Origin of the sequence: Mobilisporobacter senegalensis, assembly GCF_003752155.1 — a bacterium.
GTDB classification, from domain to species: Bacteria; Bacillota; Clostridia; order Lachnospirales; family Lachnospiraceae; genus Mobilisporobacter; species Mobilisporobacter senegalensis.
The window spans coordinates 288,358-331,765 of sequence record NZ_RJVG01000004.1; the positions used below are offsets into that span (position 1 = coordinate 288,358).

The window sequence follows — 43,408 nt, forward strand, 5'->3', positions numbered from 1 at the left end:
TCTTATCTGTAAATTCGTCTATTCTTAATTCTCCTTCCACAAATGTGAAACTATAATTTCCACATTCTACCCTGTCTTTGGAGAATTTTACCGGATAGGTTCCTTTTGAAAATTTCTTGGCTGTGCACAGGATTTCAGGAAGGGTTATTTGCTCACACCCCCATTGATAGACTATGAGATAATCCCCACCCGGTACTCTGTTAATAGAATCACCATCGATTAAAGAGCTCTGTATCATTTGTACCATGATCTCTTCAAAATCAGGATTCTGCTGACCACGGTATTTAGACGTATTGATCTGTATGGTCACTTCTTTTTTTACTATCTCAATATTTTTTGAAACACTGGCTTCCAGATATTCCTCATCTTCTGCCTTCACTGCTTCAACCTCTACATTTCCGGCATTTTTAATGATAAGTTGATTTCCGTTCTCTATCACAGCATTTTCTTCACCACTTAGAATGTGGTACGATACTTCACCCGTTCCGGAACCGCCCTCAACAGATAGATCAACTGACTCAGTTCCATAATCCACCTGATCCGGTACAGTATCACTAAAATAAAGGGCTTCCTGCTCTTTTAAAACAATCGCCGGCGGTGTTACTACTACTGCGGGTCCTGTAGTTACCTCAATTGCTGAGCCTGTAGTTGCATCAATCGCTGAACCTGATGTCACACTGATTGCTGAGCCTGAGGCTGCATCCGGTCCGTCAGATGCAGATGCTGCATATAGCATATCGTTTGATAATAAACTTACCATAAACATTACACAAATCAATATCAATGCAATCTTTCTCCGATAATATTCCTTCAAATCCATCTCTCTTCCCCTTTTCCCTACTACTTGTAATCTGAAATCTAAACAATAACATCTGAACTAACTATAGTAATATCTTCTTCAATCTTCATTCCTGATAATGGTACATCCGCTTCAGCCAGATCCACTGTAGGACTGCTGCCACTCCCTGCATATTCCGGCTGTTCCAGTGGAACTGTTTCATCACCTGATGGAAGATCCTCGATATTATATATCTGCATCTGGTTCTTCTTGATACGCTGTCCTCCACTTTCACTTTCTCTTTGAATCTGGTTTGTGACTTTTCTGGCGGTGGATCCTGTCAGATCTCCAATCACCTTAGGAATACGTAATTTAAAAAACAATATAATAGAAAGAATGAATGCTGCTGCTCCAAGTCCTATCCCTATATAAAAAAGTAAATTATACACCTGTGCCTGCTCTGTCATTTCGTTTCCTCCTCCCTGCTCTGATATGCAGTTAATATGCTTTGATAAGCAGTATCATATAAAGTAAGCTGGTTATTAATTTCTTTCCTTACTAAAGAATTATTTGTTTTCATATTTTCCAAATCTTCTTTTACTTCCAGAAGCATATCTGTCAGTTCCACTTGTTTTATCCCGTCATTTTTCAGATCATTGGAGAGAATTGTGATCTGAGAAATAATTTCTGAATAAAGACGTACCGTTACCGCTTCCTGATTTGGATTCTCATCATTTTCTTTTTTTAGCTCTTTTAAATTTTCCCAATGCTTTTTATACTCACCATCGTCATTTCCTTCATATTGAAGTTTTGCTATATTTGCATAAAAATCACCGATATTCTGATAAATTTTAGCCCTTCTTTTATCCTCATCTGCTGCCATATCATTATTCACTACTCTTTTAAACCATACGGAGCCCAGTGTTTTCTTATTTACTTCTGTGGAGGTATCATAATAAAGCCAGTATGCTTCCCCAATTTTATAGCAGACCCGGGCATATTCTTCCGGAACTTTCTCTAATTGGTCCAGTGCAACAAAGGATTTCAACTCCGTTCCCTGATACTTCATATTCCCATCCTTGCTGTTCTCCAACAGTTCTTTAATTGGTCTTTCCAGTCCTCCAATCAGAAGACATTCAACCATATCTGCCTCTTCCTCCGTATAGGCCAGATCATTTGTAAATTCTTCTATTAATTTCAGATAAGCAGTTTCGCTCCCTGGAGAAATTGAAATAGCAGTAAGATAAGCTAAAACTGTTTTATTATAATCCTCTGTACTTTCCGCCAATTGCATCTGCCCATCATAATCTTCTGCCATAATTGCAGCTGCTTTTACATGCCCAAATACCGCCAAAATAAAGAACAGGAACATACAGCACATGGATAAGAGAAACGTTCCTAATTTTTTCTTTTGTTTCTTAATATATTTCTCATCAATCTCTTCATAATGCTCTAAATCATACATTAATTCTGCACAAGTCTGGTATCTGTCCTTTGGATTCCTTTGGGTGCATCGGAGTATGATATTCTCAAGTCCTGAGGAGAGAGCGGGATCCCACGTTTTGATAGGATAAATCTCATAAGGTGGTTCACTTGGATTATGACCTGTGACCAGGTGGTACAGGGTAGCTCCAAGGCAATAGATATCTGTTCTGGCATCTGTCTGACCCTGCCCTCCGAACTGCTCCGGTGCCGCATATCCCTGGGTTCCAAGACAGGTAGTATCTTCAATATTACTTTCTTTAAATTCTCTGGCTGTTCCAAAATCGATCAATGTAACGTTACCGTCTGGTTTTAACATTATATTGGAAGGTTTCATATCACGGTATATGATTGGCGGCTTTCTTGTATGGAGATAGCCTAATACGTCACATAATTGTTTTGCCCACTCAATTACCTCCTCCTGTGGCATTGCTTTTTGATCCACCAGATAATCACTAAGGGGTTTCCCCTCAATATAATCCATTACAATAAGCAAGGTACCCTCCGACTCAATTACGTCAACGATACTTGGCAGATTGGGATGTTTTAACTTCTTTAACATATCCGTTTCTACAATTAATCCTTGCTTTACAACTTCAAAATTCTGCACCCCGTCCTTACGGACTTCTTTGATCGCCCACTGTTTATTGGCCTTCTCATTCATTGCAAGGTAAACAACGCTCATACCGCCTTTACCGATTATATTTAAAATCTTATATTTCCCATCTATCACTGAACCAATTTCAAGCATATTATTTACCCTCCTGCTTGTATTAATATGTTCGAATTAATAATACCGATATATTGTCCTGTTCCATTCTGCTCTTATTTAATTCAACTAAATATTGTGCATAATATGACATATGTTCTACATTGCATAAATTCATCGGGGTAAAATATCCTGCGATCTCCTGATCTGTTATTTCATGCCGAAATCCATCTGAACATAACATATATACTGCATCTTTCTTAATTTCACCAACGATAAATTCAGGAAACACTACATCGGATGCTCCAACGCACTGGAGGAGAACATTCCTTCTTGCATCTTTTTTGGCCTGGGCTGCCGTAATGTTTCCCAGGGATATCTCCCGTTCAATTACCGTTTGATCTATGGTCAGCTGCTTTAAATCATATTGAACTTCATAAGCTCTTGTATCCCCAATATGTATAATATAGTAATTTCCATCTGCAAGAAGCATTGCTGTTACCGTTGTCCCAAGTCTGATGTTTCTTTCCCTTCCAAAGTTCATTAACCGGTTATTCTGAACAGATACAATATTCTCCCATTGTCTTTGAATTTCATCCCTGCCATATCCTGTCTCCAATAATCTGGAGAAATCCTTATAAAACCATTCTTCAAAAGCTTTAATAACATTGGAGCTTGCCACTTCTCCATATTCAAGCCCTCCCATACCATCACAAATAACTGCAAGCACGACTTGTCCCTGTTTTGTATCCGCTACTTTTACAGTCAGACTATCCTGATTCACTGGCTTTTTTATTCCTTTATCTGATGCTGCCGTTACCAAATATCTCATACTTCCTCCTACATAAGTACTCTTTGTTTACCGTACTTTAAATTCAAATTCTTCATTGGCCAGGCGGATCATACAGCCATGAGTAATTTCTACCTCTGTATTGCTGGGAATCATTGTTTCATTTACATAGGTACGGTTCTTTGAATTCATATCCATAATATAAAAGGCTTCTCCCTTTTTTATAATATTGGCATGACTCCGGCTTACTGCGGGATTATTCCCTATACAATAATCCACAAAGCTTCTCTCTTTTCCAAGTTTAAATACTTGTTTATTGATCTGGATCACTTCATTATTTATATGGCGGATTAAATGAGGCCTTATATTTTGGAGAGAATTATGCTCTGATAAGACGGTGGTTTCTCCTGACGTCACTTCATTCAGCACTGTAGTTTCTCCCGCTGTGCCTGGTACCATCTGGTTCATAACAGGGTTGATTGGAAGCGGGCGTAAAGGTATTGGAGCCGGCTGCACTTTTTCTGGTTGTGCAAACATAGGCTTTGGCGTTACCGGAGCAGACGGTGTTGCCGGCACCGGCTGTACCAATTGTTCAAACGGTACGGATTCCTGAGGTTTTTCCTCCATGCCCGGAATTGCCATCCCTGGAATTGCCATTTTACTGTTTCCTAACCCTCCACGTTTTACTTTCTTCTCTTTTGGTTTGCTCTCTTTTATCTTTTTTTCTTTTTTCTTCTCTTTTATTTTATTCTCAGTGCCTTCTTTTCCCTTATTTCCCCCGAATAAGTTAAATTTAAATTTTCCTTTTGGCAGATTCAGATTCATCTTTTCTTCGCTGCTGTCAGGTATATTATAAACAGGGGTAATGGAAGGCTGTGCTATGGTCGCTGCAAAATCTGGAATTACTTTTGGAGGTACGATATCTTCTCTTTTTACCTCTGGCATTTTCTTAGGTTTTTCCAATAATTCTGTCAGCAGATTTTTAAAATCAACCAGGGAAAAATTATTACTGCCGTTTAAAAAGCTAATGATCTTTGCCACATAATCGGCATTTTCACTTTGATCAAACTGTGTTCCAAATACAATATCCTTAAAGAATTTCACCAATTCCACAGGGCTTTCCTTTCCTAACACAGGAAAGCATATGATTTCTGCCTCTTCTGTTCCCACATTCACAAAGATATACTTTGGATCTAATAGAAAAGTAGAAGTTTCCAGCATATATTCTTCACTGGCTAAAATTGCCGTTGCAATATTAGAGAATACATTCAAAAATCTCTGCTTGTTCACTACTCCCATAAAATATTGTTCCAGGCTTATTTTAGAAGAAACATTAAATTTTAAATATTTATCATGGTCCATCTGCACCAATATAGTAGAAACAATCCCATAAATGGAATTATTGGATATCATCCCATAGCTGAAAGTATCTATCTCATCTTCCGGTTTTAAATGATATACAAGAAATGTATTGGTGCCCTGATTCTCAAACTTAAATTCGTTCATCTTATCTACTCCTTATTCAATCTATATAACTTTAATAGCTTCCAGCCTATATCATCCTTTATAAAAGCAGAACCGGAAGTTGTGAATTCCTCTGCCTCATTAAACACCGGTTCTATGACCACTTTATTCCCGGTGTTAATATATCCCCATTTTCCGTTTATGGATACTGCAGCCAGTTCATTGGAAAAAGTCCTTGCATTTTCATATTGGGGTTCTATTACAATTTCTCCCGTTTTATCAATATATCCCCATTTCCCATTTTTTTTAACACTGGTCATATCTGAACCAAATACATGTGCATCTTCCCATGTATTTTCTCCTACCGGTTTTCCAGTTGTATCAATTAAGGAATAAGCACCATTCTTTTTTACAAATGCCACTCCATTTTGAAATGCATATCCTCTGCCATCTAATTTAATATCTTCATAAGTGTCTGTTCCAATCTGTTTTCCGTCCTTGTCAATGATGGACCACCGATTGTTCTCTTTCACTGCTGCAACACCGTTTAAAAAGGTTCCTGCATAATCATAGTCACCAAACAGTTTCTTGAATTCTATGTCTGCATATTGGTATCTTCCATCAATCAAAACTGCCATCCTGTCTTCTGATAAAGGACCGCAATCCTGTATATTCTTCTTCTCCACATCCACATATTTCTTATCTCCCTGTGAGTTGATCAGAAAATATTCTCCTTTTTCACTTTGGACCGGTGCAAATCCAGAAGCTGTAAAAGGTTTCCCGGCTCTATAACCATATGGGACCGCTGTGATACCTGCTGTATTGATATATCCCCATTTCCCTGATTCACTGGCAACAGCACAATAACCAGAGGAAAATACTGTTTTATCAGTATAATTTGCCCATTCGATTTCATAAGCATAAGCTAATTCATTATCTAAAGAATCCAAAGTTTTGGAACTGACTCTTCTTTTCTTTGCCTGATTCAGTATGGTATAACAGTCATAATACTGTTCTTCCCCTTTATAGTAGAATGCCAAAAATTCATATCCTTCCGGTTCATATGGGTATTTGGTAATCATACCCTCACTCCAGTCTTCCAGGGCATATTCCTGATTGGAATCCCTGTAGAACTCTGCAATCTCACTTCGAAGTTCTATACTCTCATGCAAATTTAAAGCCTTCATATAATTCTCTTCTGCATCTGTTACGATCTCCATTTCTGCTTTCATCCTTGCAGTTTTTATGTAATTATCATATTCTGTCTGGGCAGCCTTACTATTATTAAAAAGTGAATACCAGGACATCCCAAAAAGCACGACTATTCCTAAGATAGTTAATTCTTTTATTCCCTTCAAATAAACTCCTCCTAACTATGTTTCCTTATAGACATTTGTGAAACTATTAAGTTTCCTTCAATTTGTGCAATAATTAATACGAATTCCTTCTACACCCCTGTTAAAAACACGGAAATATATGTACCTATCAATATGGATGGGGCAAAAGGTATCGAATCTTTTTTCCCTTTTCTCTTTGTAACGAGGAGAAAGATACCCGTTATAAATGCAGCAAAGAGCGAGAAAAAGATTGAACTGAACATTCCATAGATTCCTTGAAATAGACTTATTAAAATTAATAGTTTAATATCTCCCATCCCAATCCCATTTTTGATTATAAACGTTCCAACAATCAGAAAGACTATTACGATCACCAAGGCAAAGAGATCCTGTTTCAATATGGTGAAAAATGATTCTGACCGGAGTATTAATTCCAGAACATAATACACCAACCGTATTATAAGCCCTGTTCCAATGATTTTATTGGGTATGATCATATTAGTATAATCCTTCCAGGCGATTGGAAATAAAAGCGTGACAAGTGTGAGTAATTTAATATTTGCTAAATAATGATTTTCAGGAAATATATGATTTAATCCAAATACCATAACTATCCCCAAAACACACATTATGCCCCCGAAGATTTTCTTCTTCCTGTCTCCATTTCTTATGGCCTCTTTCTTATTGTCGGCCCCTTCTAACTCAAGATATAACCATCCTGCTATTGATAATACAATAACCAGACAAATTTCTATTCCTATTAGCATAAACGAATATCCTCTCTCTCATATCATTTGTCAATTCCAAAACAGATTACTTCGCTGGTTTGGGTTCTAATTTATCTCCGTTGAGCCATCCTTTCGTGGCCGCTGTCTGGGTGATTACAAAATCATAATCTATCGGTAGTAATGGAAGCACTTCTATTTTATAGGTTACAACAAGAACGATATCATCCTCGCCATCTGCAAAGATGGTAGATCTTGAAAAATCCAATGCATCTATATATGCATTTCCTCCTGTTTCATCCGTGACCACTCCCATGGAAGCCAGATATGCATTGGCATTATCCCCTTCAAATCTCTTTAAATGTTTCTTCATCAAAGCCTTTGAAACTGGTTCTGCAATTAATTTCGAGGTCGCTGCATCAATTGCCTCGGAAGCAAACACTCTTGCCAGTCCAAGCATAACTCCTTTCGGGTCTTCAATGAGGCTGTCAATGGCATTTTTTACTTCCTTCACATTTGCTGCTCCTGAATCTTTCGCTGTTTTGGCTGATTCTAGCACTGTATCCCATTTTTGTGCAGTTGCCTCGATATCCGTGGGATCGGCCTGCTTGGCAGCATCCACATCATCTCCAAGGTTTTGAATGGCATCAAAGGTCTCATTCACATCATCAATAAACCCATTGATACCGTCTTTGGTTCCTGAAGCGGATTCATGTAATGTCTTGAAACTTTCATTCAACCCAGTCAGACCATAGATATAGCTGTATTGGGATATTTCCCTGGCTGTATTATTAATTGCATTCCCAATCTTTGCCTGAGCCCTGCATATGGTAATCAGACTATATACCATAATAAACATGAACAAAAAGGCAGTTAGAGATATGGTGGCCTCAATTGTTACAGAGCCCTTTTGGTTTTTACGGTCCATCTTATGTATTCCTCCCCTTCTTTTTTCAAATTGCATTATCTTAATAAATTCATCAATTGACATAAAATTACTCCTAATATAACTTGATTGCTGCCTGGCAATCCAGCTTATTCAAGACAGTTAAATCCAACCATTTGCTTTTAAAAATTTATCTGGTATTCTAAGTTCAATCTGCTCTTTCAAATCTTTGAAATAATTTTCAAAATTTGCTGTATCATACCATTTCTGGCTGCTTTCAAGTAATATTCCTTCTGTTCCATAGGATATGCTGCATCCAAATCTTCCTCTATCATAATTCATAATTAGTATAAAGTATTTATAGGCCTCAAACCGAATACTAAATGTAGTTCCTCTTTCCCCATCATATGAATTGTATATTACAAAATCGGTTACTTTTTCACCAAATTTATCTCTTAACATATCTATAAAATTATTTGCCATTTCTTTTGCTGCATTATTCTCCATAAAAATCGTCTCCTGTACCCTTAAAATTCTAATAATATTTAACCTTTAACAATGGAAAAAATCACATTATAATCGTTTCTTGTAATTCCATCTGCTAAAAGTCCTTTTTCTTGCATTTGGAGAACATGGGTATCTACAAGATAATATAAATATGTCAAGCGGAACATGGCATATAAGGCTGTCCCTTTATCCAATTCCATCGTCTTATGTATTTCATTCCCTTCTTTATCAAACCAAAATATCTGATATTGATCATGACCAGTATTTTTGAAAACGAATGCATTCTTTTTATTTTCATTTACCGAATAATATTCTTGCATAATACCAAGTTCTGAAAACATATTTAATAAATTATTAATGTTAAAATTATCAGAATAGATACTAATCGTACTATTCTCCTTAGCCTTAGCCAAATATTTTTTTGTATAATGGCGTTCTAGTTGGTAAAAGCAAAAGTAACGAATGGCTTCTTCTTTACTGTGAAATTCTTTTGATACTTCATCCAAATGTCTTCTTTCTCTTCTTGCTACAATTAATTTCCATTCGCCCTCTATTTCCTGTATTTTTTCATAGTCTTCATAACTATCATGTATTTCTTCAATGCAATTCTCATTTATAACATGTATCGTATTTATATTTTCAAATTGCATTACTTTAATAAATTCATCTATTGACATAATATGACTCCTAATTATTTGATTATTTTTACTTCTATATATGAGTACTTTTCTAAATTCTTCAAATTGGCTTCAACCAGATTACCATCTGAATCTTTAATTTCAACATCTGTGTAATATTGTTTTCCACCTCCGGGCTGACCAAACCATTGTGCTATCTCACCAGAGCTACAAGGAATATCCTTTAAAACAGTAATTATTACTAAAGGTTTTTTATCTGCTCCTGGTGGTAATGCCCGTTGCTCATATGGAACATCCTCCGCCGAAAAATATTGTGCATCATCATTATCTCCATACCGAGTATATACGTTACCTTTCTTTAACACATCTGGATCACTTTTCCCATCTTTAAAACCATTGGTATTTGGATCTCCATTCGTCCCTGGATAAATAATTGCACCAGTTTCCTGATTATAATAGCTTTTGTCGTCAAATATAGCTTTATGTTCTAAGTAGACTTCATCATCAGGTTTGTACTTCCATTTATCAAGTTTTGCTCTGTCTTCCTGACTTATTTTATCTTTTGGATCATTCTTTGTATCTATATTTTCGGGTTTTTCATCCACCACTGGATTATTATCTTGAGTGTCAGGTATATCCCCTCCTGCTAAACCACCAGGAATTATACCGGATACGTCTGATATTCCTCCATCAGCTAAATCTATTCCAGATTGTTCTTTTTCTGATTCATCTTTCGCTGTGTCTGTATTTTTTTCTTCATTTTTATTATTATCTGAATCTCCAACGTCTGTTCCACCAGTTCTTGAATCATCCGATCCTTCACCTGCGAAAGTCTTTATGAAATTATTGACCTTAGTAAATGTATTGGCAATATTATTCCCGAGATCCGTATCATAAAGCATATCTGCTACCATGTCTACATTACGTACAAACTCCGGTGTATCACTCACCGCCACTTCTGCATGGGATTGCAATCTTAAAATAGTAGGTTCTGCTGCTCCAAAGAAACGAATCGGAAAACGGACTTCATATTGAACCCCCACCTTAAAAGTAGAATATAAGAAATAATTATTAAATTCTGCTATTTTATCTGTACTTCCTGTAACTTTTGGATTCATCTTAATAAAGAAACTAAGTGTTGATTCATTAATTTCCTTAATCAGATCATTCTCAATCTTTCTCTCTATTTCATTAATGCTTCCTCCAGGAAGTTCACCTATAATATACCGATATGGCTCTGCATTATTAACTTTCAAAGGGATCATACCCTCATCAACTGTCTCATACTGTTGGGGATTGGCAATACATTGGGCTCCTTTTATAGCCGCACGTGACACACAGTCATCCACCTGTGCAATCTGAAAATATGCATTTCCAATATATATAATGAAAAACAAAACAAAGAACATAACTGGAAATACAATGGTAGCCTCTATTATGACTAAGCCTTTTTCTTTCTTTATCTTGTCTAAAAATTTCTTGAATAAATTTTTCATTTTACTTTCCCCTCCATTAACGCATATTATTTATATGATGACTACCAGTGGTAACCCCTCTTGCTTCTAAAATATATCAATCTTTATAAGAGTAACTTTCCCTCATGGTGAAAAATTCATAAGACATCCATTGCGAAACTAATACATATATTGTTTGTGATTCACTGATACAAATTCCTCCGCGGAGGCGCTTCCTGACCCTTAACTTCCGCTCCAGAATTGTATCAGTTCAATCACAATTATCCAGATTATGAAGTTTCGCAATTATTTATTTGATATATGAAGTGTTAAGGCTTTATATTCCATTCTTCATAAGAGATTTTATGTACGAAATTTTTAATGATCTCTTGTATCTGTTCCTCTTCATATTTAGAGCAGATACAAGAAATCGTTAAATTATTATTTATCCCTATACTGTCCTATAATTAATACAGAACAGTATAAGGCAAAATTAAGTTAATTATATTATTTAAAATCAATCATAGATTTCTTTTACAAATGTATCAGATATTTCACCATCTACTAAATTATCATTAATGATAGTTTCTATGGTACTTCCCTTTTTGGCAGATTGAATATCCGGAAGACTAATTTTACTCACATCATTGATGGTCTCATACATACCGGTCTTGGAGGCGGACTGTCCTCTGGTCACTCCTTCAAACGTTTCAAGCTTACTGTCATAATCTTTTTTATAGAAACTCAGCCATCCACTTGCTGTCCTTGTCATGCCATTTATGGTAATCTGGGTTGCAAGATCTTTCTGATAGTCATCCATTCTCTCTTCCAGAGCATCAATGGCTGCTTCATAACCGGAAGTATCTCCCGGAGGATCTTTCGCCAAAGCATCACTGATTTTATCCTGGAGCCTGGAGATACTATCCCGGCAGTCAGAGATTGCTCTTTCAATACTTTGAATGGCATTATCAAGGGTATGGTATGCCTGATATACATCTTAAACATCTATAATTATGTAGTTATTCATAACTTACTTATTTTCCTATTAATTCTTATACTGCTCTGTCTCAGAACAGTATAAGATAAAATTAAAGCTATTATCAATTACCTAAAATCAGTAATAATAATCATCACGTAATGTCTTCATTAATTCATCCACGTTATGGTCTACTTCTTCTGTATACTGCTTAATATACTCTTCTCCGTCACCGCCATCATCTAAGGTAACACCGATAATAGTAAGTGGAGTGTCATCTTTTACAAAGGCATATCCACGTACATGGTAACCAAATCTATCTTCTGAATCTTCTGATACACGTCCATCAATTTCTCCTATAAACCGTAAGCAATCCACTCCATTGATAGTTACTTCTTCTTGCTCGGTGATATTAAGTCCGTAGTAACCATATCCACCTTCTAAACTACTATCCATTGCCCCTCCAAAACTCCGTTCTGTTGCTGCAAGAACTTCTTCAAAGGTCATTCCTGTGGCACCTTTATCTCCTCGAGTTGCTGCAATACAGAGTTTTCCAGAACGAATATATAAATCTGTGCGTCCTTCCTCCACTATCTGATATTTGGGTATATCATAGACAGCCTTCGTACTACCTAAACTCATTTCTAACGAATCAATAGGTTCTCCATCGTAGATAAACTGGGGTTCATAGATTCTCTCAGATGCCTCTTCTTTTGTCTCTTCTGATTCTGCATCTTCTGCCACAGTATCTTTCTCTTCCTCTGCATTATTTTCTTGTGTTTCCTGAGTAGTTTCTTTTGTTGCTTCTTTACTATCCTTGTTTTTATCTTTCCCACATGCAGTACAAAGTACTGTGAATAATAAAATCATTACCAATAATCGTTTCATTTATATTTTCCCTCTTTCTTTTTTATTAATTATATCCCTGCATTCCATCATATTTAATGGTATACCAATTGCTTCCTGGTAAATTGCTTTCTGTTTTCTCTGCCATAAAAGGCAATGTCATAAGGATTGGTTTTACTTCTAACGTTGCATCAATCTTTACATAAGTATAACTTTCCTTCATAGTAAAACTCTCATTCTGCATCTTCATATTTGCTTCGATAACATCGGATATACGAAGTAGCACCCCTTCCTGATTTCCTAGAAGAGTAACTCATAAGACATCCATTGCGAAATTAATATATTATATCGTTTGTGATTCACTGATACAAATTCCTTCGCTCCAACGCTCCATCCGCTTAACTTCCGCTCCGGAATTGTATCAGCTGAATCACAATTATCCAGATTATGAAGTTTCGCAATTATATGGCATCATTCATAAGGGACTTTTATGTAATTTCTTAATAGATTCTTTTAATGATCTCTTGTATCTGTTCTTATTCATATTTAGAGCAGATACAAGAAATTATTAAGTTATCTATATCCTTATACTTTTCTATCCCTTGAACAGTATAAGGATATAGATTATTTCTAATAACTTGTATTTAATTAGTCAAAATACTTTTTATCACGCAATGTTTTCATTAATTCATCCACGTTGTGGTCTACTTCCTCTGTATACTGGTTAATATAGTCTTCTCCATCGCTGCCATTATCTAAAGTAACACCGATAATTGTTACTGGGATATCATCCTTCACAAAAGCATATCCGCGTACATGATATCGAAACCACAATGTTTTATCATCCGGCGCTGATGGAGAACGTCCATCAATTTCTCCTACAAATCGCAAACAATCTACTCCATTTATGGTTACTTCTTCTTGTTCTATGATATCTATTCCGTGATAATCCTTTCCACCTTCTAAATTACTATCCATTGCCCATCCAAAGCTCTGTTCTGTTGCCGCAAACACGTCTTCCAATGCCATTCCTGTAGCACCTTCATCTCCAAAGGTTACTGCTATACATAGCTTTCCCGAACGTATATGCAATTTAGTTAACCCTTCTTCTACTGATTGATAATTAGGAACATCAAATGCAATATCATATGTCGGAATACTATCTTGATATGAATCTATAGTTTCTCCATCATAGATAAATTGTGGTTCATAGATTCTCTCAGATGAGTCTCCTTTTGTCTCTTCTGCCTGTTCACTATTCTCTGTTGTAGTATTATTTACTTCCTCTGTACCATTTTCTTGATCTTCTTGCGTTGTTTCTTTTGTTGTTTCTTTACTTTCTTCACTCTTTTCTTTACCACATGCAGTACATAGTAGTGTAAATAATAAAATCATTACTAATAATCGTTTCATTTTAATTTCCTTCTTTCATTTTTATTAGTTATATCCCTGCATTCCATTATATTTGATGGTGTACCAATTGCTCCCTGGTAGGTTACTTTCTGTTTCCTCTGCCATAAAAGGCAGTGTCATAAGGATTGGTTTTACTTCTAAGGTTGCATCAATCTTTACGTAAGTATAACTTTCCTTCATAGTGAATTCTTCATTTTGCGTCTTCATATTGGCTTCAATCACATCAGATATACGTAACAGTACTCCTTCTTGATTCCCTAGAAGTGTAACTCCTAAAACATCCATTGCGAAACTAATACATTATATCGTTTGTAATTCACTGATACAAATTCCTTCGCTCCAACGCTCCATCCGCTTAACTTCCGCTCCGGAATTGTATCAGCTGAATCACAATTATCCAGATTATGAAGTTTCGCAATTATATTTCATCATTCACAAGGGGCTTTTATGTAATTTCTTAATAGATTCTTTTAATGATCTCTTGTATCTGTTCTCTATTTAAACTTAAAACAGATGCAAGAAATCGTTAAATTATTATCTATCCTTATACTGCCCTATAATTAATACAGGACAGTATAAGGTATGTGGAAAATATTTGAATCTACAAATTAATCAAAATATTTTTTATCACGCAATGTCTTCATTAATTCATCCACATTGTGATCTACTTCCTCTGTGTACTGCTTAATATAATCTTCTCCATCACCACCATCATCTAAAGTAACACCGATAATTGTTACTGGGATATCATCCTTTACAAAAGCATATCCGCGTACATGATATCGAAACCACAATGTTTTATCATCTGGTGCTGATGGAGAACGTCCATCAATTTCTCCTACAAACCGTACGCAATCTACTCCATTTATGGTTACTTCTTCTTGTTCGATGATATCTATTCCATGATAATCCTTTCCACCTTCTAAACTACTATCCATTGCCCCTCCAAAGCTCCGTTCTGTTGCTGCAAGAATTTCTTCAAAGGACATTCCTGTGGCACCTTCATCACCAGATGTTACTGCTATACATAACTTTCCAGAACGTATATGCAATTGAGCTAGCCCTATGTCATAAGATTGATAGTTTGGAACATCATAAACAATATCATATGTTGGCACACTATCTTCATAGGAATCTATTGGTTCTCCATCATAGATAAACTGTGGTGCATAAATTCTCTCAGATGCCTCTTCTTTTGTCTCTTCTGATTCTGCATCTTCTGCCACAGCATCTTTCTCTTCCTCTGTACTATTCTCTTGTGTTTCTTGCGTTGTTTCCTTTACTGCTTCTTTACTATCCTTGTTTTTATCTTTCCCACATGCAGTACAGAGTAGTGTGAGTAATAAGATCATTACTAATAATCGTTTCATTTTTATTTTCTCTCTTTCTTATTTAATTATATCCCTGCATACCATTATATTTTATGGTATACCAATTGCTTCCTGGTAAATTGCTTTCTGTCTCCTCCGCCATAAATGGCAATGTCATAAGGATTGGTTTTACTTCTAAGGTTGCATCAATCTTTACGTAAGTATAACTTTCCTTCATAGTGAATTCTTCATTTTGCATCTTCATATTAGCTTCGATGACATCGGATATACGTAACAGTACTCCTTCCTGATTTCCTAGAAGCGCGATTACTAAAACATCCATTGCGAAACTAATACATTATATCGTTTGTGATTCACTGATACAAATTCCTTCGCTCCAACGCTCCATCAGCTTAACTTCCGCTCCGGAATTGTATCAGCTGAATCACAATTATCCAGATTATGAAGTTTCGCAATTATATTTCATCATTCACAAGGGGCTTTTATGTAATTTCTTAATAGATTCTTTTAATGATCTCTTGTATCTGTTCTCTATTTATATTTAAAACAGATGCAAGAAATCGTTAAATTATTATTTATCCCTATACTGTCCTATAAGTAATACAAGACAGTATAGGGGATATGATAAATATTTAAATCTACAGATTAATCAAAATACTTTTTATCACGCAATGTTTTCATTAATTCATCCACGTTGTGATCTACCTCTTCTGTATACTGCTTAATATACTCTTCTCCATCACCGCCATCATCTAAGGTGACACCAATAATAGTAAGTGGAGTGTCATCTTTTACAAAGGCATATCCACGTACATGATAACCAAATCTATCTTCTGAATCTTCTGATACACGTCCATCAATTTCTCCTACAAATCGCAAGCAATCTACTCCATTAATATTAACCTCTTCTTGTTCTGTGATATCAAGTCCATAATAACTATATCCGCCTTCCAAATTACTATCCATTGCCCATCCAAAACTCTGTTCTGTTGCTGCAAGAACTTCTTCAAAGGACATTCCTGTAGCACCTTTCTCTCCTCGAGTAGCTGCAATGCAAAGTTTTCCTGATCGGATATAGAGTTTAGTCAATCCCTCTTCTACGATCTGATACTTAGGAACATCATAAATCGCCTTCGTACTTCCTAAACTATTTTCTAAAGAATCTATTGGTTCTCCATCATAGATAAACTGGGGTTCATAGATTCTCTCAGATGTTTCTTCTTTTGTCTCTTCTTGTTCCGCATCTTCTGCCACAGTATCTTTCTCTTCCTCTGCACTATTCTCCTGTGTTTCCTGAGTTGTTTCTTTTGTTGCTTCTTTACTATCCTCACTCTTCTCTTTTCCACATGCAGTACATAGTAGTGTAAATAATAAAATTATTATCAATAATTTTTTCATTTTTTTCCCTCTTTCTTTCTCAATTAATTATATCCCTGCATACCATTATATTTAATGGTATACCAATTGCTTCCTGGTAAATTACTTTCTGTTTCCTCTGCCATAAAAGGCAATGTCATAAGGATTGGTTTTACTTCTAACGTAGCACCTATCTTTACATAAGTATAACTTTCCTTCATAGTAAAACTCTCATTCTGCATCTTCATATTTGCTTCGATAACATCGGATATACGAAGTAGCACCCCTTCCTGATTTCCCAGAAGAGCAACTCATAAGACATCCATTGCGAAACTAATACATATATTGTTTGTGATTCACTGCTACAAATTCCTTCGCTCCAACGCTCCATCCGCTTAACTTCCGCTCCGGAATTGTATCAGCTGAATCACAATTATCCAGATTATGAAGTTTCGCAATTATCTATTTCATGTATAAAGTGTTAGAGAATTATATTTTATCTTCATAAGATTTTTTATGTAAGAAATTTTTAATGATCTCTTGTATCTGTTCCTCTTCATATTTAGAACAGATACAAGAAATCGTTAAGTTTTATATATCCTTATACTTTTCTATCCTTAGAACAGTATAAGGATATATATTATTTTTAATAATTTGTATTTAATTAATCAAAATACTTTTTATCACGTAGTGTTTTCATTAATTCATCCACGTTGTGGTCTACTTCTTCTGTATACTGGTTAATATAGTCTTCTCCATCACCACCGTCATCTAAAGTAACACCAATAATAGTAAGGGGTGTATCATCTTTTACAAAGGCATATCCACGCACATGGTATTTAAACCATAATGTTTGATCATCTGGTTTTGTTAAAGAACGGCCATCAATTTCTCCTACAAATCGCAGACAATCTACACCATTGATAGTTATTTCTTCTTGTTCAGTAATATCAATTCCATGATATTGTTTTCCACCTTCTAAATTACTATCCATTGCTCCTCCAAAACTCCGTTCTGTTGCTACAAGAACTTCTTCAAAGGACATTCCTGTGGCACCTTTATCTCCTCGAGTCGCTGCAATACAGAGTTTACCAGAGCGGATATACAGTTTTGTGCGTCCTTCCTCTACTATCTGATACTTGGGAACATCATAAACTGCCTTCGTACTTCCTAAACTATTTTCTAAGGAATCTATAGGCTCACCATCATAGATAAATTGTGGTTCATAAATTCTCTCAGAACTTTCCTCCTTTGCCTCCTCTTGTTCTGCATCTTCTTCTGTCACATCTTTCTCTTCCTTCACACTATTCTCCTGTGTTTCCTGAGCTGTTTCTTTTGTTGCTTCTTTACTATCCTTGTTTTTCTCTTTCCCACATGCGGTACAAAGCAGTGTACATAATAACATCATAATTAATATTCTCTTCATTTTAATTTCCTTCTTTCTTAATTAATTATATCCTTGCATTCCATCATATTTAATGGTATACCAATTGCTTCCTGGCAGATTACTTTCTGTTTCCTCTGCCATAAATGGCAATGTCATAAGGATTGGTTTTACTTCTAAGGTAGCTCCAAGCTTTACATAAGTATAACTTTCCTTCATAGTGAAACTCTCATTCTGCATCTTCATATTTGCTTCGATAACATCAGATATACGAAGCAATACTCCTTCCTGATTCCCTAAAAGAGCGATTACTAAAACATCCATTGCGAAACTAATACATATATCATTTGTGATTCACTGATACAAATTATGAAGTTTCGCAATTATCTATTTCATGTATAAAGTGTTAAGACTTCATATTCTATCCTTCATAAAGTTTTTATGTAATTCCTTTAATAAATCTTTTAATAATCTCTTGTATCTGTTCTGTATTCATATATAAAGCAGATACAAGAAATCGTTAAGTTATTATTTATCCCTATACTGTCCTATAATTAATACAGAACAGTATAAGGCAAAATTAAAGCTACTTATCAATTATTTAAAATTAATAATAATCATCACGTAATGTCTTCATTAATTCATCCACGTTGTGGTCTACCTCTTCTGTATACTGCTTAATATACTCTTCTCCATCACTGCCATCATCTAAGGTGACACCGATAATGGTAAGTGGAGTATCATCTTTTACAAAGGCATATCCACGTACATGATAACCAAATCTATCTTCTGAATCTTCTGATACACGTCCATCAATTTCTCCTACAAATCGCAAACAATCTACTCCATTAATAGTTACCTCCTCTTGTTCGTTGATATCAAGTCCATAATAACCATATCCACCTTCTAAATTACTATCCATTGCTCTTGAAAAAGTTTTCTCTGTAACTGCGAAGACGTCTTCCAGTTTCATCCCAGTTGCCCCTTTCTTACCACGAGTTGCAGCAATACACAGTTTACCAGAGCGAATATAAAGTTTAGTCAAACCTTTTTCTACAATCTGATATTTAGGAATATCATATACTGCCTTCGTACTTCCCAAACTATTTTCTAAGGAATCTATCGGTTCTCCATCATAAATAAACTGTGGTTCATAAATTTTTTCAGATGTTTCTTCCTTTACCTCTTCTTGTTCTATCTTCTCTCCTGTTGTCTCATTCTCTTCCTTTAAACTAGTCTCCTCTACTTTCTGAGTCGTTTCATTAGCTGTGTCTTTACTCTCAATATTCTTCTCTTTCCCACATGCAGTACTAAGTATTGTGAATAATAAAATAATTACTAATAATTTTTTCATTTTAATTCCCTCTTTCTTATTTTTTAATTATATCCCTGCATTCCGTTATATTTAATGGTATACCAATTACTTCCTGGCAAGTTGCTTTCAGTCTCCTCTGCCATAAATGGCAGTGTCATAAGAATTGGTTTTACTTCCAGTGTAGCTCCAATTTTTACGTATGTATAACTTTCTTTCATAGTAAATTCTTCGTTTTGCATCTTCATGTTTTCTTCGATAACGTCAGAAATACGAAGTAATACTCCTTCTTGATTCCCTAGTAGCGCAATTAGTAGAAACAGTTGAAGGTAATCACTATACTGAAAAGAGAAGAATGTCGCAGTAGTATTAGCACTACCTGCATTCGCTGCCAATCCTCCAGTCGTTGCACCTCCCGAAAGACCATCCAATGATTTGTCTATTTCGGATTTTAAACTGTCTGCACCTTGAGATATTGCACTTGCAACTTTATCTTTTACATTTGTCTTATACGCTAATAACTCAGCACATTCTGAATATATTTGCTCAATAATATAAGTTCGTAAATCTTCTAAATCTGTCTTAAAGTCTTTTATCATATCTGCCGTGCCGTTTTTTACGTCATTCATTCCTTGAAATACAGTATCTATATACCCTTCTTCAATGATATACCGCACAGCCATTTCTTTAGCCAGATACCCATAGTCTGTACCAGCAGTCCCTTTTCTTTCACCTGCCAGCCATTTGTTAAGTTCTTCTTTTACAAACTCTTCCTTTGGTATAAGATTACCCTCATATTCAATCAAAGTACTCTCACCATTTGAACTTAATTTATTGTTTGCCGCCTGGCAGAGTGAGGTTAATTGATTGATGGCTGTACTTGCATAGCGATCAATGGTTGCATCAATATTATCACTTACAGCTTGGGTTAATTCTTTAATTTCCTTCTCTGTAGCTGCATTTATCTCGTCATCTGTTTTATTCAACCACTGATTCAGTGTATCTTCCACTGTATCTATTTGTGCTCCTACAAACTCTTTTGTTACATCTACCGCTACTGCCGTTGCTGCACCTGCCAGGTTTTCAAACAGATTATCAAAACTCATTTGCCATGTTTTATCGGTTTTAAATACCGGCACCTTCATTCCTGCTTTTAAGCAGAGCAGATCCAGAGAGGATTCTGCAATGGCTATCCCGATGATGATGGCTGCCTGGGCAACGGGTACCATGAAGGTTAGCGGTGGTGTTCCAAAGACTGCGAATGCAATGGCGTAAGCACCATCACGGATCGGAGCATTGGTAAAGGCATAGACTGAGTTACATGCTAAACGGATTCCAAAGATGGAAGCATAGGCAGCGGTAACATTGGTACTGTTGTCTTTTCCATAGATCATGTATTCTACTTCACTTCTGTAGGCTGCGTTATAAGCAGGGCTGATTGGAATACAGGTCAATGACATAGCATCTTTTTTATCTATGTTCGCTACTTTAATTTCATAATTTCCATTGTAGAGTCCCCCGCTTACTGCCGGTTCCACAGCGGTAAGTTTGGTCTGTGCATTTCCATCCAGTGAGTTACAGATAATCTCATTCTCAAAGGTATGATAGCTGAACATATCCATTCCGTAACAACTGATATAGATATCATCTCTAAGGGTTATTCCAAGCCCTGCCAGGGCACTTCCCAGACCATCGAACATAGAGGATAATTCGCCGCTTAAGTTTGAATCGGCAACGGTATCGGACCCAGTACCTACATTTACTTCCGGCATGGTACCGGCTCCCTTGCCTCCGGAATCCGGATCTTTTGCCAGTCCCTTGTCTATGGCACTCTGGCGGATACCGCTCCAGATCTTGGAAGGACGGCTGTCATCAGCAATGTTTTTATCACTCATTCCTTCTGATTTTACCTCATTCTGTTGGGACTCGGCTGTGGCATTCAAAGCCTCTTTCTTCTTCTCCATGGCTTCCTTCTTGCCTGCAATTTCTTCTGTCATATTTTCATCCGTGGTATTCTGGAAGTTATTTTTTAGGAAGCGGTAGAATTTGTTATAATCATTCTCTCCATGTTCATCCGTTTCTTTATCCAGTTCCGGATGGAATTCCTGTTCCCATTCTGCGGTAAATTGTTTTAATTTATCGTAGGGAAGGTCATAAGGCTCTTTATAATATTCCTTATAGATGGAGGCTGCCATTTCTTTTAATCCTCCACTTCCGGTGTAAGTAAGAGGTGGTCTCTCCAAACTTCCATAAGCTCCTTTGTATTTCTTCTCCAGGGCACTTTTTACTTCATCGAAAGATTTTAATTCATAGAGCTTTTTGTCTGCATAAGTATATCCATCCACTTCTTCCATTAATTCTGTCATGGTAGTTATGGTATTCCCGATATGGGCATTCAGTGCATCCACTTCTCCTTTGTTAATAAACTCACGAATAGATTCTAACTCTTCCTTATTCTGTTCTGTAAGAGCATCCCCCTGCAGATCCGGCTCTTTCGTAGCAGCTTCCCAGTTTCCTTCGGCTGTTTTTAACCTACCTCCCGGTGCAACAGAATTGGATACATCTTCTAACAGTCCTTCTGCCTCTTCTAAGAGTTCTTTTCCTTTTTTTAATCTTTCATGCATATCATACATAGTTGTATAGATTTCTTCTACAAAATAATCTGCCCTGAGACCGTCTACCAAGTCACTATTGCTTATGGGTTGAACTGACTTTCCCTTTTTGGCAGATTCTATATCTGGAAGACTTATTTGGCTAATATCATTGATGGTCTCATACATACCGGTCTTGTAAGCAGACTGCCCTCTTGTCACTCCTTCAAAAGTTTCAAGTTTACTATCATAATCTTTTTTATAGTAACTCAACCATCCACTTGCTGTCTTACTCATACCATTAATGGTAATCTGGGTTGCAAGATCTTCCCTGTATTCTTTGATTTGTTCTCGAAGACTATCAATGGTATCTTCAATACTTTGAATAGCATTATCAAGGGTATGGTATGCTTTATATACATTCTAAAAATCTATAATTATGTAGTTATTAACAACTTACTTCTTTTCTTTTTCACTTATCCTTATACTGTTCTATCCTAGAACAGTATAAGGATAAGTATACAAAATAATAATCTATCTTAGCTATTATATTAATTATAATAATCATCACGTAATGTCTTCATTAATTCATCCACGTTGTGATCTACTTCTTCTGTATATTGCTTAATATAATCTTTTCCATCACTACCATCATCTAAGGTAACACCAATAATAGTAATCGGTGTATCGTCTTTTACAAAGGCGTATCCACGTACATGGTAACCAAATCCTTTTTCTGAAGTTTCTGATACACGCCCATCAATTTCTCCTACAAAACGCAAGCAATTGACTCCATTGATAGTGACTTCTTCTTTTTCCGCCATTTTAATTCCAAAATAATTATGCCCCCCTTCTAAACGATTATCTATTGCTCCCCCAAAACTTCGCTCTGTTGCTGTAAAAATTTCTTCAAAAGACATTCCTGTGGCTCCTTTTTTCCCACGAGTAGCAACGATACAAAGTTTACCAGAACGAATATATAATTTTGCCCGCCCATCCTCTACAATCTGATAGTTTGGCACATCATAAACTGCCTTGGTACTTCCCAAACTATTTTCCAAAGAATCTATAGGTTCTCCATCATAGATAAACTGCGGTTCATAGATTCTCTCCGATGTTTCATCCTTTATCTCTTCCTGTTCAGTTTCTGATGTTGTAGAATTATTTTCTTCTTCTGTACTGTGCTCTTGTGTCTCCTGAACCGTTTCATTTGTTGCTTTTTGACTATCTTTGTTTTTATCCTTTCCACAAGCAGTACATAGTAGTGTGAGTAATAACATAATCATTAATATTTTTTTCATTTTCTTTTCCCTCTCTTTTTTAATTATATCCCTGCATTCCATCATATTTGATAGTATACCAATTACTTCCCGGCAAATTACTTTCTGTTTCTTCAGCCATAAAAGGTAATGTCATAAGGATTGGTTTTACTTCTAAGGTTGCATCAATCTTTACATATGTGTAACTTTCCCTCATGGTAAATTTTTCATTTTGCATTTTCATGTTGGTTTCAATTACATCAGAGACACGAAGCAGAACTCCTTCCTGATTCCCCAAAAGAGTAATTCATAAAACATCCATTGCGAAACTAATACATATATCATTTGTGATTCACTGATACAAATTCCTTCGCTCCAACGCTCCATCCGCTTAACTTCCGCTCCGGAATTGTATCAGCTGAATCACAATTATCCAGATTATGAAGTTTCGCAATTATATTTCATCATTCACAAGGGGCTTTTATGTAATTTCTTAATAGATTCTTTTAATGATCTCTTGTATCTGTTCTCTATTTAAACTTAAAACAGATGCAAGAAATCGTTAAATTATTATCTATCCTTATACTGCCCTATAATTAATACAGGACAGTATAAGGTATGTGGAAAATATTTGAATCTACAAATTAATCAAAATACTTTTTATCACGCAATGTTTTCATTAATTCATCCACGTTGTGGTCTACCTCTTCTGTATATTGCTTAATATAGTCTTCTCCATCACTACCATTATCTAAAGTAACACCGATAATTGTTACTGGGATATCATCCTTCACAAAAGCATATCCGCGTACATGATATCGAAACCACAATGTTTTATCATCCGGTGCTGATGGAGAACGTCCATCGATTTCTCCTACAAATCGCAAACAATTCACTCCATTAATATTTACTTCTTCTTGTTCGATAATTTCTATTCCGTTATATTCTTTTCCACCTTCTAAGCGACCATTTATTGCTCTTGAAAAGGTCTTCTCAGTTGCTGCATAGACATCCTCCAATGCCATACCTGTGGCTCCTTCATCACCAGATGTTACTGCTATACATAGCTTTCCAGAACGTATATAGAATTCAGTTAACCCATCTTCAAATGATTGATAATTTGGAACATCATAAACAATATCATATGTTGGTACACTATCTTGATAGGAATCTATTGGTTCTCCATCATAGATAAACTGTGGTTCATAAATTCTCCCAGATACATCTTCTTTTGTCTCTTCTGATTCTACATCTTCTGCCACAGTATCTTTCTCTTCCTCTGTACTATTCTCTTGTGTTTCTTGTGTTGTTTCCTTTGCTGCTTCTTTACTATCCTTGTTTTTATCTTTCCCACATGCAGTACATAGCAGTGTAAATAATAACATTATTATTAATATTTTTTTCATTTTCTTTTCCCTCTTTCTTTTTCTAATTATAGCCCTGCATTCCATTATATTTTATGGTATACCAATTGCTTCCTGGTAAGTTACTTTCTGTCTCCTCCGCCATAAATGGCAATGTCATAAGGATTGGTTTTACTTCTAAGGTTGCATCAATCTTTACGTAAGTATAACTTTCCTTCATAGTGAATTCTTCATTTTGCATCTTCATATTAGCTTCGATGACATCGGATATACGAAGTAGCACCCCTTCCTGATTCCCCAGAAGCGCAATTACTAAAAATAATTGAAGGTAATCACTATACTGGAAAGAGAAGAACGTAGCAGTAGTGTTGGCACTTCCTGCATTCGCTGCCAGCCCTCCTGTAGTTGCGCCTCCTGAGAGACCATCCAAGGATTTGTCTATTTCCGTCTTTAAACTATCTGCTCCTTTAGAGATTGCACTAGTAATTTGATTTTTTACAGCCGTTTTGTAATTCAAAAGTTCTTGGCATTCATCTTTTATACTTTCAATGATTCTAGTTCGCATTCTATCCAGTTCATCCTTAAAATTATCAATAATATCTGCTGTTCCTCCAGCCACTTTATCCATTCCTAGAAATATATCCTCTATATATCCCTGCTCAATAATATATTCTACTGCTATTTTTTTTGCCAGATAGCCATAATCTGTACCAGAAGTCCCTTTTCTTTCTCCTGCCAACCACTTCGTAAGCTCTTGTGCTACAAACTCTTCTTTGGAGATAAACTCAATCCCATTCTTGCCCTTATATTCAATAGTGTCACTTACTGCATTGGAACTTAATTTATTATTTGCCGCCTGACAGAGTGAGGTTAATTGATTGATGGCAGTACTCGCATAACGATCAATTGCTTCATCAATACGAGTTTCTACCGCATATGTTAATTGATCAATTTCATCATTAGTAGCCTGATTTATCTCGTCATCTGTTTTATTCAGCCACTGATTCAGGGTATCTTCCACTGTATCAATTTTTTCACCTACAAATCCCTTTGTTTTCTCTACTAATATTGCGGTTGCTGCACCTGCTAAGTTTTCAAAGAGGTTATCAAAACTCATTTGCCAGGTATCCTTGTTTTTAAATACCGGCACCTTCATTCCATTCTTTAAGCAGAGCAGATCCAGGGAAGATTCTGCAATGGCTATCCCGATGATAATGGCTGCCTGGGCAATAGGTACCATGAAGGTTAGCGGCGGTGTTCCAAAGACTGCGAATGCAATGGCATAAGCACCGTCACGGATTGGAGCATTGGTAAAGGCATAGACTGAGTTACATGCCAAACGGATTCCAAAGATGGAAGCATAGGCAGCGGTAACATTGGTACTGTTGTCTTTGCCATAGATCATGTATTCTACTTCACTTCTGTAGGCTGCGTTGTAAGCAGGGTTGATTGGAATACAGGTCAATGACATGGCATCTTTTTTATCTATATTAGCTACTTTAATTTCATAATTTCCATCATAGAGTCCTCCGCTTACTGCCGGTTCCACAGCAGTAAGTTTGGTCTGGTCATTTCCATTCAGGGAGTTACAGATAATCTCATTCTCAAAGGTATGATAGCTGAACATATCCATTCCGTAACAACTGATATAGATGTCATCTCTAAGGGTTATTCCAAGCCCTGCCAGGGCACTTCCCAGACCATCGAACATGGACGATAATTCGCCGCTTAAGTTTGAATCAGCAACGGTATCGGACCCAGTACCTACATTTACTTCCGGCATGGTACCGGCTCCCTTGCCTCCGGAATCCGGATCTTTTGCCAGTCCCTTGTCTATGGCATTCTGGCGGATACCACTCCAGATCTTGGAAGGACGGCTGTCATCAGCAATGTTTTTATCACTCATTCCTTCTGATTTTACCTCATTCTGTTGGGACTCGGCTGTGGCATTCAAAGCCTCTTTCTTCTTCTCCATGGCTTCCTTCTTGTCATTGATTTCTTCTGTCATATTTTCATCCGTGGTATTCTGGAAATTATTCTGTAGAAAACGGTAGAATTTGTTATAATCATTCTCTCCATGTTCATCCGTTTCTTTATCCAGTTCCGGATGGAATTCCTGTTCCCATTCTGCGGTAAATTGTTTTAATTTATTGTAAGGAAGGTCATAAGGCTCTTTGTAATATTCCTTATAGATGGAGGCTGCCATTTCTTTTAATCCTCCACTTCCGGTGTAAGTAAGAGGTGGTCTCTCCAAACTTCCATAAGCTCCTTTGTATTTCTTCTCCAGGGCACTTTTTACTTCATCGAAAGATTTTAATTCATAGAGCTTTTTGTCTGCATAAGTATATCCATCCACTTCTTCCATTAATTCTGTCATGGTAGTTATGGTATTCCCGATATGGGCATTCAGTGCATCCACTTCTCCTTTGTTAATAAACTCACGAATAGATTCTAACTCTTCCTTATTCTGTTCCGTAAGGGCATCTCCCTGCAGATCCGGCTCTTTCGTAGCAGCTTCCCAGTTTCCTTCGGCTGTTTTTAACTTACCTCCCGGTGCAACAGACTTGGATACATCATCTAACAGTCCTTCTGCCTCTTCTAAGAGTTCTTTTCCTTTTTTAAATTTCTCATACATGACATACATTGTTCCATAGATTTCTTTTACAAATGTATCAGATATTCTACCATCTACTAAATCATCATTAATGATAGGTTCTATTGAACTTCCCTTTTTGGCAGATTGAATATCCGGAAGACTAATTTTACTCACATCATTGATGGTCTCATACATACCGGTCTTGGAGGCGGACTGTCCTCTGGTCACTCCTTCAAACGTTTCAAGCTTGCTATCATAATCTTTTTTATAGAAACTCAGCCATCCACTTGCTGTCCTTGTCATGCCATTAATGGTAATCTGGGTTGCAAGATCTTTCTGATAGTCATCAATTCTCTCTTCCAGAGCCTCAATAGCTGCTTCATAACCAGAAGTATCTCCTGGAGGATCTTTCTCCAATGCAGCACTGATTTTATCCTGGAGACTGGAGATTCTATCCTGGCAGTCAGAGATTGCTCTTTCAATACTTTCAATGGCATTATCAAGGGTATGGTATGCCTGATATACATCCTTTGTTATGCTGGCATAACTCTTACTCTTCTCATAATCATCTTTCATATATTGAATGACTCTTTGAATTCCATAGATATTACTGCTTACATCCTTTAGATAGATATTAAAAAAACTGTCGTTCATAGATGTCGTATGTGCATCCACAGCAGATGCCAGCCTGTTTGCCTCACTGGATAAGCTGCTTGCACTGGCTGTTCCACTCATATAGGCATTTACCTGTAGTACTTTGCCCCGGTAATAGAAAGTAAAACTGCCTCTGCTTCCGGTTGCATAAGTCAGTGTGTTCTTACTAAAATAATCTATGGAATTCTTTTTGGAATTGCCATAATCCTGAACCAGATTGTTGGAGATAAATTCATAGGCTGCCGCATAGGAATCCAGCTTATCCTGCATCTCATCAAAATATGCCTGATCCATTCCAAGCTTTTTGTAATCATATAAACATTTCCATGCTGTTTGGCATTTATCAACGACTGCCTGTTGTTCTTTATAGTATGCATCTCTGGTCTCTACTACCTTCATCTGTTTGGATAGGGAGCTGAAACTTCTAAGAGAATCCAAAAATCCTAAACCTGTATTAATAGGAGCCCGGTATTTCATAAAGTTAATCATCTGGCTCTTAAGCAATGCAGGGTTGATTAAGCTTCCTGCTTCCGGTGCCTCTGCTTCAAAATGTTCCACACTGATTCGAAGGAGATCCGTTTCACTTGCACTGGCTTCACTGATGCTGCCCAGCTTCTTCATAATTCTCCCAACATGATCTCCGGCATCTGCTTCGGACATACCTGCTGCCCGCAGGCTGTTGGTATAATAAGACTTTAAGTTGTTCATTAAATCTTCTTCCGATTGTGAGACTGCAAATAACCCATACATTTCTTTTAAGACATTATCATATTGAGATAATGCAGTATTCAGCGTTAAGTCCCCTGCAGATTCTGCTACGGAACGTGCCAGACGAATCCTTGAGGTATCTACCATAATCGATGCAATGGAAAGCATTGGCAGTAATATAATAACCAGAAATATGGATATGGCTCCCCTCTGTTTGTATACAAAATTAACCACCTTATCTCCCCCTTCTTATTTTTATATAAAAACAATATTTCATTTATTGTTCCGATTCTTTTTTATCAGGACAGGAAATTCTCCTGTCCTGTTGCAATTAGTGTGAAACATTTGCATCCTTTGTAACATCACCTGTTGTTTTAAAGATTTTTGTAAATAAATCTGTTAATAGCTCTTCTATCTGACCTTTAAATGCAAGCGCCAGAACTACCGCAATTCCAATCAGGACAACTGTGGCCACAATATTTACTTCACCTTTTTCATCTCTTAAAAATTTTGCAAGTTTCACCTCAGCACACAACTTTAAATACATTAAAGCATTCATTTTTTACCCTCCTTATTATTTATATTGTTTATTTATCTAAATTCATCAAACTCCAAGGTTTGAGAAAATAGGTACGATAATCATAATGATGATTCCAAGGAATATAATACTGATTGGAATCATCAATTTACTGGCAGCCTTTTCTCCTTGCTGCTTTACATGATGCTTCTTCACATCCCAGATCTCTTTGCTCTGCTGTTTTATCATTAATGAAAATTCCCGGTTTCCTTTTACTAGTCCCTGCATTACCGTAGATGTGAATTTTTTAATCTCTGGAACGACACATCGTAAGCTGAAATTATAATAAGCATCTAATTCAGATACCCCATTATCCATCTCTTCCATAGTAATCCGCATCTCATCATAAAGGGCTCCCTTGCCCCCTTCTGCAACCTTTTTCCAAGCTTCTTTCATAATCATTCCTGCATTAATCAATAATGCAAGTTTTGATACTACATCCGGGAAATCCGATAAGATTTCATTGGATCTCTTCTTTATCTTTTCTTCCGGAACTATTCCAAAATAATAGAAAGCCAGTGCAGAAAAGCCGAATAGTAATAACAATATGGTAATATCATTCGTTATACCAAATACTGCAAATCCGGCAAGAGCCAGCAAAGCGGAAAGAGTGATCCTCTGAGCTGCTATTACTCTCATATAATAGTCTGAATATTTTACTTCGTATAAAAGTTCTACCGCTTGTCTTCTCTTATAATCTCTCTTTGACTGGAACTGATAGTGAAGTAGATCCAGGATGATAAAACCAGCTCCATAAATATCATGTAAGGGATATTCTTTCTCGGATAAAGGTTCTGTCATGGATCTGTATTTCCCTGACATCATTATCAGAATGATAAATATGATTGCCAGTACGGTTCCTATTCCCAGAATGATAATTGAACTTAATTCTAAAAACATAACATCCTCCTATATTTTAATATCCAATACTTCTTTGCCAATGAAGTATGCTGCTATAAACATAGCGACTGCAATAGTTGTTGATATAATTCCGGCTCCTGATGCAAAATTAGAACCGAATTCGGGACTCATTCCTTTGATAATTCCAACTAAGATAACGGGCATAAAAGTCATTATGGACTGCTCTGTTTTATTGGAAGTCACCAGGGTTTCAATCTCTAATTCTATTTCCAATTTTTCATTTAAGATCTGCTGGGTACTTCGAATCACGTCTTTAATATCTCCGCCTTTTCGATAACAGGTCTCGAACACATTGGCAAAGCTTTCAATATCTGGAAGATGACTTCGTTTCCCAAAGTCCAGTAACATAATTTCCACATTTAAGTTGTTATTTACTCCGGAATTAATCACTTCTAATTCCTTAACAATATAAGCATCCTCTGAATATATGATCTTCATATCATTCTGGGCTTCCCTAAAGGCATCAGACACTGTCTTTCCGCTTCCAATAGAAGTGGAGAGTGTGTCCAGCAATGCCCTGAACTGCATCTTGAGCTGATTTTTCCTCTTCTTTAAAATCTGGATGTTTCTGGCAGGTAAGAATAATTTTCCTGCTACCAGGCCCGTTATGGTACATATAATCGTATTCAATATATAGGTCAGTTTTGTAGGTTCGCCAAATTCATTGGCTCCGATTCCTCCATAAAATAAATATCCCACTCCTGCACCAATTAGAAATGCCATACTAAAATATAAAACCTTTTCCAATAAGCTCATATAATAAACACCATAATTGAGAGTTTTGATATTTGTAGCAGAGGTAAAATACTGAGGTTCTAATTCTTTCTTCTTTTTCTGTTTTTTCGCCATGCGATTTCCTCCTATATCTCCGTCTTTATTCCCGATAACTGAAGTTTAAATACATTTTGCATTTTATTCTTCGTTCTCTGTAACTGACCGGATACCTTTTCCAATGTGCTGTGTTCATCCTCTTCAAAAGTATAAAGTGGATTTAATACAATCTGTCCAGCTTCATATCCCAGGACTTCTGCAATCTCCATGGTTTTTCTGGAATGATCCCTTAATCTTGATAAATGTATTATAATATCCAGCGCAGAAGCGATCTGTTGTCTGACTGCTTCCAGAGGAAGCCCTTCTGCCCCCGTAAGTACCATGGTCTCAAGACGGCTTAACATATCTCTGGTAGAATTGGCATGTCCGGTAGATAAAGAACCGTCATGACCTGTATTCATAGCCTGGAGCATATCCAAAGCTTCCGCTCCACGTACCTCACCAACAACAATACGTTCCGGCCTCATTCTAAGAGAAGACTTAATTAAATCACGAATGGTAATCTCTCCTGTTCCGGAGGTATTGGCATTTCTCGTCTCCATCCTTACAAGGTTGGCAACTCCGGTAATCTGTAATTCCGCAGAATCCTCAATAGTAATAACACGTTCCTCTTTAGGAATATAATTGGACAGAGCATTTAGAAAGGTTGTCTTACCGGAACCGGTACCGCCGCAGATAAAAATATTATATTTGGCCTTTACCAATAATTTAAGTTTCTCTGCAATTTCCTCTGTTATGGATCCGTATTTGATCAGTTTCTCTATCGTCATAGGTTCTTTGGAAAATTTACGTATAGTAACGGTTGGCCCGCATAAAGAGATTGGAGGCAGGACCACATTGACACGGGATCCATCGGGAAGTCTGGTGTCAACGATAGGACTGGCCTGATTCACTTCTCTTCCTGCCAATCCCACGATCCTCTGTATAATATCTTCTAATCGCCTTTCACTTTCAAACTTTTTATCCAGTTTGATTAATTTGCCGCTTTTCTCAATGAAAATATCCTCCGGTCCATTAATCATGACTTCTGTAATCGTGTCATCACTTATGATACTGTCAAGGATTCCAAAACCACGTATGGAACTATAGATGCTCTGGACCAGAGCAACCTGTGTTTCAATGGGATAATAAGAATCTGCGATTTTTCTATGTACTATCTGTTCAATTTCAGCTTCCAGTTCTTCATCTGATAAGGTGCTGAGCGGCAGATTCTCAACAGTATATGATTTCAGCTCTGTAATTAACTTTTCAAGTTTTTCCTCTTGCATTTTTCTCCCCCCTGTTATTAGAATTGATTCGGCATTTGGAAAGCTACTAAGCCCTCTAAATTCTGATTAAAATTGTAAATATCTAGAATTAATATTCTGTTTTTTACAATTTTCCATGAAAATAGGGTGAAAAAAAATTGCACTTCAAAATAACGGTCAATACCCTTTATTTAAAATGCAACTCAACCATCATAAGCAGTATGCCTGGCTTGGCTTATACTACCCTTAGACTTGTAGCTTTGTGTCCTTATCTTTCAATAAGTTTACCCCTGTATTCTATTCTGATTTATATTGCATATTACGAAGAAATATAAATCATTTCATTCTTTTTCATTTTATTCTAATGTTCCTTTTATCATTTACATCAATTGTTCAAACAGATTCATAGAAGATATAAGCTTAGCAATCTGTTTATGATCGGTTCCCTGATAATATGGCACTATCCCAAGAGTTGAAATTTCACGTGGGTTTAGCTGCTTGTCCGGAGTATGATTCGTTCTATTATAAAGAATATGAGCTTTCTTCATTAACATCCAGTCATTTTGATTATCCAGAATCTCTAAAGACTGGAAGACTCTTTCATTCTTTGCACCGGCTATGTAAGTTCCATCCGTTACGAACACAAGACCTTTGGAACGTTTCATAATCGCTAATGATACCGGATGGAAGGAAAGGTTCATGTCTACTACAATGTAATCATATGTTCCGGCTATTTCTAATTCATCCAATAGTTTCGTAATATCCTCTTCCTTAATCTCATAAACATCCAGAGGAAGTTTGCAGGATTCATAAAAATATACTCCCGATATATCTTGTTTCACAGTACCCTCTAACTTTAGGATTAGGTTGGACTTTTTACTCTTAATGGCAAATAATACATCGCCCAGATGATACTGCCCCTCTGCATTAAAAAACAAATTGGCACATCCAAATTGTTCAATATTTAAATATAATACCTTTTTTCCTTGTTTGGACAGATGCATGGCACAAGCCGCTGCTGTGGTTGAACTTCCTGTTCCACCACTACTGGATAAGAAGGTTAATATTGACACTTCACCTAAACCGTCTTTTTTGTATCCGATAATTCCACCGGATTTTTCAGAAAATATACTTAAAATTTCCTTATAAATCAACTCTGCTTTCTGGAATTTACAGATGGTACGCTGATCATACAAAGTATCAAGACCATTGGATTCTGTAAAATATGCAAATGCACAACGACCTGGCAGTTGATCCGTCTCAATATGAAAATCCTCTGATGCTATAAATACATCGATTCGGCTGGATGCCAGTACATTCAGTGCTGTATCTTTATCTGTAAAAGAAAAGACCTCCAGTTTATCATGAAAGGTACTGTTAAAAACCGTCATGATTTTTTCAAGATAATTCTTATCGGATTCTAAAATTGCAAGTTTTATCCTTATCACTTATTTATCCCCCCCACATTGTTCCATTCATCATTCATTCTTTTAAAAGTCCTTAATTGCATAAATATCAATTTGGATAATTATTTCACAAAAACCAAAATATGTCAAGTTTATGCTATGTTTGTAATATTCTGTATTTTCTCTGGAATTGCCTCTATTTTCTTATTATATTCTCATATTGTTTATTAATTTAAGGACAAATCTTAAATTAAGCATTTATATTATATAGTGGTATGTTCAATTTTTACATATTTTGTATATTATGTAAAGGAATCTAGGAATAAATTACTATAAATTTTTTAATATTTTTTTACCATATTAAAAAAAGACAGGATACTTTACTTCATATCCTGTCTTTGGTAATAATAATTACTTTTTATTTATATTTATAATCAATTTCATATTGATCGCTTCAAATCAAATACCAGATTTAATTCCACTTTCACATAAACTGTATATTAAACCCTGTTCTCCTATTTTATAGCTATTAATTATCCCTTACATGGCAATATCCAGTATAATACACCTCGTACCTATCATAATCATCTGGTGCTGAAAAATATATCGACTCCAATACAGTTTCTTTATCTACTGCATCATCATATCTCATCGAGCTTTCTAATAATTTATTATTCTTAAAGAATAACACATTTATTTCCAACCTGCTAATAAAGTCATAATCCCCCAGATTTACGTCAAAATCTAATAATAGATTACCGCTCTCATCTATTTTTGATGATTTTTCTGTAACCATTTTTTCTATTGGTTTAAAATTACCTGATGGGTTTTTATATATAATATATTTAAAGTCAGCTGCATTCTCATCAAAGCTTGATTTAACTGTAGTTTTGCATCCATCTCCAATAACTTCTATGTAATTGAAACTATAACCTAAAAGAGCTCCATTCTTATCATATATCTGCATATATACTTCTGCCCCTGTATCTTCTCCCATATTATTTTCTAAAATTAACATACAAGTACTAGCTGAACCATCATAATTAGGGTAGATATATTCCCCAATCACATCTAATCCTTCAGGATTTTTATTCTTTATTTCCTCTTTATAAGCTTCATCTTTAATCCTATCAGCATCAACATTTAAATCATAGTAGAGTTTGCATTCATCAAAATCCACATCACTTTCAATGATTGAAAAATGACTATATTCATTAAATCGATCACTTGTATAGCATACAAACTTCCCATCTTTATAGAACAGGCCATATACACCAGAACTGTCAAGTATATATGCACTATTATTTTTAATATCTAGCACTGCTCTATTATCAATAAACGTGTGGCTTTCAGAAATCAAACTATCAATTCCCACTACATCTGCTTTGGAAGTCTCTAAAGTATAGGTGTATTTTGTAAATTCATCTAGATCCTTAAAATCTATTACTGTTTTATGACCTTTCTCTACTACACCTGCAACACCATAATCCTCGTCTATTAGTTCATCGCCATTATAGAATTGCACATCAACATCTACACGTGCATCTTGATTAGTCGTATTTTCAATTACAAAAAGTAGATAATCTTTACCGTGTTCATCTTTATTATGATACTCCTCAACAACCTTCATATCACCTTTTAATTCTAATTCTTGTTGCTTCTCTAATTCTTTCTGTAAGTCTGATATACTTTGTTCTTTTATGTTACCTTTATTCTTAATATTATCGGTACTTTTATTACCACAGCCCATGATTCCAATAATAATACCAACTATTATTATTAATGCTATAAATTTCTTGTTCATACTTATTATCCTCATTTGTTCTTTGAAATTTTTATTTTCTTTAGGTGTACATTTTACTTAACCATTACTCACTTGCTAAAAACTCACTTGATTGATTATGTAAATTTAATCAGTCGAGTGAGTTTACAATTTTATTTTACTGTAACTGTTTTTGTTTTACTTATTTGCCCCTTATTATTTTTAGCATAAACTTTTATTACCGCTTTTTTAGCCAATGGCTTTACTTTAAGAGTATATTTACCACTGCTGGATGTTTTAACTTTATACTGCTCTTTCCCAACTGTTATTACAACGGTAGTTCCTTTAGGAGCAGTACCAGTAATATTGGTTGATTTTGCTTTAGTACTTTTAATGGTAGGAGTGTTTAAATAAGGTACTAAGGTTCCTTCCAAAGTATACAGGGCGTCCTGCATATTCATTCTAATATAATAGATTCCTTTATTTAATCTCCATACAGTTTTACCCTTATCTGATAATCTTTTAGATTCATCAATAGCTTTTTTAGAAGAATCACAAAGTGTTATAGTTCCAAACGTATGTCCAAAATCATACTTTTTTGTTCCCCCAGTATATACAACGGTTAAAATCCCACCAGTTTTAGAAGCATCAACTTTATAGAAAGTTGCACTGGCATCTAGTCCCGGAAGGAGTAGCTTTTCACCACTTCCAAGTGTTATACCTTCCGTTTTTGTAAATGTTATATTTAAGTTAAATGTTTGCTTCATTTTTGCATATGTTACATAATTAAAAACTATATTATAAATTCCAGGTTCAAATATAGTGCTTCCCCTGCTGGTATTGTAATAATCAGAGTCAATAAAGCTACCTATACTAAAGAAGTTAGGTGCTTCTTTACCCTCACTATTTGTAATATAACCTTTAATCATTGTATTAACATTATTTGCGTTCATTTCAAACGCTAAATATCCTGGTTCTGTTACTTTTACTGGAATCTTAATAAATACATCATCCATATAACCTGCTTCTGGCATAGTAACATCATATTCAGTTAATTTTGTTTCCGGGTTACTATATTCATCAGGTTTGATTGAAGTAACTTCTTTACCATCCAGAGTTATAGTAATTCCCTCACTTTTTTCAATATTAAGTGATTCTTCCGTTAAGACTTCTTTCGTCTCCGCATTAATTGTTATTACAGGTACGCATGGCATTAATAATGCCACAATCATAGCTGTAATAATAAAATTTTTTAGAATCTTTCTCATCTTTCCCCTCCATTATTCAACATGATTTTCCAAATAGTTACACTTGTTTCGCTTTCTTATTTTACATTATTTGCTACATTATATTAAATAGGAAAATGTACCCATAAAGATTATCAAAAAAGACAGGATATCCCATTTCATATCCTGTCTTTAGTAATAATAATTACTTTTTATTTATATTGTTTCATTTTCATCTTCAAAAAGACTATCGATCAGCTCCCAGATTTCATCCCTGCCTTCTTTTGACAGAGCAGAGAATGGCATAATCTTAGTACTGTTATCTGCACCTAATCCGTTTCGGATCATTTTTATATGTTTGTCTTTCTGTCCACGGCTGATCTTATCATATTTGGTGGCTATGATAACAGGGTGGAATCCATGATATACAATCCATTCATACATATTCTTATCATTTGCAGATGGTTCATGGCGAATATCAATGAGAAGAAAAATAATCTTTAACTGCTGTGATTTCTTAAGATATTTTTCAATCATCTTACCCCATTTTTCCTTCACGGCTACAGATACTTTCGCATAACCGTATCCCGGAAGATCCACAAAATACAATAAATCATTAATATTGTAAAAATTAATGGTCTGAGTCTTGCCTGGTGAACTAGAGGTCCTTGCATAAGATTTACGGTTCATAAGGGCATTGATCAATGAAGATTTCCCTACATTGGATTTTCCTGCAAATGCTATCTCGACCTTATCTGTAATCGGTATTGTACTGGTAATACCGCACACTATTTCTAAATTTACACTTTTTATAACCATTTTATAACCTCTTTTCTATTCTACCAGAGCGAAGTTCAATACCTCTTCCATAGTTTCTACAAATCTTATCTCAAGACCTTCAAGTATTTCTCCAGATATTTCTTCAATATCTTTTTCATTTTTCTTAGGTACCAGAACCAATTTAAGCTTGGCAGTCTTTGCGGCAAGCAGCTTCTCTTTTAGTCCGCCGATCGGTAAGACTTTGCCTCTTAAAGTAATTTCACCAGTCATGGCAATATCTGCCCGGATTTTTTTATCAGTGATTGCTGACATTACAGCTGTAGCCATTGTAATACCGGCAGATGGACCGTCTTTTGGCACCGCGCCTTCCGGTATATGTATATGAACATCATGTTTATCAAAATAATCATTCTTTATGTGATATTTCTCGCCAACGGAACGGATATAACTAATTCCTGCTCTTGCAGATTCTTTCATTACATCTCCAAGCTGCCCTGTCAGTTCTATTCTTCCTTTGCCAGGCATGACATTTACTTCGATCTGCAAAGTGTCTCCGCCTACACTGGTCCATGCAAGACCTTTTACAATACCAACTTCATCTTCTTTATTCGCTTCCTCAAAGGAATATTTTATCTTCCCTAGATACACTGGCAGATTCTTTTCGTTGATTTTGATTTTTGTATTTTGATCTTCTAAAACCTTGATCGCGGTCTTTCTGCAGATTTCTCCTATCTTACGCTCCAGATTTCTTACTCCTGCCTCTCTAGTATATCCAGATATGATTAATTCTAGTGCTTTTGTTGAAATACTTAATTGCTTTTTGGCAATTCCATTTTTCTTCATTTGTTTTGGTATTAAATGGTCTTTGGCAATATGTACTTTTTCATTTAAAGTATAACTGCTCACTTCAATGATCTCCATACGGTCAAGAAGTGGTTTTGCCATTGTCTGCAGAGAATTTGCAGTTGCAATAAAAAGGACCTGTGATAGATCTACCGGAATTTCAACATAATGATCTACAAATTTTTTGTTTTGTTCTGAATCTAATACTTCAAGCAATGCAGAGGAAGTATCCCCTCTGTGATCACTTCCTACTTTATCTACCTCATCTAAAAGCATCAGAGGATTTTTAACTCCTGCATTTTTAAGTCCATTAATGATCCGACCCGGCATCGCACCCACATAGGTTTTCCTGTGTCCTCTGATTTCTGCTTCATCCCGGACACCTCCAAGACTGATGCGGACATATTCTTTATCCAGTGCTCTTGCCACTGATCTTGCAATAGAAGTTTTCCCTGTTCCGGGAGGACCAACGAGACATATAATCGGGCTGTCTCCTCCCTTGGTAAGGGATCTTACTGCAAGAAATTCTAAGATACGTTCTTTCACTTTCTCAAGACCATAATGATCTTCATTTAATATTTTAGCGGCATTCTTTAAATTATCATGGTCTTCACTTTCTCTTTCCCATGGAAGTTCTAAGAGAGTCTCAATATATCCTCTGACAACTGCACTTTCGGAGGAAGCAGATCCTATACTTTTTAGATGGTTGATCTCTTTTTCTATCTTCTCTTTTACCATCTGGGATGCTTCCAATTCTTTTAATTGATTTAAATAATTCTCTGCATCACTGATTGTATTGTTCTCTCCAAGTTCTTCACCGATCAATTTAAGCTGTTCCCGGAGAATATAATCCTTTTGATTCTTATCAACCTTTGCTTTTACTTTTGCCTGAAAATCTTTCTTAATCCTTAATAAACTGATTTCATCTGTTAAAATAACTGCTACCGTATTGTAACGTTCTGTGATATCGATTGCTTCCAGAATTTTTTGTTTATCTTCATATCCCAATGGAATATTAATAGCAATCTGATCAATTAATTCTTCTACTTCGTTTATGGATAATAAACTGGACATGACTGATTTGCTGATTTTATTATTTTCAATGAAATACTGCTCCAGAATATCCCTCATTCCACTAATCATTGCTTTTACTTCAATTGGTGAATACTGAGGGTTATCAGACCCATCATAAGCAGTGATGTCGGCAATTACAAATGGTTCATGGGAAATAACGTTTTCTAATCTTGCTCTTTTCATTCCCTGGACCATGACCCTTACAATATCTCCTGGTAACTTTATCAATTGCTTAATTTCTGCGATTGTTCCAACAGAATATAAATCTTCTTCTTTTGGTTCTTCAATCTCGCCATTTAATTGAGTGACCAGGAATGTAATCTGATCCTCTTTCATGGCTTCTTCAATTGCTGCAATTGTTCTGTTTCTACTTATATCAAAATGAATTAGCATACCAGGAAGAATGGTCATTCCACGCAGTGGTACAACTGGCATCGTTTGCTTCTCATTCATTCTTTATCCTCCTGTTTATAAGAAAAGCCTCCCAAAAGCATAACCTTTAGCAGACTTTTTTAAATCTATCTATGCGATCTCATTACTGTTTGATTTATGAGATTTCTTACCGAGTGGTTTCTTCGTGATTTTTTCATCTGAATAAATAATTTCAGGTTCTCCCTTTCCTAAAGCTGCATCTTTGGTAATGATAACTTTTGCAATTTTCTCTTGGGACGGAATTTCATACATGGAATTCATCATTACATCTTCCATAATGGCCCTTAATCCTCTTGCACCTGTTTTACGTTCAAAAGATCTCTTTGCAATTGCTTCAATTGCCTCATCTTCTAATTCAAGTTCTACACCATCTAATTCAAATAATTTCTTGTATTGCTTAATAATTGCATTCTTAGGCTCAGAAAGAATACGGACTAAAGCTGCTTCATCCAGCAAATCAAGGCCTACACTAATTGGCACACGTCCTACAAATTCGGGAATCAATCCATATTTAACAAAATCCTGAGGTAATACCTGTTTAAATAATTCCCCTATCTGTTTCTTATCTTTCTGTGCTATTTCAGCATTAAATCCAATAGATTTTTTGCCAATTCTGGATTCAATAATTTTCTCCAGTCCATCAAATGCACCACCACAGATAAATAAAATATTCGTTGTATCTATCTGAATGAATTCCTGATGAGGATGTTTACGTCCCCCTTGAGGAGGCACCGAAGCAACGGTTCCCTCTAATATTTTAAGAAGTGCCTGTTGCACACCTTCACCGGATACATCTCTCGTAATAGATGTATTCTCTGATTTTCTGGTAATTTTATCTATTTCATCAATATAGATAATTCCATATTCTGCTTTTTCCACATCATAGTCTGCTGCCTGAATAATTTTTAATAAAATATTTTCTACATCTTCACCAACGTATCCTGCTTCTGTTAAAGCTGTTGCATCTGCAATTGCAAATGGAACATTTAATAATTTTGCTAATGTCTGTGCTAAAAAAGTTTTACCGGAACCTGTTGGTCCAACCATTATGATATTACTTTTTTGTAACTCTACATCTAAATTTTTACCAGATAAAATTCTTTTGTAATGATTATATACAGATACTGCCAGGACCTTTTTTGCCTCATCCTGCCCGATTACATAGTCATCTAAAAATTCTTTAATTTCCTTTGGTTTTAATAAATTAATATCAGTGTCAGAAGCTACATCATCCAGTTCTTCTTCTACAATTTCTGCGCAGATTTCCACACATTCATCACAGATATATACGTTGGGCCCCGCAATTAATTTTCTAACCTGATCTTGTGTCTTGTTACAAAAAGAACACTTTAACTGTTTTCTCTCATCAGATCTATTTGCCACTTTATACACCTCACTTCTAGTGAATAAGGACGCATGTGTTAACATGAAACATGCGTCCTTTATTCATCTATATCTTATAAATTTATCTTATAATCTATTGCTGATCACACTATCAATCAAACCATATGCTTTTGCTTCTTCTGCAGACATATAGTTATCTCTTTCCGTATCAACTTCAATGACTTCAAGAGATTTTCCTGTATTTGCTGATAAGATCTCGTTTAACTTTCTTCTGGTCTTTAAAATATTGTCAGCAACAATCTTAATATCTGTTGCTTGTCCTCTGGCCCCGCCAGATGGTTGGTGGATCATGATCTCAGCGTTAGGAAGGGCAAATCTCTTCCCTTTTGTTCCGCCGGCAAGTAAGAAAGCTCCCATACTTGCAGCCATACCAATACAAATGGTTGATACATCACATTTAATGTAATTCATTGTATCATAAATTGCAAGACCTGCGGATACAGATCCTCCAGGGCTGTTAATATATAGATTTATATCCTTACCAGGATCTTCTGACTCTAAAAATAATAACTGAGCAACAATCACACTGGCAGATACATCATTTACTTCTTCCCCTAAGAAAATAATTCTTTCTTTTAAAAGTCTTGAATAAATGTCGTAGGATCTTTCACCCCTGCTTGTTTGTTCTATGACATAAGGTACCAAACTCATACGAATTCCTCCTTTTAGGCTTCTTTCGCTGCCTCTGTAACAAAATCAACAGCTTTTTGAACTGCAATATCCATTTTCATTTGTTCTTTTTCTCTTTCACCGATGATTTCTTTTAATTTCTCATATTCCATTTGATACATAGCAGCCATATCTTTGATTTCTTTCTCGATATCTTCATCGCTGGCAGTAATGTTTTCTGCTTTCACGATTGTTTCAAGAACTAATCTGCTCTGAATACGTTTCGTTGCCTGTGGCTTTAATGTTTCAATGAACTTTTTACTATCCATTCCGGTGAATTGGAAATATTGTTCTACAGTCAGACCTTGCTGCTGGATTCTTTGAGCAAATTCATCTGCCATTTGCTTTACTTGTGTATCAAGCATAGCATCCGGTATTTCCATTGTTGCGTTTTCAATGATCTTATCAACAACTTCATCTTCTTTTGCTCTCTTGGCATCTTTTTCTTTTTTCTCTAAAAGTTTTGCCTTAAGATCTTCTTTATATTCTGCTAAAGTTTCAAATTCAGAAACATCAGAAGCAAATTCATCATCAAGTTCCGGAAGTTCTTTTTCTTTGATCTCTTTTATTGTTACTTTGAACATTGCATCTTTACCAGCAAGTTCAGCTGCCTGGTATTCTTCTGGGAATTTTACATTCACTTCTACTTCTTCCCCGATCTTCTTGCCAACTAATTGCTCTTCAAATGTATCAATAAATGAATGGCTTCCTAATGTTAAAGGATAATCTGTTCCTTTCCCACCTTCAAATGGAACTCCATCTACGAATCCTTCAAAATCAATGATCGTTTGATCTTTGTCTTTTGCCGGTCTGTCTTCCACTGCGATTAATCTTGAATTCTGTTCTCTTACTTTGTCAAGTTCTCCATTCATTTCATCTTCAGTTACTTCAATATCTGCTTTCGCAACTTTGATTCCTTTATAGTCGCCAAGAGTAACCTCTGGTTTTACAGCCACGGTTGCTGTAAATATAAATGGTTTTCCGCTTTCGATCTGAACTACATCAATATCCGGCTGGGATACAAGGTCAAGTCCGCTCTCAACTGCTGCTTTTTCATATGCATCCGGAATGATATTATTGGCAGCATCTTCATAGAACACTTCTTTTCCATACATTTTCTCTATGATCTTACGTGGTGCTTTTCCTTTTCTAAACCCTTGAACATTCATCTTGCTTCTATTCTTAAGATATGCTTTCTCAGTTGCTGCCTCAAACTCTTCTGCAGTAGCTTCTATCGTAAGCTTAACCATGTTCTTCTCTAATTTTTCTACCTGTAAACTCATTAATGTTTCCTCCTTAAGATACGTGAAGAGTATCTAATTCGAACAATTACCCATTTTCACGTTTTGACATTAGTATATTATAACATAAGTCACTTGTAAAGACTATAAAATTTTTATTAACAGTTCAGCCATGCAGAAAGTAGTGTGCAAATTGCCCGTGAGTGCTTGCACGCTAAGGGCAGTTTGTGCACTACTTTCTATAAGGCGCTCTGCCTAAGCGAGAAGTAGCGTAGCGAATTCGAGCTTATGGCTGAACTGTTACAAAAACAAGTTGCTATGAAAACCAGCTGCAAATTGCCCGTGAGTGCTTGCACGCTAAGGGCAGTTTGTGCACTACTTTCTATAAGGCGCTCTGCCTAAGCGAGAAGTAGCGTAGCGAATTCGAGCTTAGGG

Annotated in this window: 40 protein-coding genes and 1 riboswitch (1 of these 41 cut by a window edge); all 40 genes read right to left on the reverse strand. The window is 36.0% G+C overall.

Features of this window, described 5'->3' with window-relative positions:
* Nucleotides 1–820 carry the 5' portion of an Ig-like domain-containing protein gene (locus EDD66_RS08600; protein WP_123609167.1) on the reverse strand. The gene continues 4,553 nt to the left of window position 1, outside the view, so the window shows 820 of its 5,373 coding nt (coding positions 1–820); the start codon lies at nt 818–820; its stop codon lies off the left edge, out of view.
* 38 nt (nt 821–858) lie between these two features.
* Nucleotides 859–1,245, reverse strand: a complete 387-nt coding sequence (locus tag EDD66_RS08605) for a hypothetical protein (protein WP_123609168.1) — start codon at nt 1,243–1,245, stop codon at nt 859–861.
* Nucleotides 1,242–3,011, reverse strand: coding sequence for a serine/threonine protein kinase (locus EDD66_RS08610; RefSeq protein ID WP_123609169.1), 1,770 nt, complete (start codon nt 3,009–3,011; stop codon nt 1,242–1,244). The genes EDD66_RS08605 and EDD66_RS08610 overlap by 4 nt, the downstream gene beginning before the upstream one ends.
* Before the next feature lie 22 nt (nt 3,012–3,033).
* Entirely contained in the window at nt 3,034–3,801 is a 768-nt protein-coding gene (locus EDD66_RS08615) for a PP2C family protein-serine/threonine phosphatase (RefSeq protein WP_123609170.1), read from the reverse strand.
* A gap of 27 nt (nt 3,802–3,828) precedes the next feature.
* Nucleotides 3,829–5,265 carry a DUF6382 domain-containing protein gene (locus tag EDD66_RS08620; protein WP_123609171.1) on the reverse strand — a complete coding sequence of 479 codons (1,437 nt, stop codon included), beginning with the start codon at nt 5,263–5,265 and terminating at the stop codon, nt 3,829–3,831.
* Between the two features lie 5 nt (nt 5,266–5,270).
* On the reverse strand, nt 5,271–6,581 hold the full coding sequence (locus EDD66_RS08625; RefSeq protein ID WP_123609172.1) for a WG repeat-containing protein: 1,311 nt from the start codon (nt 6,579–6,581) through the stop codon (nt 5,271–5,273).
* Nucleotides 6,582–6,670: 89 nt separating this feature from the next.
* On the reverse strand, nt 6,671–7,327 hold the full coding sequence (locus EDD66_RS08630) for a prepilin peptidase (protein ID WP_123609173.1): 657 nt from the start codon (nt 7,325–7,327) through the stop codon (nt 6,671–6,673).
* Between the two features lie 46 nt (nt 7,328–7,373).
* A complete protein-coding gene (locus EDD66_RS08635) occupies nt 7,374–8,276 on the reverse strand; it encodes a TadE/TadG family type IV pilus assembly protein (RefSeq protein WP_123609174.1) in 903 nt (300 codons plus the stop codon).
* Between the two features lie 57 nt (nt 8,277–8,333).
* A complete protein-coding gene (locus EDD66_RS18585) occupies nt 8,334–8,678 on the reverse strand; it encodes a hypothetical protein (protein WP_207667767.1) in 345 nt (114 codons plus the stop codon).
* 38 nt (nt 8,679–8,716) lie between these two features.
* Entirely contained in the window at nt 8,717–9,355 is a 639-nt protein-coding gene (locus EDD66_RS08645) for a hypothetical protein (protein ID WP_123609175.1), read from the reverse strand.
* 14 nt (nt 9,356–9,369) lie between these two features.
* Complete coding sequence (locus tag EDD66_RS08650; protein WP_123609176.1) at nt 9,370–10,812, reverse strand: glycohydrolase toxin TNT-related protein; 1,443 nt, start codon at nt 10,810–10,812, stop codon at nt 9,370–9,372.
* 475 nt (nt 10,813–11,287) lie between these two features.
* Nucleotides 11,288–11,656: a hypothetical protein gene (locus EDD66_RS08655; RefSeq protein WP_123609177.1), complete on the reverse strand. Its 369-nt coding sequence runs from the start codon at nt 11,654–11,656 to the stop codon at nt 11,288–11,290.
* 228 nt (nt 11,657–11,884) lie between these two features.
* Nucleotides 11,885–12,634 (reverse strand): hypothetical protein, encoded by a 750-nt coding sequence (locus EDD66_RS08660; protein WP_123609178.1) that lies wholly within the window; start codon nt 12,632–12,634, stop codon nt 11,885–11,887.
* Between the two features lie 25 nt (nt 12,635–12,659).
* Entirely contained in the window at nt 12,660–12,878 is a 219-nt protein-coding gene (locus tag EDD66_RS08665; protein ID WP_123609179.1) for a hypothetical protein, read from the reverse strand.
* A gap of 362 nt (nt 12,879–13,240) precedes the next feature.
* Nucleotides 13,241–14,005: a hypothetical protein gene (locus EDD66_RS08670; RefSeq protein ID WP_123609180.1), complete on the reverse strand. Its 765-nt coding sequence runs from the start codon at nt 14,003–14,005 to the stop codon at nt 13,241–13,243.
* 24 nt (nt 14,006–14,029) lie between these two features.
* Nucleotides 14,030–14,290 (reverse strand): hypothetical protein, encoded by a 261-nt coding sequence (locus EDD66_RS08675; protein WP_123609181.1) that lies wholly within the window; start codon nt 14,288–14,290, stop codon nt 14,030–14,032.
* Between the two features lie 323 nt (nt 14,291–14,613).
* Complete coding sequence (locus EDD66_RS08680) at nt 14,614–15,375, reverse strand: hypothetical protein (RefSeq protein ID WP_123609182.1); 762 nt, start codon at nt 15,373–15,375, stop codon at nt 14,614–14,616.
* Nucleotides 15,376–15,397: 22 nt separating this feature from the next.
* Complete coding sequence (locus EDD66_RS08685; RefSeq protein ID WP_148053938.1) at nt 15,398–15,658, reverse strand: hypothetical protein; 261 nt, start codon at nt 15,656–15,658, stop codon at nt 15,398–15,400.
* A gap of 323 nt (nt 15,659–15,981) precedes the next feature.
* Nucleotides 15,982–16,734, reverse strand: a complete 753-nt coding sequence (locus EDD66_RS08690) for a hypothetical protein (protein WP_123609185.1) — start codon at nt 16,732–16,734, stop codon at nt 15,982–15,984.
* Between the two features lie 23 nt (nt 16,735–16,757).
* Nucleotides 16,758–16,976 carry a hypothetical protein gene (locus EDD66_RS08695; protein WP_123609187.1) on the reverse strand — a complete coding sequence of 73 codons (219 nt, stop codon included), beginning with the start codon at nt 16,974–16,976 and terminating at the stop codon, nt 16,758–16,760.
* 380 nt (nt 16,977–17,356) lie between these two features.
* Nucleotides 17,357–18,118, reverse strand: a complete 762-nt coding sequence (locus EDD66_RS08700; protein ID WP_123609188.1) for a hypothetical protein — start codon at nt 18,116–18,118, stop codon at nt 17,357–17,359.
* A 21-nt stretch (nt 18,119–18,139) separates the two neighbouring features.
* Nucleotides 18,140–18,400 (reverse strand): hypothetical protein, encoded by a 261-nt coding sequence (locus EDD66_RS08705; protein ID WP_148053939.1) that lies wholly within the window; start codon nt 18,398–18,400, stop codon nt 18,140–18,142.
* A 283-nt stretch (nt 18,401–18,683) separates the two neighbouring features.
* On the reverse strand, nt 18,684–19,430 hold the full coding sequence (locus EDD66_RS08710; protein ID WP_123609190.1) for a hypothetical protein: 747 nt from the start codon (nt 19,428–19,430) through the stop codon (nt 18,684–18,686).
* A gap of 23 nt (nt 19,431–19,453) precedes the next feature.
* A complete protein-coding gene (locus EDD66_RS08715; RefSeq protein WP_170164303.1) occupies nt 19,454–22,252 on the reverse strand; it encodes a DUF5702 domain-containing protein in 2,799 nt (932 codons plus the stop codon).
* Between the two features lie 278 nt (nt 22,253–22,530).
* Complete coding sequence (locus EDD66_RS08720; RefSeq protein ID WP_148053940.1) at nt 22,531–23,280, reverse strand: hypothetical protein; 750 nt, start codon at nt 23,278–23,280, stop codon at nt 22,531–22,533.
* Between the two features lie 19 nt (nt 23,281–23,299).
* The gene (locus EDD66_RS08725; protein WP_123609193.1) at nt 23,300–23,536 is read right to left on the reverse strand and encodes a hypothetical protein; all 237 of its coding nucleotides are present in this window, start codon (nt 23,534–23,536) and stop codon (nt 23,300–23,302) included.
* Between the two features lie 346 nt (nt 23,537–23,882).
* Nucleotides 23,883–24,644, reverse strand: a complete 762-nt coding sequence (locus tag EDD66_RS08730; protein ID WP_123609194.1) for a hypothetical protein — start codon at nt 24,642–24,644, stop codon at nt 23,883–23,885.
* 22 nt (nt 24,645–24,666) lie between these two features.
* On the reverse strand, nt 24,667–28,794 hold the full coding sequence (locus tag EDD66_RS08735) for a DUF5702 domain-containing protein (RefSeq protein ID WP_123609196.1): 4,128 nt from the start codon (nt 28,792–28,794) through the stop codon (nt 24,667–24,669).
* 97 nt (nt 28,795–28,891) lie between these two features.
* Entirely contained in the window at nt 28,892–29,119 is a 228-nt protein-coding gene (locus EDD66_RS08740) for a Flp1 family type IVb pilin (protein WP_123609198.1), read from the reverse strand.
* 45 nt (nt 29,120–29,164) lie between these two features.
* Complete coding sequence (locus tag EDD66_RS08745; protein WP_123609199.1) at nt 29,165–30,037, reverse strand: type II secretion system F family protein; 873 nt, start codon at nt 30,035–30,037, stop codon at nt 29,165–29,167.
* A 9-nt stretch (nt 30,038–30,046) separates the two neighbouring features.
* Entirely contained in the window at nt 30,047–30,907 is an 861-nt protein-coding gene (locus tag EDD66_RS08750; protein WP_123609200.1) for a type II secretion system F family protein, read from the reverse strand.
* An 11-nt stretch (nt 30,908–30,918) separates the two neighbouring features.
* The gene (locus EDD66_RS08755; RefSeq protein ID WP_123609201.1) at nt 30,919–32,157 is read right to left on the reverse strand and encodes a CpaF family protein; all 1,239 of its coding nucleotides are present in this window, start codon (nt 32,155–32,157) and stop codon (nt 30,919–30,921) included.
* Between the two features lie 173 nt (nt 32,158–32,330).
* A riboswitch (cyclic di-GMP riboswitch) is annotated at nt 32,331–32,435 on the reverse strand.
* An 81-nt stretch (nt 32,436–32,516) separates the two neighbouring features.
* Entirely contained in the window at nt 32,517–33,584 is a 1,068-nt protein-coding gene (locus EDD66_RS08760; RefSeq protein WP_123609202.1) for a P-loop NTPase family protein, read from the reverse strand.
* Between the two features lie 487 nt (nt 33,585–34,071).
* On the reverse strand, nt 34,072–35,346 hold the full coding sequence (locus tag EDD66_RS08765) for a DUF536 domain-containing protein (protein WP_123609203.1): 1,275 nt from the start codon (nt 35,344–35,346) through the stop codon (nt 34,072–34,074).
* 131 nt (nt 35,347–35,477) lie between these two features.
* Nucleotides 35,478–36,572: an Ig-like domain-containing protein gene (locus tag EDD66_RS08770; RefSeq protein ID WP_123609204.1), complete on the reverse strand. Its 1,095-nt coding sequence runs from the start codon at nt 36,570–36,572 to the stop codon at nt 35,478–35,480.
* A gap of 174 nt (nt 36,573–36,746) precedes the next feature.
* A complete protein-coding gene (gene yihA, locus EDD66_RS08775; RefSeq protein WP_123609205.1) occupies nt 36,747–37,349 on the reverse strand; it encodes a ribosome biogenesis GTP-binding protein YihA/YsxC in 603 nt (200 codons plus the stop codon).
* A 15-nt stretch (nt 37,350–37,364) separates the two neighbouring features.
* Nucleotides 37,365–39,680, reverse strand: a complete 2,316-nt coding sequence (gene lon, locus EDD66_RS08780) for an endopeptidase La (RefSeq protein ID WP_123609206.1) — start codon at nt 39,678–39,680, stop codon at nt 37,365–37,367.
* 69 nt (nt 39,681–39,749) lie between these two features.
* Entirely contained in the window at nt 39,750–41,042 is a 1,293-nt protein-coding gene (gene clpX, locus EDD66_RS08785; RefSeq protein WP_123609253.1) for an ATP-dependent Clp protease ATP-binding subunit ClpX, read from the reverse strand.
* 87 nt (nt 41,043–41,129) lie between these two features.
* Complete coding sequence (clpP, locus tag EDD66_RS08790; protein ID WP_123609207.1) at nt 41,130–41,714, reverse strand: ATP-dependent Clp endopeptidase proteolytic subunit ClpP; 585 nt, start codon at nt 41,712–41,714, stop codon at nt 41,130–41,132.
* Nucleotides 41,715–41,728: 14 nt separating this feature from the next.
* Entirely contained in the window at nt 41,729–43,015 is a 1,287-nt protein-coding gene (gene tig / locus EDD66_RS08795; RefSeq protein WP_123609208.1) for a trigger factor, read from the reverse strand.
* Between the last annotated feature and the right edge of the window lie 393 nt (nt 43,016–43,408).

What these genes read in the sequence shown, in the direction of transcription:
- EDD66_RS08605 (WP_123609168.1), bottom strand. Translation starts at nt 1,245, where the DNA reads ATGACAGAGCAGGCACAGGTGTATAATTTACTTTTTTATATAGGGATA.
- EDD66_RS08610 (WP_123609169.1), bottom strand. Translation starts at nt 3,011, where the DNA reads ATGCTTGAAATTGGTTCAGTGATAGATGGGAAATATAAGATTTTAAAT.
- EDD66_RS08615 (WP_123609170.1), bottom strand. Translation starts at nt 3,801, where the DNA reads ATGAGATATTTGGTAACGGCAGCATCAGATAAAGGAATAAAAAAGCCA.
- EDD66_RS08620 (WP_123609171.1), bottom strand. Translation starts at nt 5,265, where the DNA reads ATGAACGAATTTAAGTTTGAGAATCAGGGCACCAATACATTTCTTGTA.
- EDD66_RS08630 (WP_123609173.1), bottom strand. Translation starts at nt 7,327, where the DNA reads ATGCTAATAGGAATAGAAATTTGTCTGGTTATTGTATTATCAATAGCA.
- EDD66_RS08635 (WP_123609174.1), bottom strand. Translation starts at nt 8,276, where the DNA reads ATGTCAATTGATGAATTTATTAAGATAATGCAATTTGAAAAAAGAAGG.
- EDD66_RS18585 (WP_207667767.1), bottom strand. Translation starts at nt 8,678, where the DNA reads ATGGAGAATAATGCAGCAAAAGAAATGGCAAATAATTTTATAGATATG.
- EDD66_RS08645 (WP_123609175.1), bottom strand. Translation starts at nt 9,355, where the DNA reads ATGTCAATAGATGAATTTATTAAAGTAATGCAATTTGAAAATATAAAT.
- EDD66_RS08650 (WP_123609176.1), bottom strand. Translation starts at nt 10,812, where the DNA reads ATGAAAAATTTATTCAAGAAATTTTTAGACAAGATAAAGAAAGAAAAA.
- EDD66_RS08660 (WP_123609178.1), bottom strand. Translation starts at nt 12,634, where the DNA reads ATGAAACGATTATTGGTAATGATTTTATTATTCACAGTACTTTGTACT.
- EDD66_RS08670 (WP_123609180.1), bottom strand. Translation starts at nt 14,005, where the DNA reads ATGAAACGATTATTAGTAATGATTTTATTATTTACACTACTATGTACT.
- EDD66_RS08675 (WP_123609181.1), bottom strand. Translation starts at nt 14,290, where the DNA reads ATGGATGTTTTAGGAGTTACACTTCTAGGGAATCAAGAAGGAGTACTG.
- EDD66_RS08680 (WP_123609182.1), bottom strand. Translation starts at nt 15,375, where the DNA reads ATGAAACGATTATTAGTAATGATCTTATTACTCACACTACTCTGTACT.
- EDD66_RS08685 (WP_148053938.1), bottom strand. Translation starts at nt 15,658, where the DNA reads ATGGATGTTTTAGTAATCGCGCTTCTAGGAAATCAGGAAGGAGTACTG.
- EDD66_RS08690 (WP_123609185.1), bottom strand. Translation starts at nt 16,734, where the DNA reads ATGAAAAAATTATTGATAATAATTTTATTATTTACACTACTATGTACT.
- EDD66_RS08700 (WP_123609188.1), bottom strand. Translation starts at nt 18,118, where the DNA reads ATGAAGAGAATATTAATTATGATGTTATTATGTACACTGCTTTGTACC.
- EDD66_RS08705 (WP_148053939.1), bottom strand. Translation starts at nt 18,400, where the DNA reads ATGGATGTTTTAGTAATCGCTCTTTTAGGGAATCAGGAAGGAGTATTG.
- EDD66_RS08710 (WP_123609190.1), bottom strand. Translation starts at nt 19,430, where the DNA reads ATGAAAAAATTATTAGTAATTATTTTATTATTCACAATACTTAGTACT.
- EDD66_RS08720 (WP_148053940.1), bottom strand. Translation starts at nt 23,280, where the DNA reads ATGAAAAAAATATTAATGATTATGTTATTACTCACACTACTATGTACT.
- EDD66_RS08730 (WP_123609194.1), bottom strand. Translation starts at nt 24,644, where the DNA reads ATGAAAAAAATATTAATAATAATGTTATTATTTACACTGCTATGTACT.
- EDD66_RS08740 (WP_123609198.1), bottom strand. Translation starts at nt 29,119, where the DNA reads ATGAATGCTTTAATGTATTTAAAGTTGTGTGCTGAGGTGAAACTTGCA.
- EDD66_RS08745 (WP_123609199.1), bottom strand. Translation starts at nt 30,037, where the DNA reads ATGTTTTTAGAATTAAGTTCAATTATCATTCTGGGAATAGGAACCGTA.
- EDD66_RS08750 (WP_123609200.1), bottom strand. Translation starts at nt 30,907, where the DNA reads ATGGCGAAAAAACAGAAAAAGAAGAAAGAATTAGAACCTCAGTATTTT.
- EDD66_RS08755 (WP_123609201.1), bottom strand. Translation starts at nt 32,157, where the DNA reads ATGCAAGAGGAAAAACTTGAAAAGTTAATTACAGAGCTGAAATCATAT.
- EDD66_RS08765 (WP_123609203.1), bottom strand. Translation starts at nt 35,346, where the DNA reads ATGAACAAGAAATTTATAGCATTAATAATAATAGTTGGTATTATTATT.
- EDD66_RS08770 (WP_123609204.1), bottom strand. Translation starts at nt 36,572, where the DNA reads ATGAGAAAGATTCTAAAAAATTTTATTATTACAGCTATGATTGTGGCA.
- yihA (WP_123609205.1), bottom strand. Translation starts at nt 37,349, where the DNA reads ATGGTTATAAAAAGTGTAAATTTAGAAATAGTGTGCGGTATTACCAGT.
- lon (WP_123609206.1), bottom strand. Translation starts at nt 39,680, where the DNA reads ATGAATGAGAAGCAAACGATGCCAGTTGTACCACTGCGTGGAATGACC.
- clpP (WP_123609207.1), bottom strand. Translation starts at nt 41,714, where the DNA reads ATGAGTTTGGTACCTTATGTCATAGAACAAACAAGCAGGGGTGAAAGA.
- tig (WP_123609208.1), bottom strand. Translation starts at nt 43,015, where the DNA reads ATGAGTTTACAGGTAGAAAAATTAGAGAAGAACATGGTTAAGCTTACG.